This is a genomic window from Mesorhizobium sp. WSM4983, from assembly GCF_029625765.1.
Lineage (GTDB): Bacteria > Pseudomonadota > Alphaproteobacteria > Rhizobiales > Rhizobiaceae > Mesorhizobium.
In genome coordinates, this window is sequence record NZ_JARTVM010000007.1 from 196,182 (window position 1) to 252,293 (window position 56,112).

At 63.9% G+C, this 56,112-nt stretch carries 49 protein-coding genes, 1 tRNA gene, 1 pseudogene and 1 riboswitch; of the genes and pseudogenes, 32 read left to right on the plus strand and 19 right to left on the minus strand.

Features of this window, described 5'->3' with window-relative positions; translation table 11 throughout:
* Nucleotides 1-101 precede the first annotated feature (101 nt).
* The gene (locus tag P9254_RS20125; RefSeq protein ID WP_278103896.1) at nucleotides 102-4,271 is read right to left on the minus strand and encodes a peptidoglycan-binding protein; all 4,170 of its coding nucleotides are present in this window, start codon (nucleotides 4,269-4,271) and stop codon (nucleotides 102-104) included.
* Nucleotides 4,272-4,733: 462 nt separating this feature from the next.
* Here P9254_RS20125 and P9254_RS20130 point away from each other — a divergent pair, with 462 nt between their 5' ends.
* The 7 genes from P9254_RS20130 to P9254_RS20160 all read left to right on the plus strand — a co-directional run bounded on the left by P9254_RS20130 (nucleotide 4,734) and on the right by P9254_RS20160 (nucleotide 12,978).
* Nucleotides 4,734-5,195, plus strand: coding sequence for a MerR family transcriptional regulator (locus tag P9254_RS20130; protein ID WP_082953808.1), 462 nt, complete (start codon nucleotides 4,734-4,736; stop codon nucleotides 5,193-5,195).
* A gap of 230 nt (nucleotides 5,196-5,425) precedes the next feature.
* A complete protein-coding gene (locus P9254_RS20135; RefSeq protein WP_278055679.1) occupies nucleotides 5,426-7,222 on the plus strand; it encodes an acyl-CoA dehydrogenase in 1,797 nt (598 codons plus the stop codon).
* Between the two features lie 118 nt (nucleotides 7,223-7,340).
* Nucleotides 7,341-7,784 carry an endonuclease domain-containing protein gene (locus P9254_RS20140; protein ID WP_278055677.1) on the plus strand — a complete coding sequence of 148 codons (444 nt, stop codon included), beginning with the start codon at nucleotides 7,341-7,343 and terminating at the stop codon, nucleotides 7,782-7,784.
* A complete protein-coding gene (locus P9254_RS20145) occupies nucleotides 7,781-8,950 on the plus strand; it encodes an acyl-CoA dehydrogenase family protein (RefSeq protein ID WP_127243395.1) in 1,170 nt (389 codons plus the stop codon). Before P9254_RS20140 ends, P9254_RS20145 begins: the two co-directional genes overlap by 4 nt.
* A gap of 33 nt (nucleotides 8,951-8,983) precedes the next feature.
* Entirely contained in the window at nucleotides 8,984-10,192 is a 1,209-nt protein-coding gene (locus P9254_RS20150; RefSeq protein WP_278055674.1) for an acetyl-CoA C-acetyltransferase, read from the plus strand.
* A 14-nt stretch (nucleotides 10,193-10,206) separates the two neighbouring features.
* Nucleotides 10,207-12,426, plus strand: a complete 2,220-nt coding sequence (locus P9254_RS20155) for a 3-hydroxyacyl-CoA dehydrogenase NAD-binding domain-containing protein (RefSeq protein ID WP_278055672.1) — start codon at nucleotides 10,207-10,209, stop codon at nucleotides 12,424-12,426.
* Between the two features lie 9 nt (nucleotides 12,427-12,435).
* A complete protein-coding gene (locus P9254_RS20160) occupies nucleotides 12,436-12,978 on the plus strand; it encodes a thioesterase family protein (protein ID WP_278055670.1) in 543 nt (180 codons plus the stop codon).
* A gap of 12 nt (nucleotides 12,979-12,990) precedes the next feature.
* Here the strand turns inward: P9254_RS20160 and P9254_RS20165 are convergent, their stop codons facing one another.
* Complete coding sequence (locus P9254_RS20165; protein ID WP_278055668.1) at nucleotides 12,991-13,479, minus strand: flavin reductase family protein; 489 nt, start codon at nucleotides 13,477-13,479, stop codon at nucleotides 12,991-12,993.
* 383 nt (nucleotides 13,480-13,862) lie between these two features.
* Here P9254_RS20165 and P9254_RS20170 point away from each other — a divergent pair, with 383 nt between their 5' ends.
* Both P9254_RS20170 and P9254_RS20175 read left to right on the plus strand, forming a co-directional pair.
* Nucleotides 13,863-14,504 carry a S24 family peptidase gene (locus P9254_RS20170; RefSeq protein WP_095799361.1) on the plus strand — a complete coding sequence of 214 codons (642 nt, stop codon included), beginning with the start codon at nucleotides 13,863-13,865 and terminating at the stop codon, nucleotides 14,502-14,504.
* Nucleotides 14,505-14,514: 10 nt separating this feature from the next.
* On the plus strand, nucleotides 14,515-15,399 hold the full coding sequence (locus P9254_RS20175) for a thermonuclease family protein (protein WP_278052591.1): 885 nt from the start codon (nucleotides 14,515-14,517) through the stop codon (nucleotides 15,397-15,399).
* Here P9254_RS20175 and P9254_RS20180 read toward each other — a convergent pair.
* Nucleotides 15,362-17,011, minus strand: coding sequence for a lysine--tRNA ligase (locus P9254_RS20180; RefSeq protein WP_095799363.1), 1,650 nt, complete (start codon nucleotides 17,009-17,011; stop codon nucleotides 15,362-15,364). The genes P9254_RS20175 and P9254_RS20180 overlap by 38 nt on opposite strands.
* A 167-nt stretch (nucleotides 17,012-17,178) precedes the next feature.
* Here P9254_RS20180 and P9254_RS20185 point away from each other — a divergent pair, with 167 nt between their 5' ends.
* The gene (locus P9254_RS20185; RefSeq protein ID WP_067322705.1) at nucleotides 17,179-17,589 is read left to right on the plus strand and encodes a tellurite resistance TerB family protein; all 411 of its coding nucleotides are present in this window, start codon (nucleotides 17,179-17,181) and stop codon (nucleotides 17,587-17,589) included.
* Here P9254_RS20185 and P9254_RS20190 read toward each other — a convergent pair.
* On the minus strand, nucleotides 17,586-18,437 hold the full coding sequence (locus P9254_RS20190; protein ID WP_442920109.1) for a transporter substrate-binding domain-containing protein: 852 nt from the start codon (nucleotides 18,435-18,437) through the stop codon (nucleotides 17,586-17,588). The two genes, P9254_RS20185 and P9254_RS20190, sit on opposite strands and share 4 nt — an antisense overlap.
* Nucleotides 18,438-18,676: 239 nt before the next feature.
* Here P9254_RS20190 and P9254_RS20195 point away from each other — a divergent pair, with 239 nt between their 5' ends.
* The 3 genes from P9254_RS20195 (at nucleotide 18,677) to P9254_RS20205 (ending at nucleotide 21,080) form a co-directional block, all read left to right on the plus strand.
* Nucleotides 18,677-19,408, plus strand: a complete 732-nt coding sequence (locus P9254_RS20195) for a helix-turn-helix transcriptional regulator (protein WP_066996863.1) — start codon at nucleotides 18,677-18,679, stop codon at nucleotides 19,406-19,408.
* Nucleotides 19,409-19,684: 276 nt separating this feature from the next.
* Entirely contained in the window at nucleotides 19,685-20,323 is a 639-nt protein-coding gene (locus P9254_RS20200) for an acyl-homoserine-lactone synthase (protein WP_066996739.1), read from the plus strand.
* A 10-nt stretch (nucleotides 20,324-20,333) separates the two neighbouring features.
* Complete coding sequence (locus tag P9254_RS20205) at nucleotides 20,334-21,080, plus strand: enoyl-CoA hydratase-related protein (protein WP_127325605.1); 747 nt, start codon at nucleotides 20,334-20,336, stop codon at nucleotides 21,078-21,080.
* Nucleotides 21,081-21,166: 86 nt separating this feature from the next.
* On the opposite strand, the gene ppk2 is transcribed toward P9254_RS20205, so the two are convergent.
* Nucleotides 21,167-22,072 carry a polyphosphate kinase 2 gene (ppk2, locus tag P9254_RS20210; protein ID WP_127215488.1) on the minus strand — a complete coding sequence of 302 codons (906 nt, stop codon included), beginning with the start codon at nucleotides 22,070-22,072 and terminating at the stop codon, nucleotides 21,167-21,169.
* Between the two features lie 184 nt (nucleotides 22,073-22,256).
* Here ppk2 and P9254_RS20215 point away from each other — a divergent pair, with 184 nt between their 5' ends.
* The 3 genes from P9254_RS20215 to P9254_RS20225 all read left to right on the plus strand — a co-directional run bounded on the left by P9254_RS20215 (nucleotide 22,257) and on the right by P9254_RS20225 (nucleotide 25,488).
* Nucleotides 22,257-23,522 carry an ATP-binding protein gene (locus P9254_RS20215; protein ID WP_278055661.1) on the plus strand — a complete coding sequence of 422 codons (1,266 nt, stop codon included), beginning with the start codon at nucleotides 22,257-22,259 and terminating at the stop codon, nucleotides 23,520-23,522.
* 108 nt (nucleotides 23,523-23,630) lie between these two features.
* Nucleotides 23,631-24,356: a phosphate signaling complex protein PhoU gene (gene phoU, locus P9254_RS20220; RefSeq protein ID WP_127215490.1), complete on the plus strand. Its 726-nt coding sequence runs from the start codon at nucleotides 23,631-23,633 to the stop codon at nucleotides 24,354-24,356.
* 121 nt (nucleotides 24,357-24,477) lie between these two features.
* Nucleotides 24,478-25,488, plus strand: coding sequence for a magnesium and cobalt transport protein CorA (locus P9254_RS20225; protein WP_127215491.1), 1,011 nt, complete (start codon nucleotides 24,478-24,480; stop codon nucleotides 25,486-25,488).
* Between the two features lie 109 nt (nucleotides 25,489-25,597).
* On the opposite strand, the gene P9254_RS20230 is transcribed toward P9254_RS20225, so the two are convergent.
* Nucleotides 25,598-26,116, minus strand: a complete 519-nt coding sequence (locus P9254_RS20230; RefSeq protein ID WP_066996757.1) for a GcrA family cell cycle regulator — start codon at nucleotides 26,114-26,116, stop codon at nucleotides 25,598-25,600.
* A 357-nt stretch (nucleotides 26,117-26,473) separates the two neighbouring features.
* Here P9254_RS20230 and P9254_RS20235 point away from each other — a divergent pair, with 357 nt between their 5' ends.
* The 3 genes from P9254_RS20235 to P9254_RS20245 all read left to right on the plus strand — a co-directional run bounded on the left by P9254_RS20235 (nucleotide 26,474) and on the right by P9254_RS20245 (nucleotide 29,740).
* Nucleotides 26,474-27,673: an aspartate aminotransferase family protein gene (locus tag P9254_RS20235; protein WP_095829193.1), complete on the plus strand. Its 1,200-nt coding sequence runs from the start codon at nucleotides 26,474-26,476 to the stop codon at nucleotides 27,671-27,673.
* Between the two features lie 15 nt (nucleotides 27,674-27,688).
* A complete protein-coding gene (gene argF, locus P9254_RS20240) occupies nucleotides 27,689-28,600 on the plus strand; it encodes an ornithine carbamoyltransferase (protein WP_278052607.1) in 912 nt (303 codons plus the stop codon).
* A gap of 108 nt (nucleotides 28,601-28,708) precedes the next feature.
* Nucleotides 28,709-29,740, plus strand: a complete 1,032-nt coding sequence (locus P9254_RS20245; protein ID WP_278055657.1) for an Hsp33 family molecular chaperone — start codon at nucleotides 28,709-28,711, stop codon at nucleotides 29,738-29,740.
* A gap of 52 nt (nucleotides 29,741-29,792) precedes the next feature.
* Here P9254_RS20245 and apaG read toward each other — a convergent pair whose 3' ends face one another.
* On the minus strand, nucleotides 29,793-30,185 hold the full coding sequence (gene apaG / locus P9254_RS20250; protein WP_095799368.1) for a Co2+/Mg2+ efflux protein ApaG: 393 nt from the start codon (nucleotides 30,183-30,185) through the stop codon (nucleotides 29,793-29,795).
* Nucleotides 30,186-30,403: 218 nt separating this feature from the next.
* Between apaG and P9254_RS20255 the strand changes: the two genes are divergently transcribed.
* Nucleotides 30,404-31,549 carry a ceramide glucosyltransferase gene (locus P9254_RS20255; protein WP_278055653.1) on the plus strand — a complete coding sequence of 382 codons (1,146 nt, stop codon included), beginning with the start codon at nucleotides 30,404-30,406 and terminating at the stop codon, nucleotides 31,547-31,549.
* 41 nt (nucleotides 31,550-31,590) lie between these two features.
* Here P9254_RS20255 and P9254_RS20260 read toward each other — a convergent pair whose 3' ends face one another.
* The gene (locus tag P9254_RS20260) at nucleotides 31,591-32,781 is read right to left on the minus strand and encodes an O-succinylhomoserine sulfhydrylase (RefSeq protein ID WP_278055651.1); all 1,191 of its coding nucleotides are present in this window, start codon (nucleotides 32,779-32,781) and stop codon (nucleotides 31,591-31,593) included.
* A gap of 56 nt (nucleotides 32,782-32,837) precedes the next feature.
* A riboswitch (SAM riboswitch) is annotated at nucleotides 32,838-32,915 on the minus strand.
* Nucleotides 32,916-33,050: 135 nt separating this feature from the next.
* On the opposite strand from P9254_RS20260, the gene P9254_RS20265 reads away from it, so the two are divergent.
* Together P9254_RS20265 and P9254_RS20270 are read left to right on the plus strand one after the other, a co-directional pair.
* A complete protein-coding gene (locus P9254_RS20265) occupies nucleotides 33,051-34,145 on the plus strand; it encodes a 2'-deoxycytidine 5'-triphosphate deaminase (RefSeq protein ID WP_067322878.1) in 1,095 nt (364 codons plus the stop codon).
* 82 nt (nucleotides 34,146-34,227) lie between these two features.
* Entirely contained in the window at nucleotides 34,228-34,995 is a 768-nt protein-coding gene (locus P9254_RS20270; protein WP_082953809.1) for an ABC transporter substrate-binding protein, read from the plus strand.
* Nucleotides 34,996-35,044: 49 nt separating this feature from the next.
* Here the strand turns inward: P9254_RS20270 and araD1 are convergent, their stop codons facing one another.
* The 4 genes from araD1 to chvE form a co-directional block, all read right to left on the minus strand.
* On the minus strand, nucleotides 35,045-36,034 hold the full coding sequence (gene araD1 / locus P9254_RS20275; RefSeq protein WP_278055648.1) for an AraD1 family protein: 990 nt from the start codon (nucleotides 36,032-36,034) through the stop codon (nucleotides 35,045-35,047).
* 208 nt (nucleotides 36,035-36,242) lie between these two features.
* Entirely contained in the window at nucleotides 36,243-37,535 is a 1,293-nt protein-coding gene (gene mmsB, locus P9254_RS20280; protein ID WP_066996778.1) for a multiple monosaccharide ABC transporter permease, read from the minus strand.
* A complete protein-coding gene (gene mmsA, locus P9254_RS20285; protein ID WP_278055646.1) occupies nucleotides 37,532-39,067 on the minus strand; it encodes a multiple monosaccharide ABC transporter ATP-binding protein in 1,536 nt (511 codons plus the stop codon). The genes mmsB and mmsA overlap by 4 nt, the downstream gene beginning before the upstream one ends.
* A 188-nt stretch (nucleotides 39,068-39,255) precedes the next feature.
* Complete coding sequence (chvE, locus tag P9254_RS20290) at nucleotides 39,256-40,326, minus strand: multiple monosaccharide ABC transporter substrate-binding protein (protein ID WP_066996783.1); 1,071 nt, start codon at nucleotides 40,324-40,326, stop codon at nucleotides 39,256-39,258.
* 293 nt (nucleotides 40,327-40,619) lie between these two features.
* Between chvE and P9254_RS20295 the strand changes: the two genes are divergently transcribed.
* Nucleotides 40,620-41,609: a LysR family transcriptional regulator gene (locus P9254_RS20295; RefSeq protein WP_067322751.1), complete on the plus strand. Its 990-nt coding sequence runs from the start codon at nucleotides 40,620-40,622 to the stop codon at nucleotides 41,607-41,609.
* Between the two features lie 122 nt (nucleotides 41,610-41,731).
* On the opposite strand, the gene P9254_RS20300 is transcribed toward P9254_RS20295, so the two are convergent.
* The gene (locus P9254_RS20300) at nucleotides 41,732-42,187 is read right to left on the minus strand and encodes a hypothetical protein (protein ID WP_278055642.1); all 456 of its coding nucleotides are present in this window, start codon (nucleotides 42,185-42,187) and stop codon (nucleotides 41,732-41,734) included.
* A gap of 233 nt (nucleotides 42,188-42,420) precedes the next feature.
* On the opposite strand from P9254_RS20300, the gene P9254_RS20305 reads away from it, so the two are divergent.
* Entirely contained in the window at nucleotides 42,421-42,894 is a 474-nt protein-coding gene (locus P9254_RS20305) for a hypothetical protein (protein ID WP_095799372.1), read from the plus strand.
* An 88-nt stretch (nucleotides 42,895-42,982) separates the two neighbouring features.
* Here the strand turns inward: P9254_RS20305 and P9254_RS20310 are convergent.
* Nucleotides 42,983-43,056 (minus strand) — tRNA-Gly (locus P9254_RS20310).
* A gap of 134 nt (nucleotides 43,057-43,190) precedes the next feature.
* Between P9254_RS20310 and P9254_RS20315 the strand changes: the two genes are divergently transcribed.
* The 3 genes from P9254_RS20315 to P9254_RS20325 all read left to right on the plus strand — a co-directional run bounded on the left by P9254_RS20315 (nucleotide 43,191) and on the right by P9254_RS20325 (nucleotide 45,330).
* Nucleotides 43,191-44,183 (plus strand): LpxL/LpxP family acyltransferase, encoded by a 993-nt coding sequence (locus P9254_RS20315; protein ID WP_278055640.1) that lies wholly within the window; start codon nucleotides 43,191-43,193, stop codon nucleotides 44,181-44,183.
* Complete coding sequence (locus P9254_RS20320) at nucleotides 44,162-44,917, plus strand: glycosyltransferase family 32 protein (protein WP_127214398.1); 756 nt, start codon at nucleotides 44,162-44,164, stop codon at nucleotides 44,915-44,917. Before P9254_RS20315 ends, P9254_RS20320 begins: the two co-directional genes overlap by 22 nt.
* 149 nt (nucleotides 44,918-45,066) lie before the next feature.
* Nucleotides 45,067-45,330 (plus strand): DUF6460 domain-containing protein, encoded by a 264-nt coding sequence (locus tag P9254_RS20325; RefSeq protein ID WP_066996803.1) that lies wholly within the window; start codon nucleotides 45,067-45,069, stop codon nucleotides 45,328-45,330.
* On the opposite strand, the gene P9254_RS20330 is transcribed toward P9254_RS20325, so the two are convergent.
* On the minus strand, nucleotides 45,305-46,243 hold the full coding sequence (locus P9254_RS20330) for a histone deacetylase family protein (RefSeq protein WP_278055636.1): 939 nt from the start codon (nucleotides 46,241-46,243) through the stop codon (nucleotides 45,305-45,307). The two genes, P9254_RS20325 and P9254_RS20330, sit on opposite strands and share 26 nt — an antisense overlap.
* Before the next feature lie 123 nt (nucleotides 46,244-46,366).
* Here P9254_RS20330 and P9254_RS20335 point away from each other — a divergent pair, with 123 nt between their 5' ends.
* Entirely contained in the window at nucleotides 46,367-47,707 is a 1,341-nt protein-coding gene (locus P9254_RS20335; protein WP_278055634.1) for an MATE family efflux transporter, read from the plus strand.
* Here P9254_RS20335 and P9254_RS20340 read toward each other — a convergent pair.
* Both P9254_RS20340 and P9254_RS20345 read right to left on the minus strand, forming a co-directional pair.
* A complete protein-coding gene (locus P9254_RS20340) occupies nucleotides 47,700-48,779 on the minus strand; it encodes a quinone-dependent dihydroorotate dehydrogenase (protein WP_127214402.1) in 1,080 nt (359 codons plus the stop codon). The genes P9254_RS20335 and P9254_RS20340 overlap by 8 nt on opposite strands.
* Nucleotides 48,776-49,123 carry a DUF952 domain-containing protein gene (locus tag P9254_RS20345; protein ID WP_095799389.1) on the minus strand — a complete coding sequence of 116 codons (348 nt, stop codon included), beginning with the start codon at nucleotides 49,121-49,123 and terminating at the stop codon, nucleotides 48,776-48,778. Before P9254_RS20345 ends, P9254_RS20340 begins: the two co-directional genes overlap by 4 nt.
* A 110-nt stretch (nucleotides 49,124-49,233) precedes the next feature.
* Here P9254_RS20345 and P9254_RS20350 point away from each other — a divergent pair, with 110 nt between their 5' ends.
* The gene (locus tag P9254_RS20350; protein WP_278055630.1) at nucleotides 49,234-49,671 is read left to right on the plus strand and encodes a hypothetical protein; all 438 of its coding nucleotides are present in this window, start codon (nucleotides 49,234-49,236) and stop codon (nucleotides 49,669-49,671) included.
* Between the two features lie 121 nt (nucleotides 49,672-49,792).
* Nucleotides 49,793-50,452 carry a response regulator transcription factor gene (locus tag P9254_RS20355; RefSeq protein ID WP_066996819.1) on the plus strand — a complete coding sequence of 220 codons (660 nt, stop codon included), beginning with the start codon at nucleotides 49,793-49,795 and terminating at the stop codon, nucleotides 50,450-50,452.
* Here the strand turns inward: P9254_RS20355 and P9254_RS20360 are convergent, their stop codons facing one another.
* Nucleotides 50,453-53,938: a hybrid sensor histidine kinase/response regulator gene (locus tag P9254_RS20360; protein ID WP_278055628.1), complete on the minus strand. Its 3,486-nt coding sequence runs from the start codon at nucleotides 53,936-53,938 to the stop codon at nucleotides 50,453-50,455.
* A 250-nt stretch (nucleotides 53,939-54,188) separates the two neighbouring features.
* On the opposite strand from P9254_RS20360, the gene mscL reads away from it, so the two are divergent.
* The gene (mscL, locus tag P9254_RS20365; protein WP_278055626.1) at nucleotides 54,189-54,611 is read left to right on the plus strand and encodes a large conductance mechanosensitive channel protein MscL; all 423 of its coding nucleotides are present in this window, start codon (nucleotides 54,189-54,191) and stop codon (nucleotides 54,609-54,611) included.
* Nucleotides 54,612-54,715: 104 nt separating this feature from the next.
* Nucleotides 54,716-55,882, plus strand: coding sequence for a pyridoxal phosphate-dependent aminotransferase (locus P9254_RS20370; RefSeq protein WP_278055623.1), 1,167 nt, complete (start codon nucleotides 54,716-54,718; stop codon nucleotides 55,880-55,882).
* A gap of 11 nt (nucleotides 55,883-55,893) precedes the next feature.
* On the opposite strand, the pseudogene P9254_RS20375 reads toward P9254_RS20370, so the two are convergent.
* Nucleotides 55,894-56,112 (minus strand): annotated as a pseudogene (locus P9254_RS20375) (5-aminolevulinate synthase); the annotation flags it as partial.

A 56,112-nucleotide genomic window follows, 5' to 3' on the forward strand; every position in this document is an offset into this window, starting at 1 on the left:
GCGCTGGGGTCAAACCCCGGCGCCGCGCCGAAACGAAAACCGTCTCAATCAGTTAACAGGCAAATCTGTGGCAAGCCGTCGCGGAAGCGACGCGCCTGCCGTTATTTGTGCGCAAGCAGCGCCTTGACGAGTGGCGCGTCGATCTCGCCGGTCGGCTTCATCTTGTTGTCGGTCTGAAAGGCCATGATCGCGTTCTTGGTCTTGTCGCCCATCACGCCGTCGGCGCCGCCGGCATCATAGCCGTTCTTGTTGAGGATCAGCTGGATGTTCTTCACCGCCTTCTTCATGTCGATGCCGGCGGTGGTCTGCGGCGTGCTGTCCTGCCAGGATTCCGGAATGTCGGCCGAGTTGGTGGCTGCGTTGAGCGGCTTTGCCTTCCACAGGTCCGTGGCGGCGCGCGCCCGCTCGAGCTGCTCGGGCCTGAGCGCATTGGCGATCTCGTCGCGTTTGGCCGCAGCGTCCTTGTCGCCGGTCTTGGCGACGAGAGCGAACCATTTGTAGGATTCCTCCAGGTTCTGCTTCATGCCGACGCCCTTGGCCGAAAGGATGCCGAGATTGAACTGGCTGTCCTTGACGCCGAGGTCGGCCGCCTCCTGGAACCAGTGCGCCGCCGACTCATTGTCGGTCACGCCGTCCGCCGCCATGGCGAACAGAACCGCCAGATTGTGCATGGCGCTGGCGTTGCCCTGTTCCGCCGCGAGTTGGTAATAGGTCTTGGCTTTCTTGATGTCCCGCGCGACGCCGATGCCCTTCTCGTAAAAATTGCCGATGCGGTATTCGGCCGGTGCGAAGCCCAGTTCGGCGGATTTCTCATACCATTTGGCGGCCGCCGCCATGTCTTCCTTGACGCCGCGCGATTCCGCGTAGCGCGAGCCGATCTCAAACAGCGCCTTGGCGTCACCGCCTGCGGCCGCGTCGTGCAGCGCCACCGGACCGATATCGGCCGGGACATCGATCTTGGCGGCCGAACTTGCCGTCTGGCCGCCGCCCGGCGGGACGGTGCCCGTGGTGTCGGCGGACGTGCTTGCCGGCGTGCCGGCCGAGGAAGCGCCGGCTGCGGCGGCACCGGGCACTGCTGTGCTCGCCGGCGGCGGGCCGATGGTGGGCTGCGCGTCGCCGTCCGTGTCCATGGCAGGCCCGTTCGCAGCCGGAGAGACTGGCTCCGACGGTGTCGCCGAAGCCATCGGCGCGGGCCGGGCTGGCGCTGACGGAGTCGCCGGAGCAGGCGCCGGTTCGGCTGGCGCCGCGGGTATTTCGGGTCCGGATGGCTGAAAGGCGGCCTGTGGCGTTGGATCGTCCTTCGACGGCTCGGCCTGCCTGACGGCACGCGCCGGCGCGCTCTCGGGCTTCGCAGTGCCCGTGTCGGGGTTGGGTGTGCTGACATCGAGCGAGGCGGTTTCGACCGATTGGGTGGAGACCATCGGCGCGACGTCGTTGCTGGCGACCGGCGCGGGGTCGGAGAAGAAGGCCTTGCCGAGCTGCAGGCCGGCCAGCGCCATCATGATCGCGGCCGCCGCCATCAGGATCGGCTTGCGCCGCGCCTTGAGCAGATCGCCGATTCTGAGCGCCTTCACCGGGCCGGTCATCGTCGACTGCCGCTTCAGCGCGTCGGCTTCCGCGGCGGCGGCCTGCGCCGCGCGGCGGGCGGCCGCGATGAAATCGGATTTGGCGGCATCTGTCTCGCTGCGCTTGGCGGGCTGACCGCCGCGCTCGTCGCGCACGCGCTTCATGATGGCGTTGAGGTCCGGCGCGCCGGAACCAGGTTCGAGCGGCCGGTTGGCGGCTCTGGGATCGAGCGGTTCGTCGATGTCGACGGTCGGAACGTCGCCGGCCGGTGCCGAGCCGGCAAGCGGCGGCGTGTCCTCGTTCTTCTTGCCCTTGAAGGCGCGCGCCAGTCCGCTGAACATCGACTTCTTGCGGCCGGTGGTCTCAGCCTTCGCGCCAATTTCGTCCGATCCGAGCGCAGCCATTGCGGCGGCGGCCGCGGCCTCGGCGGGCGTGCGAGCAGCAGCTTCGCCGCGCATTACAGGTTCGCCACGCGTAACAGATTCGCCACGCGTAACAGGTTCGCTACGCGTAACAGGTTCGCCCGGTGCAGCCGGCTCGTTTCGCGAAACCGGATCGTGGCGCAGGATGGAGGCGGCGCGCGCATCGAGATCGGCGATGTCTCCGGTCAGTGGCAGCGGCTGGTCGATATCCATCGACGGCGCGTCCTGGACGGCGATCTTGCCGGTGCGGGCGGCCCGCTTGCCGCCCGGCTGCGGGTCGATCAGTTCGCTGACCGCTTCACTGGGACCTTCGGCCTCCAGCGAGCCGAGCCGGTCGACGATCTTGAGCAGCGTGTCGTGGATCGCCTCGAACGTGCGCGAATTGCGCTCGTCGGAACGGCGGGTGAGCGCTTCGAGCGTCTTCAGGTCCTGCGCGAGCCCGCTCATGGCGGCTGCGTTGGAAGCAGCCGTGCCGGAACTCGATTCGCCCAGCGACCGCACGGCGTTCTCCGCAGCCTCGCGCGCGACGGTGAGGATGGAATCGCGCGCGCCGGCCAGCGACTTCTCGATCTCGTCGAGGCGAGGGCTGATGTCCTCGAAATCGGGAAGCGGTGCGCTCGGCTTCGAAAGATGCGCCGAAAGGGCGGTCACCTGCGACTCAAGGCTGCGGATCAGTGCCGGATCAATGCCGGCGACCTGCGCGGCGGAGGATTCCAGCCGGCTGGAGATGTCCTCGAGCCGGCTTTCCAGGCCACGGATCGCCATCTCGTTGGCGGGATCGGGCGCGCGCGTCTCGATGCGCTTGGCAAGCGCGGTGAAGCGGGCGTCGATCGCCTCCATGATGCCAGCGCCGTCGTCCTGCCGCATGCGCTGGTCGAGCCTGTCGGCGACTTCGTCCAGCCGCCGCTCGAGTTCGCGGAACAGCAGGTTGCTCTGCTCGATGGCATCACCCTGGCGGCGCTCGAGCAGCGTGGACAGCGCGTCGAAACGCTGCTCCAGGCCCTGGAAGATGTGGTCAGCGTCGGGCATCGCCGGCGCGCGATCTATCTTGTCGGTGATCAAAGCAATCTGCTTGCCGAGACGCTCCATCGCCTGCTCCGGCAGATGGGCGCGCCCAGCGAGTTCGTCCACACGGCCGGACAGAAGGTTGAGGCGGTCGATGACCTCGGCGCCGGGACGTAACTGCGCGACCTCCTCGATCTGCTCCGCCAGCGAGGCGATCCGTTTCTCGATTCGCCCGAAGGTTTCCGGATCGAAGGCATTGGCCTGCGCGGCCACCGTCGAGGCGACGATGGCGCGCGAGATCTCGTCCAGCCGCTCGTCGATCATGGCAAGCGTCTCGCCGCCGCGCATCGTTTGCTGGCTGGCGAAACGGTCGACCGCTCCGGCGAGGGTGCGCACCTTTTCCTCCAGCGAGGCGAGCGACAGCGATTGCGGCAGGTTGTTGACCGCGCTGCTGATCTGTTCGAGGCGGTCGGTCAGCGCCGAAAGGTTGGGACCCTCGGCGCGCTGGCGCTGGTCGGCGTCGACGCGATCCTCGAAGGCGCTCCAGCGGCGATCGAAATCGTCCCAGCGGCGGTCGACGGCCTGCACGCTTCGGTCGATGGCCCGCACGCTTTCCTCGCGCGCCAGCGTGTCGAGCGCCGCCTTGACCTGCTCCAACTCCAGCCGCAGCAGGTTGACGCTGCGATCGTCGCTTTTTTCGGCAAGCGTGTGGATGGCGCCGGAAAGCCGTTCGAACTCGAGGCCGAGCTCGGCGCTGTTCTTGTCGGCGGGGGCACCATGCTGGCTCGCCGCCTGCATGGCGCGATCGATATCCTGACGCAGCGCGTCGAATTCGCGCTGCAGGCCGGCGGTCATCTGATGGCGCAACTCCTCGCGCAGTCCGCGCAATTCGACGGCGATCTTGCCAACCATCGCGACGCCATCTTCCTGTCCGCGCACCCGGTCGATGTCGCGGGCAATGGCCTGATAATTGGAACCGAAGTCGGAAGCTGCGGCCGCCGGGTTCTGCGGCCCGCGGTTTTGCGGTCCGCGATTTTGGTCCCTCTGCGTGGTGTAGGGTTCCTCGTACCAGCGGGGCGAACCATAAGGTTGCGCGGCCGCATAGCGCGGCTCGGGGGCCGGCCGCCGCGGATCGGGGCGCTCGGGCGTGTCGCTGCGCGTCCGCTCCAGCCGCTGCTCCAGCGTTTCGAGCGAGCGGCTCAGATCCTCCAGCGAGGTCTGCGACCGGCGCTGCCTACCGGCGTTGAGTGTATCGAGATAGGACCGCTTGCTGTTCATCGATGCGCCCGTGTTCAGAATGACCGGCTGAGACCGGTTTCCCAGAGTCTGCCGGGAACGAAGGCGTCCGCGCGGTTTTGCTGCGGAGGAAGACGGGCTTCCCGGGTTTCTCACCCACGCTTCGAAAACCGTGAAAAATTCGCTACAGGATAAACACGGGTGACCGACATGCGCACATTTCGCCCAACGTGGTAAACAAGGCGTTAACCAAGCTTAAGAAGTGGCGCATAATCCTGACCCGCCCGCCCCAATGGCATCCGAGTGCGGCATAAAGGAGGGTTTCCGACAACGCCCTTGCGTCAGGTGCCGGCTGTCGGTATAGAATTGACGTAAACGTAAAAGGTGCGAAGCCGTGCCTCTTGCGATTGAATTGTCGAAACCACGATTGGAAGCACGCCCCCGCTTCCACTCAGGCGACGTTTGGTCCGTGACCGCGACGCCATCAGGGGAAAGCCAGTGACCATGAAACTTGTTTCGCCCGGCGAAGCCGCGGCCAATAGCAATCACATATCGGTCGAGACCGACGAAGAATTCGTCCGTATCGGCGAGATGGCCAAGAAGTACGGCGTGACCTTGCGCACGCTGCGATTCTACGAGGACAAGGGCCTGCTCAATCCGAAGCGCGACGGCTCGACCCGTCTCTACACGCGCCGCGACAAGGCCCGGCTGAAGCTGATCCTGCTCGGCCGCAAGGTCGGGTTCTCGCTGCGGGACGTCAAGCAGATGATGGATCTTTACGATCCGACCGGATCCAACACCAAGCAGTTGCGGCTGGCGCTCGACAAGTCCGAGAAGCAGCTTGCCCGGTTGCAGAAGCAGCGCGCGCTGATCGATGAGGCTATCAGCGACTTGAGCAATTCGATGGCGATCGTTCGCCAGATGCTGACCGAGCGGGCCGCGCCGCAGGCAAGCGCCGCCGGCTGATCTCACGCTAACGGCATAGCCTAGGATAGAGAAAGCCGCGTGGCTGCAGCCGCGCGGCTTTTTTGTTGCCTTGGAGCGAGCGCTAATCAAAAATTTCGGGCTGCGACGAAGTTGACGTTTACGCAAACGTCAATATTTGCTATCGGGGGCATCGACATTGGCTCGGCCTCCCATCCACATCCGGATCGGAAACTTGCTGGCCGGCCGGGACCGCAAGGGTGGAGGAAGGCATGACGATCTACAGGGCGCCCGTCCAGGACACGCTGTTCGTGCTCAACGACGTGCTCGGCTACCAGCGCTATTCTAATCTTCCGGGCTTCTCGGACGCCACTCCGGACGTCGTCGAGGCGATCCTTGCCGAAGGCGCCAAGCTCGCCGAAAACGTCATGCATCCGCTGAACCGGGTCGGCGACATGGAAGGCTGCGTGCGCCATGACGACGGTACGGTGACCACGCCCAAGGGCTTCAAGGACGCTTTCAACCAGTATCGCGAGGGCGGCTGGATGGGCCTAGCGGCACCCGCCGAGTTCGGCGGCCAGGGTCTGCCCTATACGGTCCACACCGCGGTCTCCGAATACATGGTGTCCGCCAATATGGCGCTGATGATGTATCCCGGCCTCACGCAGGGCGCGATCGCGGCCATTGTCACCCATGGCACGGACGAGCAGAAGGCCATCTGGTTGCCCAGGCTGATCGAGGGCGCCTGGACCGGCACCATGAATCTCACCGAGCCGCATTGCGGCACCGATCTCGGCCTGCTGCGCACCAAGGCGGTGCCCAATGGCGACGGCACCTACAGGATTTCCGGCCAGAAGATATTCATCTCCGCCGGCGAGCACGACATGGCCGACAACATCGTCCATCTGGTGCTGGCCCGCGTCGAAGGGGCGCCGGAAGGCGTCAAAGGCATCTCGCTGTTCATCGTGCCGAAGTTCAAGCTCGACGACTCGGGCAATGTCAGCGCGCGCAACGCGCTCTCCTGCGGCTCGATCGAGGAGAAGATGGGCATCCACGGCAACTCGACCTGCGTCATGAACTATGACGAGGCCGAAGGCACTTTGCTCGGCGAGTTGAACGGTGGCCTGAAGGCCATGTTCACGATGATGAACGAGGCCCGCCTGGGCGTTGGTCTGCAAGGGCTCTCGGTCTCGGAGATCGCCTATCAGAACGCGGTGGCTTACGCCAAGGACCGCCTCCAGGGGCGGTCGCTGTCGGGCATCAAGGCAGCGGACAAGAAGGCCGACCCGATCATCGTCCATCCCGATATCCGCCGCTCGCTGATGACCATGAAGGCGTTCAACGAGGGCGGCCGCGCGCTGGCCCTGTGGACGGCGATCAAGTCGGACGTCGCGCACCGCTCCGGTGACGACAGGGACCGCCAGTCGGCCGACGACTACACCGGTCTGCTGACGCCGGTGGTCAAGGGCGTGCTGACTGACAAGGGCTTCGATCACGCCGTGATGGCGCAGCAGGTGTTCGGCGGCCACGGCTACATCGAAGAACACGGCATGAGCCAGTTCGTCCGCGATGCCCGCATCGCCATGATCTATGAAGGCGCCAATGGCATTCAGGCGCTTGATCTGGTCGGCCGCAAGCTGGCGCAGAATGGCGGCCGCGCCGTGCAGGCCTTCTTCAAGGAGGTCGGCGAATTCTGCGAGGAAAACCGCGCGGACGACAAAATGGCGCCCTTCACCAAGGCGCTGAAGAAGGGCCTCAACGACCTGCAGGCCGCGACCATGTGGCTGGTGCAGAATGCCATGGCCAAGCCCGACAATGCGGGCGCCGCCTCGACCGATTACATGCATCTCTTCGGGCTTGTCGCGTTGGGCTACATGTGGGGCCAGATGGCCAAGGCCGCCCAAACGAAGCTCGCCGAAGGTGCCAATGGGGCCTCGTCGTTCTACGACAACAAGCTGGTCACGGCGCGCTTCTTCATGGAGCGGATCATGCCGGAGACCGCGACGCGCCTCGCCCGCATTTCCAGTGGCGCGGATACGCTAATGGCGCTGCCGGCGGAAGCGTTCTAGAAATGCTCGGCGTCCCCCTCCCCCTTGAGGGGAGGGTGGCCCGAAGGGCCGGGAGGGGTCGCCCGCGACGAACTCGACGCCAATTCTGGCGACGCACCCTGGGAGAAGGACTAACGCAATGCCCCGCACGCGGGTCAGTTTCGAGATGCGACAGAAAGCGCGCTCGCTTCGTCTGCACACGACGAAGGCCGAATCCTTGCTGTGGTACGAATTGCGCGAGCTGACGGCTGATGGCCTGAAGTTCAGGCGGCAATCGCCGATAGGCCCGTACATTGTCGATTTCGTCTGCCCGAAGGTCAAACTGATCGTCGAGGTCGACGGCGACCTGCACGAAACCGAAGCTGGCAGACGTCATGATGTGAACCGCGACGCCTATTTGCCGTCACTCGGGTATGTCGTTGTCAGGATTGATGAGCCTGATGTCATTAACAGTGCATGGCATGTGGCGCAGTTTGTTAAGGACAAGGCCGAGCACCTCATCGGCGACCCCTCCCGGCCGCTTCGCGGCCACCCTCCCCTCAAGGGGGAGGGGGACGCCGGCGCAGTGGAGGAAACAGCATGACAAATCCAGCCGAAGTTCTTGGCCTGCCGAAGCCCGCCTGGGCGGCGGACGAAGTCGGCATGCTCTACGAGATGGCGAGCCGCTTCATGTCGGAGGAGATCGCGCCGCGCTACGAAGAGTTCGAGAAGAACGAGATTTTCGACCGCGAGAGCTGGCTGAAGGCGGGCGCCGCCGGCCTGCTCTGCGCCTCTATGCCAGAGAAATATGGCGGCTCCGGCGGCACCTTCGCGCATGAGAGCGCCATCATCGAGGCTATCGGCCACGTCGGGGTCGACGGCTTCGGCATCGGCCTGCACAACTCGATCGTCGCGCCATACATCCTGCATTACGGCTCCGAGGAGCAGAAAGAAAAATGGCTGCCGAAACTGGCGACCGGGGAGCTGATCGGCGCAATCGCCATGACCGAGCCCGGCGCCGGCTCCGACCTTCAGGGCGTCAAGACCCGTGCCGAGAAGGACGGCAATCACTACAAGCTCAACGGCTCCAAAACCTTCATCACCAACGGCCAGCTTGCCAACCTGATCATCGTCGTCACCAAGACCGATCCGGACAAGGGCGCCAAGGGCACCTCGCTGATCGTCGTCGAGACCGACGAGGTCGAGGGCTTCGAACGCGGTCGCAACCTCGACAAAATAGGGCTCAAGGCCAACGACACCTCCGAGCTGTTCTTCAACGACGTGCGCGTGCCGACCTCCAACCTGCTCGGCCATGAGGAAGGCAAGGGCTTCGTCCAGCTGATGCAGCAATTGCCGCAGGAGCGGCTGCAGATCGGCACCGGCGCGATCGCCATGATCGAGCGGGCGCTGGCGCTGACCATCGACTACGTCAAGGAGCGCAAGGCCTTCGGCAAGGCGATCATCGATTTCCAGAACACCCAGTTCAAGCTGGCCGAGCTGAAGACCGAGGCCACGATCGGCCGCGTCTTCTACAACGACTGCGTCGCCCGCCACATCGACGGCGGCCTCGACCCGGTCACCGCCTCTATGGCCAAATACTGGCTGTCCGACCTGCAGGGCAAAGTCGTCGACGAATGCCTTCAACTGCATGGCGGCTATGGCTACATGAACGAATATCCGATCGCCCGCATGTTCCGCGACGCCCGCGTCCAGCGCATCTACGGCGGCACCAACGAGATCATGAAATTGCTGATCGGGCGCTCTCTCTGAGCACAGCGACCGGCAAATCCAAGGAGCACGAAAATGGCCGAAGCTTACGTCTATGACGCCGTGCGCACGCCGCGCGGCAGAGGCAAGAAGGATGGCTCGCTGCACGAGGTGCCGGCGGTGCGGCTCGCGGCAAAGACGCTTGAGGCGCTGCGTGACCGCAACGCGCTCGACACCGGCACGGTCGACGACATCATCTTCGGCTGCGTCGATCCGGTCGGCGAAGCGGGCTCGGTCATTCCGCGCGCCGCCGCCTTCGAGGCCGGCTACGACACCAGGGCGCCCGGCATGCAGATATCGCGCTTCTGCGCTTCCGGACTCGATGCCATCAATTTCGGCGCCGCCAAGATCGCGCAAGGCGCGGACGAGATCGTCATTGCCGGGGGCGTAGAATCCATGTCGCGTGTCGGCATGGGCATGTCCGGCGGCGCCTGGTTCATGGACCCCTCCGTCGGCCTTCCCGGCTGGTTCGTGCCGCAGGGCATCTCGGCCGACCTGATCGCGACGAAATACGGGTTCAGCCGCGACGACGTCGACGCTTACGCCGTCGAGAGCCAGAAGCGCGCCGCCAAGGCGTGGGACGACGGCCGCTTCAAGAATTCGGTGGTCCCGATCAAGGACCACAACGGCCTCACCATCCTCGACCGTGACGAGCACATGCGGCCTTCGACCGACATGCAGTCGCTCGCCTCGCTCAATCCGTCCTTCGTCATGCCGGGCGAGATGGGCGGGTTCGATGCGGTGGCCGTGCAGAAGCATCCGGAAGTCGAGGAAGTGAACCACGTCCACCATGCCGGCAACTCGTCCGGCATCGTGGACGGCGCCGCTGCTGTACTGCTCGGCTCCAAGAAGGCCGGCAAGGCCATGGGCCTGAAGCCCCGCGCGCGCATCCGCTCGTTCGCCAATATCGGTTCCGAGCCGGTGCTGATGCTGACCGGCCCGGTCGACGTCACCGAAAAGCTCTTGAAGCGTGCCAAAATGAAGCTGTCGGACATCGACCTCTTCGAGCTCAACGAGGCCTTCGCTTCCGTTGTGCTGCGCTATATGCAGGCCTTCGACATCCCGCATGACCAGATCAACGTCAATGGCGGCGCGATCGCCATGGGCCATCCGCTCGGCGCCACCGGCGCGATGATCTTCGGCACGGTGCTGGACGAGCTGGAGCGCCGGGACCTGAACACCGCGCTGGTCACGCTCTGCATCGGCGCCGGCATGGGCACTGCCACCATCATCGAACGCGTCTGACGGGGAGAGAAAAGATGAGCTACACCAATTTCACCCTCGACATGGACGCCGATGGGATCGCGCTGGTCACCTGGGACATGCCGGGCCGCTCGATGAACGTCTTCACCGAAGAGGCGATGCGCGAGCTCAACGCCATCGTCGATCGTGTGGCGGGCGACGCCGCCATCAAAGGCGCGGTCATCACCTCCGGCAAGGACAGCTTCTCCGGCGGTGCCGACATCACCATGCTGCAGAAGATGCTCGCCACCTTCGCCGTCGAAAAGGAAAAGGACCTCGAAAAGGCGACCAAGGCGCTGTTCGACAATGCCGGTTACATGACCGGTCTGTTCCGCAAGATCGAGACCTGCGGCAAGCCGTGGGTGTCGGCGATCAACGGCACCTGCATGGGCGGCGCCTTCGAGATGTCGCTCGCCTGCCACGGCCGCGTCGCGGCCGATTCCGACAAGGTGAAGATGGCGCTTCCCGAGGTGAAGATCGGCATCTTCCCGGGCGCCGGCGGCACCCAGCGCGTGCCGCGGCTGACCGATCAGCAGCAGGCGCTGCAGATGCTGACCAGCGGCCAGAATCTGACGCCGCAAAAGGCGAAGTCGATGGGCCTGATCCACGAGATCGCCGAGCCGAAGAAGCTTGTCGAGACCGCCAAGGCGATGATCAAAAACGGCCTGAAGCCGGTGGCGCCATGGGACGAAAAGGGTTTCAAGCTGCCCGGCGGTCCGATCTATTCGGCGGCCGGCGCCAATCTCTGGCCGCCGGCCATCGCCATCCTGCGCCGCGAGACCTTTGGCAACTATCCGGCGGCCGCCGCGATCCTGAAATGCGTCTATGAGGGCCTGCTGGTGCCCTTCGACACCGGGCTCCGGATCGAGCAGCGCTACTTCACCGAGATCATGCAGACCAAAGAAGCGGCGGCGATGATCCGCTCGCTTTTCGTGTCGCTGCAGGAACTGAACAAGGGCGCGCGCCGCCCGACCGGCGTGCCGGACAGCAAGTTCAAGAAGATCGGCATACTCGGCGCCGGCTTCATGGGCGCCGGTATTGCCTATGTCACGGCCAGGGCGGGCATTCCGGTCGTGCTGCTCGACCGCGACATGGAGTCGGCCGAGAAGGGCAAGGCGCATTCCGACAGCCTGATTTCGGACCAGGTGAAGAAGGGCCGCGCCAAGCCCGAAGAGAAAGACAGGTTGCTGTCGCTGATCACGCCGACGGCCGACTATGCCGATCTTGCCGGCTGCGACCTTGTCGTCGAGGCGGTGTTCGAGGATTCAGGCGTGAAGAAGCTCGCCACCGAGAAAGCGGAAGCGGCGCTGAAGTCCTCGGCGATCTTTGCCTCGAACACTTCCACCATTCCGATCACCTCGCTGGCGAAGAACTCGGCGCGGCCGAAAAACTTCATCGGCATCCACTTCTTCTCGCCCGTCGACAAGATGATGCTGGTCGAGATCATCCTCGGCAAGAAGACCGGCGACAAGGCGCTCGCGGTCGCGATCGACTTCGTACGCGCCATTAAGAAGACGCCGATCGTCGTTAACGACACGCGCGGCTTCTACGTCAATCGCTGCGTGCTGCGCTATATGTCGGAAGCCTACAAGATGCTTATCGAAGGCGTCCCTGCGGCGATGATCGAGAACGCCGCCAAGGCCGCCGGCATGCCGGTCGGCCCGCTGGCGCTGACCGACGAGACGGCGATCGACCTTGCCCAGAAGATCATGAAGCAGACCATCAAGGATCTAGGCGAGAAAGCCGTCGACCCGAAGCAGATGGCGCTGATCAACACCATGGTCGACACGCATGGCCGCTTCGGCCGCAAGAACGGCAAGGGCTTCTACGACTATCCTGCCAAGCCGGCGAAGAAGAAGCTGTGGCCGGGTCTCAAGGATCTCTATCCGCAGCTGAAGCCCGAGAAGGTCGACTACGAGGAGCTCAAAGAGCGCCTGCTGGTCACCATCGCCCTGGAGGCGGTGCGCGTCATGGAGGAAGGCATCGTCACCGATCCGCGCGAGGCGGACGTCGGCTCGATCCTCGCCTTCGGCTTCGCGCCGTTCACCGGCGGCGCGCTCTCCTACATCGACGGCATCGGCGCCAAGCGTTTCGTCAAGATCGCCAAGGGCCTGCAGAAGAAATACGGGGCCGAGTTCAAGGCGCCCAAGCTTTTGCTCGACATGGCCGAGAAGGGCGAGACTTTCTACCAGCGCTTCGACCCTTACCAGAAGGGCGAGGTCAACAAGGCCGCCTGACGAACTCTGATGTATGTCTGGGGGCGCCTCGCGCGCATGATGGCCACGGCGCGTAGCCGTGGCCCTTATCAAATCGGCGATCAGAGCCGGCTTGCCTTTCGCTGCCTGCCGACCGACATCGATTTCAACAGCCATCTCAACAATGCTCGTTACATGATGCTGGCCGATCTTGGCCGTATCGATGTTTTTCTTCGCGTCGGTCTTGTCGCGCTCGCGCGACGCGACGGCTGGGCGCCGATGATCGGCGGGCTGCAAGCGGCCTATGTGCGCGAGATCAGGCTGTGGCGCCGCTTCGAGGTGGTGTCGTCGATCGAGACCTGGGAAGGCACTTCCGTGATCGGCAAGCACCGCTTCGTCCTCGACACTGGCGAGACGGCGGCGCTGATCCTGACCACCGGCGGCGTCTATGACCGGCGCGGTGGCCGCTTTCTCGAAATTGAGGAGGTCGTCGCGGCGCTCGGCCATTCGGCGGCACCGCGCCCGCCGACCGAGCCCGAGCGGGCATTCATGATCTCGCACCGGAACCTGCGCGAACAGGCCAAGCGGGCCTGATCGAGCAAGCGTTCAATGTTCGGCCCGGAAGGTTTTGCCCAGCTCGACCGCGTCGCCAAAATAGTGCCGGAACACATAGAACAGCGGATTCCATCGCGCAGTGTCGATGTGGTTTGTTCCCGGCAAGACGATGCTGCTGAGCGCATGCACTCGCTGCACGTCTACCTCCACGATGAGGTGGATCGAGGATGCGCCTTGCTGCTTCGCGCTACGATGGCAAGTCAGCAGGCGTGTTTCGAACTGCAGGGGACATTCTGCGATCCTCGGCGTCCGGATCAATTCGCTGGGCTGGATCGCAAAGCCGCCTAAAGCGAACTTGTCGGCCTCATGAACGAACCCCAATTCGGCCTTATGGGGTGGAACTGGATTCGCACCCGTGGTGCGCGCGATCCGTTCGACATTCGCCCAGAGGCTGGCCGCGGGAAAATTGAGGGTGCATTCGCCATCCCGCAGAAGATTGATGCGCCCTGGGTCGCCGAACTCAAGCCGAGGACCACGCATGAACCCAAGGCCCACGCGGACGACATGGGTGTAATGTTGGCGGTGCCGTCATCGTTTCGGGTAACCATCAGGACGACAGGCGTCCCAAAATACAGAACGGATGGGGCGATGGATTGGTGGTTCGGCAACATGAGCAGTCCTTCGTAATTCGAGGACCGCACCCTACCAAGCTTGCGCACCGAGACGTTTCGGCCGGGGTCGAACGATGCATTGCGCACGCGGCGACATGGTCGGTGCCGGCGCCCGGCTCAGGATCGAGCCCGTCAATCTTGCGGAAGCGGCGACTTTCTCTGCAATCCGCTGTTCGCGCCGGTGGACAATTGAATGGTCGCGCGTTAGACAGCAGTGAGGCATTTTTTCCTGTTTTTCGAAGGAGAGCGGACTTGCTCTCACACGATCGCGTCTGGGCCGCAATCGATGCTCTTGCCGAGCGCTATTCGCTCTCGGCTTCCGGTCTCGCCCGCCGCGCGGGCCTCGATTCGACCGCCTTCAACAAATCCAAGCGCCTGTCCTCCGACGGCCGGCCGCGCTGGCCTTCGACCGAATCGCTGGCCAAGATCATCGAGGCCACCGGCGCCTCGCTGGAAGAATTCACCGTGCTGGTTGAGGGTCACGGTGCCTCCGCCGCGCCGCCGCCGCGTATGGCCGTGCCGCTGCTTGGCTTCGCCCAGGCCGGTGCCGGCGGTTTCTTCGACGATGCCGGCTATCCCTCGGGGCAGGGCTGGGATCTGGTCGAGCTTCCGGCGCGGGCGGCGGAAACCTCCTATGCGCTGAAGGTCCAGGGCGATTCCATGCTGCCGCTCTACCGCAATGGCGACGTGCTGATCGTCGAGCCGGGCGCGCCGACGCGCAAGGGCGACCGCGTCGTCGTCAAGACCACCGCCGGCGAGGTGATGGCCAAGGTGCTCGACCGGCAGACCGCGAAGTCGGTCGTGCTGGTCTCGCTTAACCCCGCTCACCCGGACCGCGACATCTCGATGAGCGAGGTCGAGTGGGTGGCGCGGATCGTCTGGGCAAGCCAGTAGGTCCGGGCTGGTGCGGGTCCTCCATCTTGCCCTGGCGCTTGCGGCGGTTCCGGCAATGGCGGCGCTGGTCGTCGCCGGAGGCCACTCGCTGAAGGGCAGCGAAAGCGTCGTCGCGGTCGATCAGATCGATCCGGCCAGTGCACTTCCGGGGCAAGACGCCGATGTGGCGCCTCGGGAACCGATAACTGCGGAACCGGCGACGTCCGCCATTCTGGCGCCTGCCGCGCCGCAGCCGCCGAAGCCGGTGGCGCATTCGCGGGCAATCGATCCCGACGTGGTGGCGCCACCCGAAGTGCCTGCCGAGGAACTGGAACGGGTCGAGCCGCGCGCGCCGCTCAGCGATCTGGCGCTGGCCGGTCCGCCCAAGCCGCGGAAAACGAAAATGCCGGATGGCGAGGAGGGCACCAAGTTGCTCCAGCCCGTCGCGACCGCCGCCGGCCTGATCAAGGCCAAGGATTACTCCATCGCCGTGTCGGGCATCGACATCGTCAAAGAGGACGAGACCTGCAGCGACGAAGGCAAGTCATGGGACTGCGGGGTTCGCGCCAGGACGGCATTCCGCGCTTTCCTGCGTGGCCGGACCCTGGTCTGCTCAGTGCCGCCGCAAGACGGGCAGAAGGCCATCGCGGTCAAGTGCTGGGTCGGCAACAAGGATGTCGGTCTGTGGCTGGTGGAAAACGGCTGGGCCCGCGCGGCGCCAGGCGGCCCCTATGTCGAGGCGGGCGACAAGGCGCGCGCGGCGAGGAAAGGCATTTTCGGCGCCGCTCCGAATCTCGGCGGCCTGCCGGCATTGCCGGCCGCCACCGGCCCGGCGCCCGCCGCGCCGAGTTCCATCCTGCCGGCGGAAGATGGCGACGTTACGCAGCCAGCTGACCAGCCAGGGCCCGCTCAATGAGCGCGCGCGTCTCCGTAATGCCGTAGAGCGCCGCGAAAGAGCCGAAACGCGGCCCCCGTTCCTGTCCGATCAGCACCTGATAGATCATCTGGAAGAAGGCGACCGACACGCCGGGTCCGCCTTCCGGGCTCTGCTTGGAATGGTCCTGATAGCGCTCGATCCGCCGCGCGACGTTGAGCGCCGCGTTCTGGATCGCCTCGCCGTCCGCGCCCTGCGGCAGCTCGCCGAGCGCTTCCGAAAGCTTCGCCAGCGCCTCGCGCTCCACCTCGTCGGCGGCGCGATAGACCTTGGTCGGCTTCACGAAGTCGTCGAAATAGCGGATGGCATACCCTGTCAGCCGGTCGAGCTCGGGGTGCGTCTGCGGCGTCACCCCGGACGCATGGCGCGAGATGAAACCCCACAGCACCGCCTTGTCATGCGCGTTGGAGGCGCTGACCAGATTGAGCAGCAGCGCGAACGGGACCGGCAGGTCGATGGCCGGCGGATTGCCGTCATGCATGTGCCAGACCGGGTTGCCGAGCCGCTCCTTCCATTCCTGGCGCGGATAGGCGGACAGGAAGGCGTAATATTCGTCGACCGCCTTCGGGATAACGTCGAAATAAAGCTTCTTGGCCTGCCGCGGCCGCTGGTACATGTAGAGGCCGAGGCTCTCGGTGGGCGCATAGGTCAGCCATTCGTCGATGGTGAGCCCATTGCCCTTCGACTTCGAGATCTTCTGGCCGTTCTCGTCGAGGAACAGCTCGTAGACGAAATGCTCCGGCGCGCGGCCGCCGAGGATGTTGCAGATGCGGTCGTAGATTGCCGCGTTGGTCTGGTGGTCCTTGCCGAACATTTCGAAATCGACGCCGAGCGCTGCCCAGCGCATGCCGAAATCCGGCTTCCACTGCAGCTTCACATGGCCGCCGGTGACCGGCAGCGTGGTCTCGCTGCCTTCGTCGTCGAAGGTGATGGTGCCGGCCTTGGCGTCGACATGCTTCATCGGCACGTAGAGCACGCGGCCGCTTTTCGGCGAGATCGGCAGGAATGGGCTGTAGGTCGCCTGGCGCTCTTCGCCGAGCGTCGGCAGCATCACCGCCATGATCTCGTCATAGCGCTCGGCGGCGCGCAGCAGCACTTCGTCGAAGCGCCCGGACTTGTAGTATTGGGTCGCGCTGGCGAACTCATAGTCGAAGCCGAACGTGTCGAGGAAGCGGCAGAGCATCGCGTTGTTGTGGTCGGCGAAGCTCGCATAATCGCCGCCGAACGGATTGGGCACCGATGTGAGCGGCTTGTGCAGGTAGGGCTCGAGCGCCGCGCGATCGGGCACGTTGTCGGGAATCTTGCGCATGCCGTCCATATCGTCGGAGAAGCACAACAGCTTGGTCTTGACCTTGTCCTGCGTCAGCACGCGGAAGGCGTGCCTTACCATCGTGGTGCGCGCCACCTCGCCGAAGGTGCCGATATGCGGCAGGCCGGACGGGCCGTAGCCGGTCTCGAACAGGACGGTATCGGGAAAGTCCTTGTTCTTGTAGCGGGCAATGATCTTCTTGGCTTCTTCGAACGGCCATGCCTTGCTTTCGCCGGCGGCCGCAAGCATCTCGGCATTGAGATCGATGATGTTTGATCCCGTCATGTCACTTTCCAGGTAATCTGCCGGCCAGATGTGTCGGCTTGGGCGCGCAAAGATTTTCACCCGGTCTCTAGGCGCGACGGGCCGGAGCGTCAACGATTTGCGGCGCTTTTCCTTGCGGCGCCTCACTGCCAATCCTACGTTGAAGCCTCACCATCAAGGAGTTTTGAATGCCTTTGACGCCGCACGAAGCCCTGATCTATCTCATGGTCATCACTTCGGCATCCGACCGCGACATGACCGATGTCGAACTGGCGCGGATCGGGGACGTCGTCCGTTCTTGGCCCGTGTTTGTCGATTTCAACAGCGACAGCCTGGTCGGCGTGGCTCAAGCGTGCCAGCAGGCTCTGCACGACAAGGACGGGCTGGAAGGCGTCCTCGCGCGCGTCGCCGATGCGCTGCCGGAGCGGTTGCGTGACACCGCCTATGCCGCCGCTTTCGAGGTCGCGGCAGTCGATCTCGAAATGCGCATGGAGGAGTTGAGGGTGCTGCAGCTCATCCGACGGGAACTCGATCTCGACACGCTCACCGTGGCGGCGATCGCCCGTGCGGCGAAGGCCCGCCTGCGCACACTGACTTAGAAAAAGCTCACCGGAAAATAGCGCAGATAGAACTCGGCGAAGGTTCCCTTGATCGAGATTTCCTGCAGCGCGTAGTCGAAGGCGGCGGCCAGCGCCGGGTCGCCCGCCCTGGTGGCGATCGCCATGCCCGAGCCCAGATATTCGGGCGCCAGATAAGGGCCGCCGGCGAAGCGGCAGCACCCGGCGGCTTCCGAGCCGCCAAGCCAGAAGGCGAAGCGCATGCCGTCGCCGAAGGCGGCGTCGATCCTGCCGGCCTTGAGGTCCGCGTAGAGGTCCTCGGGCTTGTCGAAGGGCACGACCTGCACCGTGCTGAAATAGTCGCGCAGCATCTTCTCATGCGCCGAGCCGGCGATGACGCCCACGCGCTTGCTGCGCAGCTTGTCGAGGATCGGCTCGGTAAACGCCTTGGCCTTCGGCATGATGAAGCGCGCCGGGAACTGCAGATAGGAACGCGAGAAGGCGTATTTCTCGCGGCTTTCCGGCGTCGCCGCGATGCCGGCGATGATCGCCTCGCCTTCGCCTTTCCGCAGCGCGTCGTCGAGATCGTTCCAGGGCAGCGCCTGGATCTGGCATTTCTCGACGATGCCGAGTTCGGCGCAGATCGCCCGCGCCAGGTCGATGTGGAAACCCGACAGCCGGCCGGAGCCGTCGAGGAAGTTGAAAGGCGGAAAATCGGTGGTGGTGAGGAACCTCAGCCTCGGCAACGCCGAAAGATCGGGCTTCGGCAGCCGCTCCTTGGCATCCCACAGCACCGGAACCTGCGGCTCCGCCGCGCGAGTCGCGTCGGCAAATGGCAACGCTCCGATCAGCGCCGACAGGAGGGCCAGAAATATCCATCGGAATGGCACGATAACGCTCCGCCCAATCATGTCCTTGGCTTTTCGTACGAAAACAGTGCAGGCACAATGTTTTTGATTTCAAACGGGCGAATTCGGCGTATGGTTTAGTGCGTTTGCAAGTTTCAGCGCGCGCCCGCAACAGGGGCAGGTGTCGCGAAGAAACTTGTGGTCCGGGGTTGATGGCGAAGGGTGGTTCGGGCATCTACTATCGGTACGAAAAGCAGAAGCAACATGGGGTAGATGTTGCGATGAGCATGTTCGATAGAACTCTGGAATACATCGACCAATTACAGCACGCCAACACTGCTGCGGCAGTGTGCGAGCGGCTGCTCGGCGTCACCTCGAGTTTCGGGCTGACGGCGCTGATGGCCGGAACGGTCCCGCAACCCGGCACGCCGCGCGGCCAGCAGAAGGACCATGTGCTGCTCTGCGACTGGCCGGGCGAGTGGCTGGAGCGCTATGTGGCGCGCAACTATGTCGACCATGATCCGGTCGTCAGCCACATGAAGCAATTGCAGGCCCCGTTCCAGTGGCGGGAGGCTTCCCAGGCCATCGTCATCGACAAGAGCAGCGACGAGGTCATGGGCGACGCCCGCGAGTTCAAGCTGCGCGACGGCCTCGCCTTCCCGCTGGTCACGCTCGACGGCCAGATCGTCATGGTCTCGCTGGGTGGCGAGTCCGTTGAACTGTCGGACGTCGAATTCGGAATGGTCTCGCTGGTGTCCACCTACGCCATCGGCCGCGCCATGCAGCTTCACACGATGGCCGGCAAGGTCGTCGACCACATCGAACTCACACCGCGTGAGCGCGAATGCCTGCAATGGGCAGCTGTCGGAAAGTCCGAGTGGGAAATTTCGCAGATTCTCGGCATTTCGGAGCATACCTCCGAGAAACACCTTCTCAACGCGAAGAGCAAACTGGGCGCCGCTAACCGTGTGCAGGCAGTCGCCGAGGCGATCAGGCGTGGCTATATTAGCTAAATCGGCCGTGCTGGCCCAGAAACGGTCCCATGCGCATTCGCGTAATATTTTAAGCAAGGGCGAGCGGTGTCCTTGTCTTAAGAGAGGGCTAATACTTTCTTAACGCCAAAGCAAACTGGGCGTCGCCAACCGCGTGCAGGCGGTCGCGGAGGCAGTTAGGCGCGGCTATATTGGCGGGGTCGGTCGGTGCCGACCTAAAAATTCTTGCCTACGCGATCGCGTAATATTTTCCGGAGAGCCCGGCCGTATCTTCCTCTCAAGCCCAGGAGACGGCTAATGCTTTTTTCCCTCACAACTCAGGAATTGATGGAGCGCCCCGATCTGTGGGAAGCGGTTCACCGCCTGCGCTACAAGATCTTCGTCGAGGAGATGGGCTGGACCGATCTCGACCGCCCGGACGGCCTCGAGATTGACCAATTCGATCATGACGAGGCCGAGCATCACCTCGTCATCCGCAACGGCGAGCTAGCCGGCTATCAGCGCATGCTGCCGACGACGCGGCCGCATCTACTGACTGATGTGCTGACGGACCTCTATGAGGGGACGCCGCCCTCGGGGCCGCGAGTCTGGGAGCTGACCCGCTATGCGGTGGCGCCGGGCTTCCGTGATGGCAAGCGCGGCGTCTCGACGGTCGGCACCGAGCTGATCGCAGGTTTCGTCGAATGGGGCCTCAAGCGCAACGTCAACCAGGTTATCATCGAGTTCGAACCGATGTGGGTGCTGCGCGCGCTGCAGCTGCACTTCCTGGCGACGCCGCTCGGTTACCAGCGCACCTATGGCAACCAGCAGGTGGTGGCGACGCTGCTCACCTTTTCCGAGCATACGCTGGAGGTGGTGCGCCAGCGCCGCAACCACTTCCCGCCGGTGCTGATGAGAGGCTATCCCGGCCAGCTCGGCCTCAGACAGGCTTCGTGAGGAGGTTGTCATGAGCTTCCACCCCGAACCTGAGCTGCGTGGCCACACGCTGGTCGTCACCGTATCCTCGCATGACGGCCGGCCGGTGCTGGACAGGCACGCCTATGCGAGCCTCGCCAGGACCTTCCACGAGGCCGCCGTCAACGACGAGATTCGCGTGGTCGTGCTGCGCGGCCTCGCCGGCTGCTTTTGCCTCGGCGGCGATTTCTCGGAGTTCCTCGACGCCGCCAAGCACCAGCAGCTGATTGCCGCCGTCACCGATATGTTTCGCAGGCTTGCGACCTTTCCCAAGCCGGTCCTTGCCTGCGTGGACGGGGACGCCGTCGGCGTCGGCTGCACCATCTTGTTCCACTGCGACATGGTGATCGCCTCCAGGGGCAGCACGTTCAGGGTGCCGTTCGTCGATTTCGGCCTGGTACCGGACGCGGCGACCAGCATCCTGGCACCCCAGAAGCTCGGCTATGCCGGCGCCTTCCGCTTCTTTTGCCTGGGCGACACACTGGGCGTCGACGACGCCAAGGCGCTTGGCCTTGTCGGTGAGATCGTGGAAGGCAGCGCCGAGGAAATAGCCTTGGCGCGGGCAAGGCAGCTCGCCAAGAAGCCGGTTGCCGCGCTGTTGCAGACCCGCGGCCTGCTCAAGGGGGATACGGACGTTCTGTGCGACCGCATCGACCATGAGATATCGCTGTTCCAGCAAGCGCTGCAGGACGATGCCACGCTGAAGCGTTTGCAGCGGATCGCCCGCCTCGCGGCGTGACACCTTGGTGGAAAGTCTCAGCGCCGCGTACCCGCGAAGGTGCGCGGCGCTGTAATGTTGGCCGCCGGCCGCGGGCACGGTGCAAGCTATTTCTCCAGGAACGACGGGCCTTCCCCGATGATCTTCTTGTCGGGCTTGCCGACGGCGTCGAGGTCGCGGCCGTCATAAGGCAAGGACAGAAGGATACGCTGGATCACCGCAAGCCGCGCACGGCGCTTGTCGTTGGCGCGCACGATGATCCAGGGCGCGAACTCCTTGTGAGTGCGCTCGAACATCAGGTCGCGCGCCTTGGTGTAGTCGTCCCATTTGCTGATGCCGGCGATGTCGATCGGCGAGAATTTCCAGTTCTTCAATGGCGACCAGCGGCGGTCATGGAACCGTTCGAGCTGGGTCTCGTGGCCGATGTTCAGCCAGAATTTGAACAAGTGTATGCCCTCGTTGCAGATCATGCGCTCGAAATGCGGCGTCTCGTCGAGGAATGTCGCGTGCTGCTCCGGGGTGCAGAATCCCATGACCGGCTCGACGCCGGCGCGGTTATACCAGGAGCGGTCGAAGGTGACGAACTCGCCGGAGGTCGGGAAATGGTCGACATAGCGCTGATAGTACCATTGGCCATGCTCCGTCGGCGTCGGCTTGGTCAGCGCCACGTTGCGCGCCGTGCGCGGGTTCATGTACTGCCGCAGGACGAAGATCGTGCCGCCCTTGCCGGCCGCGTCGCGCCCCTCGAACAGCGCCAACACCCGTTTGCCGGTCGCCTGCAGCCAGGCCTGCGCCTTGACCAATTCGATCTGCAGCCGCTCGAGTTCCTCGTCGTACTCTTCACCCTTCATCTTCTTGTCGTAGGGATAGCCGCCGGCGGTCAGCTTGTTGTCCTCGATCCAGTCCGGCAGCACCGGGTTGTCGATGTCGAACTCGCGTTCCTTACCGCCTATCCTCATCTTGATCGGTCCTGCGGCAGGCGCCGCGTCGGCATTTCCCTCGGCTTTTTTCATCGGGACGAACCTTTTCAGCTTGCGGACTCGTGCTATGGGAGCCTCTGAGGCGTTGCGTCCGACCGGACGCGCGGTAGCACTTTGATTTTGCGCATGAACACTCCAGAAAATCGATTCCGATTTTTGGGGTCATGCGCAGGTCGAGTCGGCTGACCTTTCACCGACGTGAGATACGAGGCAGCGCATGGTCGATAAGGGCGCAGACCAGAAAGGCGCAACGCGGGCAGCCATAGCCCAGCTGCGGCGCAGCCGCTGGTTGCTGGCCGCGGCCCTGGTCGCGGTCCTCGGCGTCTATTGTTTCGACGGCCCTTCGATCTTTGTGCCTCTGCTGGCCGTGGCGTTGCTGGTCGCGGCCGCAATGCTGCCGACCGCCGCCGAGCGCCAGTCAGCCGGCGGGACTGCCGCCATCGAAGTCGGCGGGTTGCAGCGGCTGTCCGGCGAATATCTGGCCGCCGCCGTTGCCGATCCGCTGATCATCTTCGACCGGACCGCCACTATCGTCCACGCCAACGCGGCCGCCTTTGCCGCCTTCGGTGGGCTGGCCCCCGGCATGTCGCTGTCGCTCAAATTCCGCGCGCCGGAAATGCAGGCTTTGCTTGACGGGATCGTCTCGGGAACTATGGCGTCAGATGTCGTCGACTACACGGAAAAGCTGCCGGTCGAGCGCACATACCGGGTGAGCGCGTCCTCGGTCGGCCATGGCACCGATCTTTACGTGCTGGTGTTCAAGGATCAGAGCGAGGCGCGCCGCATCGACCGCATGCGCGCCGACTTCATCGCCAATGCCAGCCATGAGCTGCGCACCCCGCTCGCCTCGATCGCCGGCTTCATCGAGACGTTGCGCGGGCCTGCCCGCAACGATGCGGCAGCGCGCGACCAGTTCCTGCAGATCATGCAGAACCAGACGGGCCGCATGGCGCGCCTGATCGACGACCTGTTGTCGCTGTCGCGGCTGGAGATGAAGCCCTATCTGCGGCCGGGAACCGAAGTCGACCTTCGACAGACCATCGACAGCGTCATCGACTCGCTCGCGCCGCTGGCCAACGAGAACGGCATCGCCATCGAGCGGGACTTCATCGATGGGCCGATTTCCGTGCCGGGCGACCGCGACGAGCTCTTCCAGGTTTTCGAGAACCTGCTGGAGAATGCCTGCAAATACGGCCAGTCGGGCGGACGCGTCACCGTGTCGATAGCACACGCCGAGGACGGCCACGACCCAGGCATCGACGTGACCATAAGGGACTATGGTCCAGGCATTGCCGAGGAACACATTCCCCGCATCACGGAGCGCTTCTACCGCGTCGACGTGGAAAACAGCCGGACTCAGAAAGGCACCGGCCTTGGCCTTTCGATCGTCAAGCATATATTGACACGTCATAACGCAAGGCTGTCGATCAAGTCGGAAGTCGGCAAGGGCGCGGCGTTCACGGTTCATTTGCCGGCTCAATGATCCTATATTGGTTGGCAACCGGCATTTTCTTTTTTCTGTCATCCGGCTCGCGTATCAGCGGCAGATTGAGGGAACGCACCAGCCGGCAGGAACCGAGAAGGCATATCGATGCAGTCCGTCCACATTGTCAGTGCCTATGACGAAGAACTGAAATTCCTGTCGAAGCGCATCGCCGCCATGGGCGGGCATGCCGAGCGCATGGTCGAGCAGGCTATCGCGGCCCTCGTGAACGCCGATCCGGGTTTGGCACAGAAAGTCATCCAGGACGATCTCGTTCTCGACGAGGGACAGCGCGAGATCGACGACAAGGCGATCGTCATCATCGCCAGGCGCCAGCCGATGGCGACGGACCTGCGCGAGATCGTCGGCGCCATCCGCATCTCGGCCGACATCGAGCGCGTCGGCGATCTCGGCAAGAACGTCGCCAAGCGCGTCGCGGCGGTCATTGACGGCCGCCAGCCGAGCAGCCTCTTCCGCGGCCTCAAGGCGCTAGCCGATCTGGCGTTGACGCAGCTTAAGGAAGTGCTCGACGTCTATGCCTCGCGCTCGGTCGAGAAGATCGGCTTCGTGCGCGACCGCGACGACCAGATCGACGCCATGTACACTTCGCTGTTCCGTGAACTTCTGACCTATATGATGGAAGATCCGCGCAACATCACCCCCTGCACCCACTTGCTGTTCTGCGCCAAGAACATCGAGCGGATCGGCGACCACGCCACCAACATCGCCGAAACCATCTATTACATCGTCACCGGCGACCAGATGCCGGCCGAGCGGCCGAAGGGCGACAAGACCGACCAGGTGGTGTTGCCTGGCCCACTATCGGCCGGGTGACGCGGTATCGGCGACCCAAGATCGGCCAAGTGAAGGGCGGCCACTCGAACGGCTTTCTAATTTAGGCTAAGCTCCTCCAGGTGCAGCAGTTTTGTCAGTCGCCGTCTCGGGAGGTTTTGCGATGGAGCAAGTTCGAAACCTGACCGCGGCCCCGCAGCCGACATCCGGCATTGTTGCGTCCAGCGTCTATTCCGCCGGCAAGCGCGTCGCCGACATTACGATCGAAGAGGCCGGAATATGGGCGGCAAAGCCCGGCCATGTCGTCTGGATCGGCCTGCTCGAGCCGGACCGCAACCTGCTGCTTAGGGTGCAGGCGCAGTTCCACCTGCATGATCTGGCGATCGAAGACGCAGAACACCCGCATCAGCGGCCGAAAATCGAACAGTATGGCGATGCCTTGTTCATCGTCGCCCGCACAGCGCAACTGATCGATGGCCGCGTCACCTTCGGCGAGACGCATCTCTTCGTCGGCACCGGCTATATCGTCAGCGTCAGGCACGGCCCGTCGACCTCTTACGCCGCGGTGCGCCAGCACTGGGAAAGCTGCCCGTCCTCGCTCGCCAAGGGCGAGGATTTCGTCCTCTATGCAATTCTCGACTTCATCGTCGACAACTACATGCCTGTGCTCGAGCAGATCGAGGACGAGGTCGAGCAGATCGAGGACAAGGTGCTGCTGAAGCCGATGAGCGGTGGCGACATCGAGCGGCTCTACATGCTGCGCCGCGATCTGCTCAGGCTGCGCAACGCGGCGCTGCCGCTGGTCGAGGTCTGCCGGCGGCTGACCAGCGCCGAGCTGCCGCAGATCCATGCCGCCATGCATCCGCTGTTCCGCGACGTGACGGACCACATCCGCACCGTGCAGGAAAAGATCGACAGCCTGCGCGAGGTGCTCGCCTTCGCCTTCGAGGCAAGCCTTCTGGTCGGACAGAGCCAGGAAACGGCGATCTCCAAGAAGCTGGCCTCATGGGCGGCCATCCTGGCGGTGCCCACGGCCTTCGCCGGCATTTACGGCATGAATTTCGACGACATGCCTGAACTGAAGATGGAATACGGCTACCCGACAGTCCTGGCCGCCATCGCGCTGATCTGCGCGTTCCTGTATTGGCGGTTCAGGAAGAATGGATGGCTGTGAAATAGCGAATAGGGAGTAGCCAATAGCGATAAAGAAGCTTGTACCGGACTCGAATACCGATGTTATTCCTATTTCGTTCGCTATTCGCTATTCGCTATTCGCTATTCGCTTAGCGGCTTCTGCGCCTTTCCGCCGCCGGCTGGAACGCCACCCTTGCATGGTATTTGCAGTACGGCCCGGTTTCGCCAGCGTCGTTGCCGCAGAAGCTGAAGTCTTCCGACAGCGGATCGCCGTTGGGCCATTTGCAGGTGCGCTCGGTCAGCTCGACGAGCTGCAGGTTGCGCGAGATTGGCACGACAACGTTCTCGACCGGGCGGATATAGTGCCGCGCCACCGGCTCCGCCTCGAACTGCACCTGCAGAGCGGTCGCGCCGATGGAGGCCGTCACATGACGGGCTGCGCTGGCGGCACGAGCCACGGACTTCTGCATCGAGGCGCCCTGCGTGGCCTTCTTCTGCCGTGCCGGCGCCGCGGTCGCGCGGCCGCGGCCCGACAGTTTCAGGCGATGCACCTTGCCGATGACGGCATTGCGGCTCACACCGCCGAGCTGCGCGGCGATCTGGCTGGCGCTGAGACCCTCCGACCACAATTTCCTGAGAAGTTCGACTCGCTCGTCAGTCCAGTTCATGAGACCGCGCTCCTGCTGAGGCGTGCGGCGGTCAGAATCCTTTCCCGAGCCGGCTCTCGCCGGGCAAACGACACCACATGTACCGGGTGATTAGATCCGCCGCACGAAATCTAGTTATTTCTCGACTACAATTACCTTATGCGCTGACTCGGTGACAAGAGTCCCCAGGGCAACACCGATTCGGTTTTTACGGTTTTCCCCAACTTGCCCAACCGCTGATGGGCCGGCGTGGCGCTGGAGCCTTGCCGCGCGCTTCTGCGCGACCTTTTCGTTGACTTCATGGCCGAAAAACATGATAAGCCGCAAAGGCCGCCGCATTGGCGGCTTTTTTGATTTCCGGTTCCGGAGACGCATATAATGAGCGGTTCGGCGCTTTACGAGACTTTTGCTCGCGCACCCCTGGCCTTCGACCGCGGGGAGGGGACCTGGCTGGTCACCGACAAGGGCGAGCGATATCTCGACTTCGCCGGCGGCATCGCCGTGAACTCGCTGGGCCACAGCCATCCGCATCTGGTCGCGGCGCTCACCGGGCAGGCGGCCAAGCTGTGGCACGTCTCCAATCTCTACGAGATCCCGGAGCAGCGCCGGCTGGGCGAAAGGCTGGTCGATGCAACCTTCGCCGACAAGGTGTTCTTCACCAATTCGGGCGCCGAGGCTCTGGAATGCGCCATCAAGTCGGCCAGGCGCTATCAGTTCGTCAAAGGCCATCCGGAGCGTTTCCGCATCATCACTTTCGAGGGCGCCTTCCACGGCCGCACGCTGGCGACGATCGCCGCCGGCGGTCAGTACAAATATCTCGAGGGTTTCGGTCCGAAGGTCGAGGGCTTCGACCAGGTCGCGTTCGACGATATCGATGCCGCCGAGAAGGCGATCACACCGGAAACCGCGGCTATCCTGATCGAACCGGTGCAGGGCGAGGGCGGCATCCGCCCGGTGCCGACGCAGTCGTTGAAGCGGCTTCGGCAGCTCTGTGACCGGCACGGCCTGCTTCTGATCTTCGACGAGGTCCAGTGCGGCATCGGGCGCACCGGCAAGCTGTTCGCGCATGAGTGGGCGGGCGTCACGCCTGACCTGATGGCGATCGCCAAGGGCATCGGCGGCGGGTTTCCGATGGGTGCCTGCCTCGCGACCGACGAAGCGGCGGCCGGCATGACGGCCGGCGTGCACGGCACCACTTTTGGCGGCAATCCGCTGGCGATGGCGGTGGGCAATGCCGTGCTCGACGTCGTGCTGGCCGACGGCTTCCTCGAGGACGTTCAGCGCAAGGCGTTGCTGCTGAAGCAGGGACTGGCGGCGGTCGGCGACGAATTTCCCGAGGTCATCGAAGGCATCCGGGGCACCGGCCTGATGCTTGGGCTGAAATGTGCCATGCCCAACGCCAAGGTTAACATGGCGCTGCGCGACCAGCACTTGCTTGCGGTGCCGGCGGGCGACAACGTCATTCGGCTTTTGCCGCCGCTCACCGTCACCGACGAGGAGATCGGCGAGGCGCTGAAGCGCATTCGGTCGGGCGCCAAGGGCCTGACCGACGCGATCGCGGCCGAAGCCGCGAAGTAGTTCTGGAATCTGCCGATGAGCGTTCGTCACTTCACCGATCTGTCCGCCGTTTCCGCAGGCGATCTGCGCATCATGCTGGACGATGCGATGGCGCGAAAGACCAGGCTCAAGGCCGGCGAGCGTTCGAAGCCGCTCGAGGGCAAGGTGCTGGCGATGATCTTCGACAAGCCTTCGACGCGCACGCGCGTTTCCTTCGACGTCGGCATGCGCCAACTCGGCGGCGAGACCATCATGCTGACCGGCACCGAGATGCAGCTCGGCCGTTCTGAAACCATCACCGACACCGCCAAGGTGCTGTCGCGCTATGTCGATGCCATCATGATCCGCACCACCTCGCATGACCGGTTGCTGGAACTCACCGAAAACGCGACCGTGCCGGTGATCAATGGGCTGACCGACGATACCCATCCCTGCCAGCTGATGGCCGACATCATGACCTATGAGGAGCATCGCGGTCCGGTGGCCGGCAAGACCTTCGCCTGGACAGGTGACGGCAACAATGTGCTGCACTCGCTTCTAGAAGCCTCGGCGCGGTTCCGCTTCAACCTCAATGTCGCCGTGCCGGAGGGCAGCGAGCCGTTCGAGAAATATGTCGACTGGGCGAAGGCCAATGGCGGCAAGGTGCGGTTTGCCGGCTCGGCCGAAGAGGCCGTCGACCAGGCCGATTGCGTCGTCACCGACAGCTGGGTATCGATGGGCCAGGAGCATCGCGCCCGCGGCCATAACGTCTTCCTGCCCTACCAGGTCAACGCCGCGCTGATGGCGAGGGCGAAGTCCGACGCGCTTTTCATGCACTGCCTGCCTGCGCATCGCGGCGAGGAGGTCACCGACGAGGTGATCGACGGACCGCATTCGGTGGTCTTCGACGAGGCCGAGAACCGGCTGCACGCCCAGAAGGCGGTGCTGGCCTGGTGCCTGGGCGCTTGACCGGGGTCGACTTGATCCGCGCCAACTTGATCCGGGGATGTGTGATGCCTATTTGCGGGCCATCACTGAAATCGAACGCGCTTCGACCCATGCCGCCTGGAAAGCGGGATGGATGCGCCCCGGAGTTTTGTCATGCTGGAAACGCTTTCCTTGGCTGAGCATCAACCCAAACTCGGCGAATTCGGCTTCGCAGGCGACGACCATGTCGTGCCTTACGAAGTAGCGCCCCTGGATGTGCGCGGCCGCACCGTGCAGCTCGGGCCGATGCTCGACGCCATTCTCAGCCGTCACGATTATCCCGAGCCGGTCGCGCGCCTGCTGGCGGAGGCCTGCGTGCTCACCGTGCTGCTCGGCACGTCGCTGAAATTCGAGGGCAAGTTCATCCTGCAGACCCGCACCGACGGACCGGTCGACATGCTGGTGGCAGACTTCACCACGCCGCATTCGTTGCGCGCCTATGCGCGCTTCGACGCCGACCGGCTGCAGGCACTGATTGCCTCGGGCGAGATCTCGCAGGAGAAGCTGCTCGGCACCGGCGTCCTGGCCCTGACCATCGATCAAGGCGCGCACACGCAGCGCTATCAGGGCATCGTCCAACTCGACGGCACATCGCTGGAAGAAGCCGCGCGCACCTATTTCCGCCAGTCGGAGCAGATCCCGACCGATCTGAGGATGTCGGTTGCGAAGCTGGTGACCCCGGGCCCGGGCGGGGCCCGCGAGCAATGGCGCGCCGGCGGTATCCTGGCGCAGTTCCTGCCGCAGGCGCCCGAACGCATGCGCGTGCCCGACATTTCGGGCGGGGATGGCGATCCACGAGACGTGACGCACGAACCGGCCGACAATTCCTGGCGGGAACTCTTGGCGCTGCTCGGCACCATCGAGCCGACCGAGCTCATCGATCCGACGGTGGGCGCCGAGCGGCTGCTCTACCGGCTGTTCCACGAGCACGGCGTGCGCGTCCTCCGCGGTGTGCCGGTCGCCGATCAGTGCTCCTGCTCGCGCGACAAAATCCGAGGCATTCTCGAAGGCTTTTCGGCCGAGGAGATCAGGGACTCGACCGAGGACGGCGGCATCCATGTCGCTTGCGAGTTCTGCTCGACGCAGTACGACTTCGATCCGGCGGAGTTTGCGGCGGAGTGAGAAAGCTCCGGTTCCTCGCCCCCGCTTTGCGGAGGCGGGGAACTCGAGTTCTTTAATTCACCGTCCTTTTCGTTCCCGGCATATCGAGCGAGAAAGCCGGAATGGCGATATCGAACGTTTCGCCGCGACCGTTGCGCATCGTGTAGTGGCCGACCATGATGCCGGATGGCGTCGAGAGCGGGCATCCCGACGTGTACTGATAGCTGTCGCCGGGGTTGAGCTCCGGCTGGTCGCCGACCACGCCCTCGCCGCGCACCTCTTCGACTCGGCCACGCCCGTCGGTGATGTGCCAGTAGCGCGACAGAAGCTGCACGAACTCGTCCGACCGGTTGTCGATCGTCACCTGGTAGCCCCATACATAACGGTTCTCGGACGGATCGGAACGGTCCTCCAGATAGAACGGCCTGACCTGCACTTCGATGTTGCGCGTCACGGCGCGATACATGAGCCACTCCGGTGCCGCAGGGAACATTTTAGCGCGCTTCGCGGTTCTACCTCCGCAGCGTCGCCAGCCTGCCGGCTTTTCCACCGCAAGTGCCGACAAACAATGTCATTTAAGTGACACATGACAATGTTGGTGTGCACAAACCGTGCGGGCGACTCGGGCGCTTTGTCGAGTGATGAAACGGCCGCGGGCGGCCTTTCCGGAGTGACCAGATCTCGATGGAACTGACCCTCGCAGCCGCCTTTGCTTCCTCGGCCCTTCTTTTTTCCAACCTTGCCAGCATCCTGCTCGCATCGTCGCGGCTGAAGCCCAGGCGGGTCATTCCTCCGCCTTCCAGCAAACAGCCGCCTGTCTCGATCGTCGTGCCGTCGCGCGGCGTGGAGCCGTTCACGCAGGAGACGCTCGACCGCGCCTTCTCGCTCGATTGGCCGCGCTACGAAATGATCTTCTGCGTCGCGCACGCCGAAGATCCCGTGGTCAAGCTGATCAACGCCGCCATCGCGCGATTTCCGAATGTTCCGGCGCGGCTCCTCGTCGGCGATGACAGGATCAGCGCCAATCCCAAGCTCAACAACTGCATCAAGGGCTGGCAGGCGGCGCGGCACGACTGGGTGATCCTCGCCGATTCCAACGTGCTGATGCCCAAGGGCTATGTCCAGCATCTGATGGCGGCCTGGGGACCGGACACCGGCCTCGTCTGCTCGACGCCGATCGGCTCGCGGCCGGACGGTTTCTGGGCCGAAGTCGAATGCGTCTTCCTCAACACGCTGCAGGCGCGCTGGCAATATGCCGGCGAAGCGCTCGGCCTTGGCTTCGCCCAGGGCAAGAGCATGCTGTGGAACAAGCCGATGCTGGATGCAAATGGCGGCATCCAGGCTTTGGCCGCCGAAATCGCCGAGGACGCGGCGGCGACCAAGCTGGTCAACAGCCTTGGCCTTCGGGTCAATCTCGTGGCCGCGCCCTTCGAGCAGCCGCTCGGCCAGCGCACGCTCGCCGAAATCTGGTCGCGCCAGGCGCGCTGGGCGCGGCTGCGCCGCGTCACCTTCCCATTGTTCTTCGCGCCCGAAATCCTGACCGGTGTGGTCGCGCCACTGCTTCTGGCGCTGATCGCGGCGGCAAGCGCCGGTGTCAGCCTGCCCACGACCGCGCTCTGCGTGCTGGCGATCGCCTATGTGCCCGAATGCATGCTCGCCTGGTCCAAGGGCTGGCATCTGTCGCCGCGCAGCGTCACCGCGATGATCGTGCGCGACGCGATGCTTCCCGCCATCTGGGCGCGCGGCTGGCTTGGCGGGGCCGTCGAATGGCGTGGCAACGCAATGACCATCCGCAACAGCGGGATGACTGAACTCGAAGAGATTGCTTGAGCCGGCTGCGGCTCAAGCGCCCTCTTTGCCGCCGTGGCGGTTCATTCCTTCGCCGCCTTCAGCGCCTGTTCGATGTCGGCGAGCAGGTCGTCGGTATCCTCCAGCCCGACGGAGAGCCTGAGCGTGCCTGGTCCGATGCCGAGCTCGGCGCGGGCCTCGTCAGTGAGGTTTTTGTGCGTCGTCGTCGCCGGATGCGTGATCAGGCTCTTTGCGTCGCCGAGGTTGTTCGAGATCAGCACGATGTCGAGCGCGTTCTGCAAGGCGAAGGCCGCCTGCTTGCCGCCCTTGACGTAGAGGCAGATCAGCGTCGAGCCGCCCGACATCTGCTTCCTGACGATATCCGCCTGGGGATGGTCGGCCCGGCCCGGATAGATGACGCGGGCGATCTCCGGCCGGCCAGCCAGGAAGTCCGCGATCTTGCCGGCGCTTTCGGTCTGGTGGCGCACGCGCAGCGGGAGCGTCTCGAGGCCTTTCAGCAGCGTCCATGCGTTGAATGGGGACAGGCTCGGGCCGGTGTGCCGGAAATAATCGTGCAGGTTCTCGTCGATCCACTTCTTGTCCGACAGGATGACGCCGCCGAGGCAGCGGCCTTGTCCGTCGATGTGCTTGGTCGCCGAGTAGACCACGATATGGGCGCCGAGCTGCAGCGGCTTCTGCTGCAGCGGCGTGGCAAAGACGTTGTCGACGATCACGCGTGCGCCGATCGAATTTGCTAAAGCGGCGACAGCGGCGATATCGACCACTTCCAACGTCGGGTTGGTCGGACTTTCCAGGAAGAACAGCTTGGTGTTCGGCCTGACCGCTTTTTCCCAATTGGCAATGTCGGTGCCGTCGATCAGCGTTGCCTCGATGCCATAGCGCGGCGCCAGCGTCTCGACTACCCAGCGGCAGGAACCGAACAGGGCTCGCGCCGCAACGATGTGATCGCCGGCCTTGACGCTGCAGAGCAGGGCGGCGGACACGGCGGCCATGCCGGAAGCGGTTGCACGTGCGTCTTCCGCGCCTTCCAGCGCGCACATGCGCTTCTCGAACATATCGACGGTCGGGTTGGCGTAGCGCGAATAGATGAAGCCGGGTTCCTCGCCCTTGAAGCGGGCCTCCGCTGCCTGGGCCGTCTCGTAGACATAGCCCTGGGTGAGATACATCGCCTCGGCGGTCTCGCCGAAGCCGGAACGCAGCGTCCCGCCATGCACGAGTGCCGTCTGAGGTTTCCAGTTACGCGTCTTGGTCATCGCCCTGCTTCCAAACACAAAAAAACCGGCCGCGACGTCGCAACCGGTCCATACGGCCTTGCGGCCCGACGGTCCTTTAGCGACTTGTTTAACGTGGCTGCAAGCCGACCGGCCAAATCACCACGGGATAACGACCCTTTAGACCTCGCCCGCGCTTGCGTCAATTGCCGGCTTGATTAAGAGGGTTGTACCAGGCAGCCTCCGCAAAAGTGTCCCGCGGTTTTGCGACAGGAAACTGCGACGACAATGACTTCGCCCGGAGCCAGACATTGCGGCAGACAGGCATTCTTCCGGATCAGGACATCGCGGCGCTCTTCCAGTCGGGCGCGCTGAAGTCGCCGCGCGCGCTCGACACCAACCAGATCCAGCCGGCCAGCCTCGATCTCAGACTTAGCGACAAGGCCTTTCGCGTGCGGGCTTCCTTTCTGCCCGGTCCCGATCATCTGGTGGCCGACAAGCTGGACCGGCTGAAGCTGCATGAGATCAACCTTGCCGAGGGCGCGGTGCTGGAGACGGGCTGCGTCTACATCGTGCCGCTGCAGGAAAGCCTGGCGCTGCCGGCGGAAGTCTCGGCTTCGGCCAACCCGAAGAGCTCGACCGGACGGCTCGACATTTTCACGCGTGTCATGACCGACCGCGGCCATGAGTTCGATAAGATCGCCGCCGGCTATCATGGCCCGCTCTATCTCGAGGTCAGCCCGCGCACCTTCCCGATCGTCGTGCGCGCCGGCTCGCGCCTGTCGCAGATCCGCTTCCGCACCGGCAATGCCGTGCTGTCGGAGAATGAGTTGCGTGACCTCCATCACGCCGAGATGCTGGTTGCGACCGAGCCGCCCAACATCTCCGGCGGCGGCATTGCGCTCTCTATCGATCTCGACGGCGACAAGGACGGCCTGGTCGGCTATCGCGGCAAGCACCACACCGGCCTCGTCGACGTCGACAAGCGCGCCGCTCAGGATGTGGTCGACTTCTGGGAACCGCTCTACAAGAGCGGGGCCGGCGAGCTCGTGCTCGACCCGGACGAGTTCTACATCCTGGTCTCTCGCGAAGCCGTGCACGTGCCGCCGCTCTATGCCGCCGAGATGACGCCTTTCGATCCGCTGGTCGGCGAGTTCCGCGTCCACTATGCCGGCTTTTTCGACCCGGGCTTCGGCCATTCCGCCGCCGGCGGCAGCGGCAGCCGCGCGGTGCTTGAAGTGCGCAGCCACGAGGTGCCGTTCATCCTCGACCACGGCCAGATCGTAGGCCGCCTCGTCTACGAGCATATGCTGAAGCGGCCGCAGGCGCTCTATGGCAGCGAGCTGGGTTCCAACTATCAGGCGCAGGGGCTGAAGCTCTCCAAGCATTTTCGCGCCGCGCGCTGATCGCCAGGCTGTGCTTGCCCGGCCTCGCGCGCCGTGCTTGGCTGCGTCTGAGCATGTAGCACCTGAACCCAAGGGGATGAAAATGCAGATATCCAGATGGATCCTGTCGGCTGCGGCCGCCGCCATGCTGGCGCTCGGCGTCGGTTCGGTAGACGCGGCCGAAAAGATCAAGATCGGCACCGAGGGCGCCTATCCGCCCTTCAACACCATCACGCCGGACGGCAAGGTGGAAGGCTTCGACATCGACATCGCCAATGCGCTCTGCGCGCAGATGAAGATCGAATGCGAGATCGTCACCCAGGATTGGGATGGCATCATTCCGGCCCTGCAGGCCAAGAAATTCGACGCCATCATCGCCTCGATGAGCATCACCGAGGAACGCAAGAAGCAGGTCGCCTTTACCCACAAATACTACACCACGCCGCTTGCGCTGGTCGCCCTGAAGGACGCCGATATCGCCTCGACCGAGCCGGCCTCGCTTGCCGGCAAGACGGTCGGTGCCCAGGCCTCGACCACCCAGGCCAACTACGCCCAGGACGTCTACGCCAAGGCCGGCGCCGAGGCGAAGCTCTACCCGACCCAGGAAGAGGCGGTCACCGATCTGCTCAACGGCCGGCTCGACGCCGTCATCTCGGACAAGTTCGTGCTGGTCGACTGGATGAAGAAGGCGAGCGACGGCTGCTGCAAGCTGGTGGGCGACGTCAAGGGCACCGAGACCGAGGCCGGCATCGCCGTGCGCCTGGAGGACGCCGCCCTGCGCGACCGCCTCAACGCGGCAATCGACGCCATTGTTGCCGACGGCACCTACAAGAAGATCCAATCGAAGTATTTCGATTTCGATATTTATTGAGGTTGAAGCTGCCAATCTCCCCCCTCGTGGGGGAGATCACGCTCTAACCTCACAGCGCCTTCACCGCCACCTTCACTGGCTTCTCGATCTCGAGCGGGTTGCGCAGCGGCAGGCCGAAATCCTTGGCCTCGATCTCGAACGTGTCGCCTTCCTCGGTCCTGACGCCGTCTGCGAACGAGAGTGTGGCGGTGCCGAACATGTGCACATGCACGTCGCCCGGCTGGCGGAAGGCCGAATATTTGAAGTGGTGATGCTCGAGATTGGCGATCGTGTGCGACATGTTCGTCTCGCCCGACAGGAACGGCTTTTCCCAAAGCACTTTGCCGTCGCGCCAGATTCGTGAAGAGCCCCTGATGTCGGCGGGCAGGTCGCCGATCAGGATTTCCGGTCCGAACGAGGCGTTGCGCAGCTTGGAATGGGCGAGGAACAGGTAGTTCACGCGCTCGGTCACATGGTCGGAAAACTCGTTGGACAGCGTGAAGCCGACTCGGAACGGCGCGCCGTCGTCGCCGATCACGTAGATGCCGGCGATCTCCGGCTCCTCGCCGGCGTCCTGCGCGAAGGCCGGCGATATCAGCGCCGCACCGGGCGCCACCGCCATGGTGCCGTTGCCCTTGTAGAACCATTCCGGTTGCACGCCGATCTCGCCCTTGGCCGGCTTGCCGCCCTCCAGCCCCATGCGGAACATCTTCATGGAATCGGTGAGTTGCTCCTCGCCGTCGCTGAGCTTCTTGTGCATGGAATCGCGTGTCGCGGCGGAGCCGAGATGTGTAAGCCCGGTGCCGGTAAGGTGAAGATGCGCGGGGTCGGGATGGTTGATCGGCGACACCAGGCGTCCCTTCTTGTAGACGGCGTCGAGGTCGACCGTCTCGCCATAGCCCTTGCGCTCGATCAGCGCCTCGAGCCCGGTGCCGGTGCGGGCTGCCTCCATCGCCAGCGAATAGACGCTGCGCGCGCCGTTGATGATCCGGGTCTTGCCGCCGCTGCGGGCAACAACGCGGATCGTCTCGGCGTCATCGAGGATCTGGGAAATCAGCATGATGAACCCTCTCTCTTTTGCCTTGGCCCGGCTGCCGATTGGCAAGCCCTGACCGGCGCAGCCCGGAACCGATCCGCGCCACGGTTGAAACTCTTCGTCCGGATTGCACTCGCGAGCCTGGTCCCTCCAGGACTTCTTCGCGCCGACGGGTTGCCGGCAGCTTCGCGATCTAGAACCCGTATGCCTCCTTAGTCCTTGCCTCCGGCCTCTACGCCTTGTTCTTGTTGTAGACGTCGAAGATGACGGCACCGAGCAGCACCAGGCCTTTGACCACCTGCTGCCAGTCGACATTGACGCCCATGATCGACATGCCGTTGTTCATCACGCCCATGATGAAGCCGCCGACCACGGCGCCGATGACCTGTCCGACGCCGCCCATTGCCGAGGCGCCGCCGATGAAGACGGCGGCGATCACGTCGAGCTCGCTGCCCAGGCCGGCGGCCGGGACGGCCTGGCCGAGGCGAGCGGCGATGATCAGGCCGCCGAGCGCCGACAGCACGCCCATGTTGATGAAGACGAGCAGCGTCAGCCTTTCGGTGTTGATGCCCGACAGCTGCGCCGCCTTGGCGTTGCCGCCCATCGCATAGATGCGGCGGCCGATGGTCATGCGCTTGGTGACGAAGACGAACAGCGAGATCAGCACGCCCATCACCAGAAGCACCACCGGCAGGCCCCTGTAGCTGGCGAACTGGAAGACCAGGAACAGCGCCAGCGCGCTGCCGACCAGCGTCTTGACGACGAACAGCGGGAAGGGCTCGGCCTCATAGCCATGCCGTTCGCGCTTACGCCGTGTTCTGAAGCCGAAATAGGCATAGGCGAGCACCGCGACCAGACCGAGCACGATCGTCGTCATGTGCAGCGTAAGGCCGCTGCCGACGATGGTCTTGCCGGCGGCATTCACCGTCGGCGGAATGAGCGTCAGCGGGCCGATGACGTCGGGGATGAAGCCGGAGCTCAACGCCTTGAAGCTGTCGGGAAGCGGACCTACCGAGGAGCCGCCGCCAAGCAGTGCCTGGCAGATGCCGCGGAAGATCAGCATGCCCGCCAGCGTCACGATGAAGCTCGGTATTCGGTGATAGGCGATCCAATAGCCTTGCGCCGCGCCGATAAGCGCACCGACGATCAGGCAAACGATCGAGACCACCAGTGGATTGCTGAATATACCGAGCGGCCAGATGACCATCATCATTGCGGCAAGCGCGCCGATGAAGCCGGCGACCGATCCCACGCTGAGGTCGATATAGCCGGCGACGATCACCAGCAGCATGCCAAGCGCCATCACGATGATGAACGAGTTCTGCTGCACCAGGTTGCTGAGGTTGACCGGTTTGAACAGCGTGCCGGACGTCGTGTACTGGAAGAACAGCATGATGACGATCAGCGCGATGATCAGTCCGTATTCGCGCAGGTTCGTCGTCAGCGCCGAAACGGCGACACGCGGACCATGCTTGACGTCTTCGGCGACGCCGCTCTGCGGCGCGGGAGCGCTTTCTGTGCTCATGAGGCTTTTTTTCCTTCTCCCCGAACGATGGCGCGCATGATCTTTTCCTGGCTGGCGTCGCTTGCCGCCATTTCGCCGACGATACGCCCTTCGTTCATGACATAGATGCGGTCGGTGATGCCGAGCAATTCAGGCATTTCCGACGAGATGACGACGATTGCCTTTCCCTCTGCGGCGAGGCGGGCGATGATCGTGTAGATTTCGTACTTGGCGCCGACGTCAATGCCGCGCGTCGGTTCGTCGAGGATCAGCACTTCCGGGTCGGCGAACAGCCATTTCGACAGCACCACCTTCTGCTGGTTGCCGCCCGAAAGATTGCCGGTCAACTGATAGACGCTGGATGCGCGGATGTTGGTCTTCTTGCGATAGTCGTTGGCGACGCTCATCTCGCGCATGTCGTCGATGACGCCGCGGCTGGAGACGCCTCCCAAATTGGCCAGCGTCACGTTGTGCTTGATGTGGTCGATAAGGTTGAGGCCAAAGGTCTTGCGGTCCTCGGTGACATAGGCGATCCGGTTCTCCACCGCCTTGCTCACCGTCGAAAGATCGAGAGGCTTACCCCTGAGCAGGACCTCGCCGCTGATATGCCGGCCGTAGGAACGGCCGAACAGGCTCATCGCGAATTCGGTGCGGCCGGCGCCTATCAGCCCGGCAATGCCGACCACCTCGCCCTTGCGCACATTGAGGTTGACGTTCTTGATGACCTGCCGCTCGGCGTGGATCGGATGGTACACCGACCAGTTCTTCACTTCGAAAATAACCTCGCCGATCTGCGGCTCGCGCGGCGGGTAGCGGTCGTCGAGCGAGCGGCCGACCATCGAAGTGATGATCCGGTCCTCGCTGATGTCCTTCCTGGGCAGGGTCTCGATGGTGCGCCCGTCGCGGATCACCGTAACCTTGTCGGCGACGCGGTTCACCTCGTTGAGCTTGTGCGAGATCAGGATCGAGGTCATGCCCTGGCGCTTGAACTCGAGCAGAAGATCGAGCAGCGCCTGGCTGTCCTTTTCGCTGAGCGAGGCGGTCGGCTCGTCAAGGATCAGCAGCTTCACTTCCTTGCTGAGCGCCTTGGCGATCTCGACCAGTTGCTGCTTGCCGACGCCGATATTGGTGATCAGCGTCTTGGGATCTTCCTTCAAGCCGACTTTGTCGAGCAGGGCCTTGGTGCGCTTCTCGTTGGCGTTCCAGTCGATGACGCCGTAGCTGGCGTGCTCGTTGCCGAGGAAGATGTTTTCCGCGATCGACAGCATCGGCACCAGGGCAAGTTCCTGGTGGATGATGACGATGCCGATATGCTCGCTATCATGAATACCCTTGAAGTGGCATTCCTGGCCGCGAAAGACGATCTCGCCTTCATAGGTACCGGTCGGGTAGACGCCCGACAGCACCTTCATCAGGGTCGATTTGCCGGCGCCGTTCTCGCCGACGATGGCGTGGATCTCTCCTTCCTCGACGCTGAGGTTCACGTTCGACAGCGCCTTCACGCCGGGGAACGTCTTGGTGATGTCGCGCATCTCCAAAATCGTCGAGCTCATCAGGAATTCCGCTCCCTGGCGCAGGCCTTCCGTTTCCGGAAAACGTTATGCGCGAAATCAACATACTGCAGTCTGGCTCGCGCCGCGATGGCGCATGGCGCTGCAGAAGCCGGCAAAAACAATATCGGGGTCGCTTCTGAACGAAAAGGGGCCCTGCGTCGCGCAGGACCCCTCCCTTAAAGGCTGGATTACTTCAGCTCTTCGGCCTTGATGTAGCCGGAGTCGACGACCAGCGCCTTGTAGTTCGACTTGTCGACCTCGTGCGGCGTCAAGAGGATCGAGGGAACGACCTTGACGTCGTTGTTGTAGGTCTTGGTGTCGAGGCCGTCGGGCTTGCCGCCGGAGAGCACCTTGTCGACCAGCTGCACGGTGGCCTTGGCCAGCTCGCGGGTGTCCTTGAACACGGTCGAATACTGCTCGCCCGAAATGATCAGCTTGACCGAGGCGGTCTCGGCGTCCTGACCGGTCACGATCGGCCAGGGCTGAGCATCCGTGCCGTAGCCGACAGCGCGCAGCGAGGCGGTGATGCCGCGCGACAGGCCGTCATAGGGCGACAGAACGCCATCGACGCGGCTGCCGTCCGAGTAGTTGGCCGAGAGCAGGTTGTCCATGCGGGCCTGGGCGGTGGCGGCGAGCCAGCGCAGCGTGCCGACCTTGTCCATGCCCATCTGGCCGGACTTGATCTTGATCGAGCCGTCGTCGATCAGCGGCTGCAGGACCGACATCGCGCCGTTGTAGAAGAAGAAGGCGTTGTTGTCGTCGGGCGAGCCGCCGAACAACTCGACGTTCCACGGCTTGGTGTTCGGGAAGCGCTCCTTGAGGCCCTTGACCAGGGAATTCGCCTGGATCACGCCGACGCCGAAATTGTCGAAGGTGGTGTAGTAGTCAACATTCGGGGTCTTCTTGATCAGCCGGTCATAGGCGATGGTGACGACGCCTGCGTCATTGGCCTTCTGCAGCGCATCGGCCATGGTGGTGCCGTCGATCGAAGCGATGATCAGCGCTTTCGGGCCTTTCGTGATCTCGTTTTCCAGCTGGCTGAGCTGGTTCGGGATGTCGTCCTGCGCGTATTGCAGGTCGACCGTGTAGCCCAGCGCTTCGAGCTGGGACTTGACGGCGTCGCCGTCGTTGATCCAGCGCTGCGAGGTCTTGGTCGGCATCAGCACGCCGACGAGACCCTTGTCGGCGGCGTGCGCCGAATAGGTCGTGGCGGCAATGCCAAGGGCCGCGACGGCGGCCAGCGTCTTGATGATCTTCACATTTACTCTCCCTGGTTGATGGACGCGACACCTCGGGGCTTCGCGGGCCGCGCAGTCGAACAGGAGCGCAGTCGCGCCTCTGTCGGCTTTATCGATCTCCGGTATCCTCCCAATCGGCCCCGCGACGCAGTTTCAATCGATACGATTTTGCTCGTTGCCGATCGCTGCGTCTCGGAACGCGCGAAGGGTGTGTCCCTTTGACATAACTGTCAAATGCGATCTTTGCTGGTTGCTATACCGAAACTGGTATGATTTAGCGTAGAGCAGAGAACTGCCGGAGAGGCTGGGAAATCATGGCGGCGCTGCGCGATCCTGATGCGATTTCAGGGAGTTACGAGAAGCTTCCGGGGGACGGCGAAACGCTCCTGCGCAGCGGCCTGAGCCTGCGCCATATGCGAATGATCGCCGCGCTCGACGATCACGGACGGGTGAGCGCCGCCGCCCAGGTGATGAATATTTCCCAGCCGGCGGCCTCGCGCATGATCGCCGAGATGGAGGCGGTGCTCGACGTGAAATTGTGCGAGCGGCTGCCGCGCGGCGTGACGCTGACCCCTTACGGTCAGGCGCTCGCCAGGCGCGCCCGCTCGATCCTGCTCGAAATGCGCGAAGCCGACCGCGAGATTTCGGAACTCAAGGCAGGCAAGGGCGGCTCGGTGTTTCTCGGCGCCGTGACTGCGCCGGCGATCGAACTGGCGGTGCCGGCGATTCGCGAGATCCGCCGCATCTATCCGCGCATCGAGATCACCATGCAGGTCGAGACCTCGAACGTGCTCGCTCGCGAGCTGATCGCCTCCCGCCACGACTTCATCATCGCCCGCATCCCCGATGACCTCAATCCGCGGCTGTTCGAATCGCGCGTCATCGGCATCGAGAAGGCCTGCCTGATCGTGCGCCGCGGCCATCCGCTTGCCGGCGGCGGGATGGTCGGCCTGGAGGAGACGGCTGCCTATGATTGGGTCTTCCAGTCCGGCGGCTCGCCCCTGCGCCAGGCGATGGAAAGCAATTTCTTGAACCGCAACATCCCGCTTCCCGACCGCATCCTCAACACCTCGTCGCTGCTCTTGACGCTGGTAATGGTGGCGCAATCTGACGCCATCGCCCCCGTTTCGGTGCAGGTGGCCAAGTTCATCCAGAGCGGCGACGGGCTGTCCGGAGCGATCGATGTCGTTCAGACCGAGTTCGACATCGAGGTCCGGCCCTACAGCCTGATCACGGTCAGGAACCGGGCGCTCTCGCCCGCCGCCAAGATGCTGCACGACTTCATCCTGCGCGAAGTGGGGTAATGGAACGAGAATGCTACCTGTGCGTTCAAACAGATCGGCAGTTCGCTGGAGCCCGTTTGGGTGAGGGAACCACCTGCCGATGCTGAACTATCGGGAGGTCTTTGATGGAACGTCGCTTGTTTCTAACTGGAATGCTTGGCGTTGCGGGGGCAGCGGCAATTGCAACCCTGGTTGGCCCCAGCAGGGCGGTTGCCGGAATTCCAAGCGGCAACGGAATTCTCGATGAACTCGATAAGCCCGATACCGCCGTCTTCGAGGATGGAGACGAACGTGCTGAAGTGGAGCAGGTTTACCATCGTCATTGGCATCACGGCCGTCGCCGCCGCAGACGGCGCCGCGTTTGGAGACGTGTTTGCCGCCGCTACTGGCGTCGTGGCCGCTGGCGTCGCCGCTGCTGGCGCGAACGTGTTTGGATTGGCTTTTGGCTTTAGGGGTCCATAGCGGTTCAGCTTTGGATAAGAGCCGCTCACCCGCAGTAAAGAACTGTTTTTACGGAATTCCGGACCGAGACGTGGTCCTGGATTGCTCAACCGGTCCAGAGCCGGCCGCCGCAAGGTGGCTGGCTTCTTTTTCGCCATAGATCGCGCGGCGATCCTCTTCTAGGGCCCAAGCCCCTCGCCTTTCGAGCGGCTCTTTCGTTTGCGCGCTTTCGCCGAACGAGGTGGCTCCCTTCGGAGTGCGGTCAAAAAGCACGTTGCTTTTCCAGTCCCCCTGCTGTTGAGAGGATGCGGGCAGTTGGGCGATCTGGATGTTCGATGTTTTCAAAGCTGCCTGTTGTTAACCATCGCAATGTTAGCCTTGGTCTCGCCGGATGAGCGAGGTCACCAATATGCACGCCGATCTGCCGCGCGCGCGGGTTAAGCGGAGGCTGATAGCCAAGGCGCTAGCGTTCCTCGCCGCCGCCCTGACAACGCTGCCCGCAGATGCCGAAACGGTGCAGGAAAATCCCGGCGGTCAGATCGTGATCTTCGCTTTGCACGTCGCCGAGCTGCGCGCCGCGAACGAGCCTGTGGAATTCGACGGTGCCTGCGACAGCGCCTGCACGCTCTATCTGTCTTTGCCCGCCGAGCAGCTTTGCATCACGCCGCGTGCATCCTTCGGCTTCCATCTGCCTTACGGCGTCGGCGCCCATGAGAACGCAATCGCCGCCGGGTACCTGATCTCGCAATATCCCGACTGGGTTCGCCTGTGGATCGAGGAACGCGGCGGCCTGTCGCGCACCATCGTGCGGATGGAAGCCGCCGAGGCCGCAAAGCATCTTCCCCTCTGCGGCGTGCTGGCCTGACCGGCAAGCGGCAACGATCGCATTCGCCATCGGCCGCCTGAGGACGCTCTGCCAGATCGCTGCGACCGCGCGGCACTGTAGCGAGGGATGGAGCGGGTAGCGGGAATCGAACCCGCGCGTTCAGCTTGGGAAGCTGACAGGCTACCATTACATCATACCCGCGCAACAGCCTCGTTACCATGATGGCCCCGCATCTAGCAATCGGCGATACATTGAAAGCCGAGAGCCATCCACCGGCGCTTTGACGCCGCGCCACAACATGGTAATGGCTCAGGGGTTAAGGGTGGGGACCCAGCTTGGAAATCAATGTTCGGAAGAGGAAGCGAGCCTCTCGCTCCGGAAAAGCCTTTGCTGTGGAAGATCTCGGATTCCTGCTGAGGCTTCCTGTTTTTGTATTCGTCTCTCTTTTCGTGCCTGAGAAGAGATGGCGCAGTGTCTGCCTTTGGCTGGAGCGGCTGAAACGGGCGCCTGAGTCTCGGCGCGACGTTGGTGACCAACCGGATCTTGCCGCCTTTGGCATAGCCGGCCGCGAGGACCGGCTCCGGGTCGACGCGATGCGCAGCGAACACAACATCCAGATCATCCGCGAGTGGCTCGTCGGCTGGCGACCCGAGATCGAACTCCTCGGCGCCGAGCATCTCGATGCGGCGCGCGAACAGGGCCGTGGCGCCGTCCTGTGGATTGCGCATTTCGCCTTCAATGCGCTTGCGGCGAAGATGGTTTTCGCCAAAGCCGGCTTCGATGTCTTCCATGTCAGCAGGCCCGAGCACGGTTTCTCGAAATCGCGCTTCGGCATCCGGTTCCTCAACCCGATCAGAACCGGCGTCGAGCTCAGACATGCCGCGGGCCGTATCGTGATCGACCGCGCCAATCCCGCCGCCAGCATGAACGAGGCGAGGCGGTTGCTTCGCCAGGGCAAGTTTGCGTCCATCACCGCTGGCGCCTGGGAGGGTGAGTTGCTCGTGCGTGCGCGAATCGGCCAGTCGGCCATTGAATTTGCGGGCGGCGCGCCCCGGTTGGCCAGGATCGCCGGCGCTCCCCTGCTGCCGGTCTTCGTCGTTCGTGACGACAGCACAGGCAAGATACGGGTGACTGTGGAAAATCCGATCGATCTTGATCGCAGCCAGGACAAGGCCGAACTGATCCAGAGCGCCGCGCAAGACTTCGCCGATCGGCACCTGGCCTATCTGAAGGCCAGTCCCCACCAGTGGCGCGACTGGGGCAAGTTGAAGGCTCACCAAGGCACCTTGATCGAGACGGAAGCCGGATGCCTCTCTTCAGCATTCTGATCACCGACGACGGCAGCGAGCACGTTTCCGGGCTCGTTGCCGAAAACATCCACTCGCTCACGGCTGCTCATCCGGGCGAAGAGCACCGCCTGTTCCGGGAAGCGGCGTTGGCGGAGTTCATTTCGACGCATTTCGGAGCAGAGGTGCTTTCGGCTTTCAGGACGCTGCGACCTTATTCCTACAAGGCGGACCTCGCCAAATATTGCCTGCTCCATGAGCAAGGCGGCCTTTATGCCGATCTCTCCTATTTCTTCCTGCGCGGAGTGCCGCGCGCCGATGGAAAATTGTCGATCTTTCGCGATTTCCTTAGCTCGACCCCTTGGGACACCAGCATCGGCGTTGTTGCCGCGCCGCCTCGCCACAAGGCGCTCGCCAAGGCGATCGAGCTTGTCTGCGCCAATGTGAAACGGGAATATTACGGGCCGACTGCGCTCTGCCCCACAGGCCCGACCTTGTTCGGCAAGGCCGTCGCGCTGACCTGCGAACCGGAAGACCTTATCGTCGGCGAAGCCCTCAGGTCGGTGCCGTCTGCCGCGCCTCTTCAGCCGTCCGCGGATTTCGGCCATTGCCTCAGCCATGATGGCGAGCCGGTCGCGATCAAGCGTAAGCGGGGCGGCAAGCCGATATCGCACCTCGGTATCGGCGGCGGCAACCGCTACAACAGGCTGTGGCGCTCCAGGGAAGTCTACCGCGACCGGCCGCTTTGGGCCCGCATCTTCCGGTGGAGAATCTGACCGAGCGAGCCACGTGTGCCGGCCGGATCGGGCTATCACGGCCGCCGGCACAATAGCTTCGCGCGCGGCCTTCGGCTTGATGCCGGGTATCCGAGTGCGTATTTCTGAGGTCGCGCCCCGAATCGGGCAGCTCGAACCGGAGAACGGCCTTGTCCGCACTGACACGCTTTCTCGGCGATACGCCACTCAGGGTGCTTGTGAAGCTGCTGGTGGTTTCCTTCCTCGTCGGCCTCGTCATGCACGCTTTCGGCTGGTCGCCGATGGACGTGCTCTACGGCATCCGCCAGTTCTTCATCGACCTGTGGAATCTCGGCTTCCATACTCTCGACCGCTTCCTGGGCTATATCCTGCTCGGCGCCGCGATCGTCGTGCCCGCCTTTATCCTGCTCAGGATTGCGAGCTACAGGAAGTAGCCTGGCGAGCGTCAGCATACGCGGCCGCGACCTCGAACAGAATGGCGTGGCGCGCGGCAAGCGCCGGCACGTCGCTCGAATAGCCGCCGCCGATGACGCCGCATAGCGGGATGCCGGCCTTGCGGAAATAGCTGATGACCAGCTCCTCGCGGCTGCGCAGGCCGTTGTGGGTCAATGTCAGCCGGCCAAGCCGGTCCTCGGCATGGACATCCACGCCGGCATTGTAGAACACGATGTCCCAGCGCCGCCTTGCGCAAAGCTCTGGAAGAATGGCGCCGAGCCGGTCGAGATAGGCAGCGTCGCCGGTGCCGTCCGGCAGCGCGATATCGACATCGGAGGCGATCTTGCGCGCCGGATAATTGCGTTCGCCATGCATGGAAAAGGTGAAGGCGCGCGGCTCATCCTTCAAAATGTCCGCCGTGCCGTCGCCCTGATGCACGTCGAGATCGACGACCAGGATGTTTTCGACGGCGCCCTCCGCAAGCAGGACCAGGGAAGCCACGGCCACGTCGTTGAAGGTGCAGAAGCCCGCGCCTTGGGCACGCCTGGCATGGTGGCTACCGCCGGCGGCGTTGCAGGCTATGCCGTGTTTCAGCGCCAGCCGCGCCGCCAGCACCGTGCCTGCCGTTGCTAGCTGCGCTCTCAATGACACGCGCTGGCTGACCGGGAAGCCGATCTCGCGCTCGATCTTTTCAGGCACCTCGCAAGTGAGCACCTGGTCGACATAGCCGGCCTCGTGCGCGAGCTTGAGCCACGCCGCCGGCGCCCGTTCCGGCATCGAAAGCGCTCCCGCTGCTGCCAGCCCGCGGCTGTGCAAAGCCTCCATCAGCAACGGATATTTGCTCATCGGAAAGCGGTGATTGACGGCAAAGCCGGCGTCGTAGTCGGGATGGTGGACGATCTGCAAAGGCATGATGGGGCGGCCTGCGCCAGAGCTGGAATTCGGTTGGCCGTCACCCGATGGCGATTGCGCGGCAGCGGCAAACTGGGGCACATCGGCCGTTCTAGCAAGCCGCAATGAGCAAGGCAGCAATCCTTGGACAAGGGTGCGACCCACATCAACGCCGGGACCTTCATCGTCACCAACCGGTCGGTGCTGGCGATCGCGGTGCCGATGACGCTTGCCTATCTGACGACGCCGCTGCTCGGCATCGTCGACACCGCGGTGATCGGGCAGTTCGGCGATGCGGCTCTTCTCGGCGGACTGGCGGCAGGCGCGCTGGTCTTCGACGTCGTCTTCACCACCTTCAACTTCCTGCGCTCCGGCACCACCGGCCTCGTCGCTCAGGCTTTCGGACGCGGCGATCCGCTGGAGGAGCAGGCGGTGCTCTGGCGGGCCGTGCTGATCGCGGTCGTCGCCGGCGTGGTGCTTGCAGCACTTGCGCCGCTGTTTGCGGTAGGCGGCCAGTGGTTCATGGGCGCCGAGCCGCGTGTCAGCGCGGCGATGTCGGTCTATATCCGCATCAGGCTCATTGCCGCGCCCTTCTCGCTCATCAACTATGCCATCTTGGGCTACGTGCTGGGGCGTGGCGAGGGTGGGATAGGGCTGATGCTGCAGGCCGTGCTCAACGGCATCAACATCCTGCTCTGCTTCCTGCTCGGCCTCGAGCTCGGCTGGGGCGTGGCGGGCGTTGCCTGGGCGACCGTCACCGGCGAGTTCCTGGCCATGCTGCTCGGCCTTGCCATCGTGCTGAGGCGATTCCGCAAGCTGGAGCGGCCGTCGCGCCGGCGCATCCTCGACCTGCCGGCTTATCGGCGCATGCTGTCGCTCAACCGCGATATCATGATCCGTTCCTTCTCGCTGCTTGCCGCCTTCGCGCTGTTCACCAGGCAGGGCGCGCAGTTTGGCACGGTGACGCTCGCCGCCAATGCCGTGCTGATGAACTTCTTCCTCGTCGCCGGCTATTTCCTGGACGGCTTTGCCACCGCAGCCGAGCAATTGGCAGGCCGCGCCATCGGCGCGCATGCGGCCGCTCCTTTCCGGCAAGCCGTCCGGCTGACGCTGATCTGGGGCGTTGGCCTGGCGGCGGTCGCCAGTCTTATCCTGCTGACGGCCGGCGCACAGCTGGTGGCGATGGTGACAACCGCTCCGGAGGTCCGCGCGGTCGCCGACACTTATCTGCCCTGGGCGGCCTTCACCACGCTGAGCGGCGTGCTCGCCTTTCAGATGGACGGCGTCTTCATCGGCGCCACCTGGTCGCGCGACATGCGCAACATGATGCTCCTGTCTTTCCTGGCCTTCGCCGCGGCACTGATCACGCTGGCACCCGCCTTCGGCAACAACGGCCTATGGGCCGCGCTGCACGTCTTTTTGCTGGTGCGGGGTTTCAGCCTGCTTGCGGTGCTGAGGCTCAGGATGCGCACGGCATTCAGCTGATCGGCTTTGAAGCCCAGCGCTCGCAAGCCGAGTCGCGCAAATCCTGGATCGAGCCAAGCCGCTCGCGCTCCACAAACCGCGCCATGCCGGCAACGATGCGGCCGGGCAGCGCCGGGCCGGCATAGATCATGCCGGTATAGAGCTGGACGAGATCGGCGCCGGCGCGGATCTTCTCCAGCGCGGTTTCCGCCGAGTCGACGCCGCCGACCCCGACGATCGTCACTTGTGGGCCGAGCAGCTTGCGCATCCGGGCGAGTACCGCCGTCGAGCGCTCGAAAAGCGGCTTGCCTGACAGCCCGCCGACTTCGCCGGCCAGACTTGCGCTGCGCAACCCGACCCGGGCAAGCGTCGTGTTGGAGACGACAACCCCGTCGATCTTTTTCTCGATGACTTCGGCGGCGATGTCTTCCAGTTCCGCTTCAACGAGGTCCGGCGCGATCTTGAGGAAGATGGGCGGCTGAACCGACGCAGCCGCGCGCGCCGCCACCACGCGCGACAGGAGTTCGCCCAGTTGCTCGCGCGCCTGCATGTTGCGCAGGCCCGGCGTGTTGGGCGAGGAGATGTTGACCGTCAGATAACTGGCATGGGCCGCGAAGCGGGCGACGCCGCGCTCATAGTCGGCAATGCGGTCGGCGCTGTCCTTGTTGGCGCCGATGTTGACGCCGACAATACCCGGCCGCCCTTTGCGCGCGGCAAGCCGTCTTTCGGCGGCCGCATGCCCTTCATTGTTGAAGCCGAGCCGATTGATCACCGCTTCGTCGGCGGTCAGCCGGAAGATGCGCGGCCTCGGATTGCCGGGTTGCGGCAGCGGCGTGATGGTGCCGACCTCGGCGAAGCCGAAGCCGAGTTTGAGCAGCGCGTCCGGCACTTCGGCGTTCTTGTCATAGCCGGCCGCCATGCCGAGCGGGTTCGGAAAATCGAGCCCGCAGACGCTGACCTCGAGCCGCGCGTCGCGCGGGGGAGGCGAGGCGGCCGGCAGGCCGCAGCGCAAAGCCGCGATCGACAGGCCATGCGCCGTTTCCGGGTCGAACGAGAAAAGCAGCTTTTGGCCGATCCGGTCGAGCACGCTCATTCGTCCTCCAGCGGCGGGAATTCGTGGCCGTCGGCGCCGAGCGGCAACGGCTTCACCCAGAGCACGGCGTCGAGGGCGAGCGCGGCGTAGAGATGCGGGAACAGGGCGCCGCCGCGCGACACCTCGTATTTCAGCGCGTCGCCCAGCTTTGCCGCGTCGACAGCGATGAGAAGCAGGTCCGCCTGGCCGGCGAAATGCTTGGCCGCCGTCTCGCGCACTTGAGTTGCGGTGGAAAAGTGGATGAAGCCGTCGGCGATGTCGATCGGCGCTCCGGTGAAGCGGCCGTTCCGTTCCGCTTCGCGCCACATGGCTTCAGGCGCGATCTTGTAGATAAACTGAGACATTGGCGCGCTATATTCCGAACGATCCATGGGGGAAAGGGTGCTTGCGAACTCTTCCCCATTTCAGGCGCAAACCTGTGATATTGTTCGCACAACGGCTCATGGAGGATAACATGCGTCTGCAGCACATTCTAATCCCGGCGGCGCTTTGCTCGCTGGTCGCCGCATCGGCCTATTCCGAGGAGACGAACCGCTATCGGCTCGAAAAGTCCGCCAACGGCTATGTCCGCATGGACACCCAGACCGGCGCCATGTCGATCTGCGAGGAGCGCTCCGGCCAGCTCGTCTGCAAGTTGGCCGCCGACGAGCGCTCCGCCTTCCAGGACGAGATCGACCGGCTGCAGAGCACGGTGAAGGCACTCGACGAGCGCGTCGCGAAGCTCGAGAACTCGCTCTCGGCCCGGCTGGAGTCCCAACTGCCGAGCGAGGAGGATTTCAACAAGACGATGAGCTACATGGAGCGCTTCTTCCGCAGCTTCATGGATATCGTCAAGGACATCGACAGGCAGGAAGGCGACGGTGCCACGAAGCCCAGCCCGCAAAAGACCTGAGCTCCCGGGAAAAAGCCTGCGCGCGCGGCCTTTGCCGCTTGAAAACGCGCCGCGCCGCCGCATAATCGTTCCGATCCCGTAAGAAAGCACACAATCGGCGATGGAATCCGGGGAGGAATATTTGCCGTCGGGCCACACTTTCGTCATTGCCGACGACCATCCGCTGTTTCGCGGCGCGCTAAAGGAAGCGCTGGCCGGCATAGGCGACGTTGCCGCCATCCATGAGGCCGGCGATTTCGAAAGCGCCAAGGCGCTGGTCGTCGCCAATGAAGACATCGACATGGTGCTGCTCGACCTGTCGATGCCGGGCGCCAGCGGCCTGTCCGGACTGATCTCGCTGCGCGGCATCCATGCCTCGGTGCCGCTGGTGGTGGTGTCGGCTCATGACGATCCAGCCACCATCCGCCGCGCGCTCGATCTCGGCGCGTCCGGCTTCATCTCCAAATCGGCAAGCATGGAGGAGATACGCAGCGCCGTCCTGACTGTGCTTGCCGGCGATATCGCAGCACCCGCCGGCATCGAGCTCGGCGTCGAGCGCGACCCGGAGATTTCCGATCTGATCAAGCGCCTGCAGGCGCTGACGCCGCAGCAGACGAGGGTGCTCGGCATGTTGGCCGAAGGCCTGCTCAACAAGCAGATCGCCTATGAGCTCGGCGTCTCCGAAGCCACCATCAAGGCGCATGTTTCGGCTATATTGCAGAAGCTCGGCGTCGACAGCCGCACCCAGGCGGTCATCCAGCTTTCCAAGATCGGCGGCGACCCGCTGCAGCCGGTGAGCTGATCATTCCGCCGCGGGCGCCAGTGCCCTGACCCTTGCCATCATCGAGCGCAGCACGGCAGGCTTCAGCGGCTTGTTGATCACCGGCACATCAAGCAGACCAGCAGCAGTGCGCACCTCGCTGGAGCGGTCTGCGGTGACCAGCACGCAGGGCAGATCCTTGCCGTAGGTGGCGCGCAGCCTGGCGATGGCGTCGAGCCCGGTACCGCCGTCGAGATGATAGTCGGCGAGCACCACATCCGGCCTTGCCGCACCCGGGCGCATCAGGTCCTGCGATCCCGAAGCGGTCTCGACGCTGCAGCCCCAGCCTTCGAGCAGCAGTCGCATGCCGTCGAGGATTCGCGCGTCATTGTCGATGCACAGCACATTGAGTCCGGCAAGTGAGGATGGCGCGCGCGCGGGCGCCTTTCCCGTCTCGCGCGGCGGCGCCGCGATCTCGGCGACCGGCAGGATGACGGAAAAACGCGTGCCCTTGCCGGGGTTGGAGAAGATGCGGATTTCGAGCCTCAGAACCCTGGCGATGCGGTCGACGATGGAAAGGCCAAGGCCAAGGCCCTCGGCCTCGCGCGCGCCCTCGTCCAACCGGGTGAATTCGTGGAAGACGGTGTTCAGCTTGTCGGCGGCAATGCCGATGCCGGTGTCGATCACCTGGATCTCGGCCAGCTCGCCGCGCCTTCTCACGCCGACCAATATGCGGCCTTCGCGCGTGTATTTGATCGCATTGGAAACGAGGTTCTGGATCAGCCGGCGAAGCAAATTTCGGTCGGTCATCACGCCGAGCGACGACGGCATGATTTTCAGGCCGAGCTTCTTTTCGGCGGCGAGCGGGCGAAAATCGTTGCCGATCTGGCCAAGCAGCCCGCCGAGGCTGAAGGCGGTGTCCTCGGGCTTCAACGCGCCGGCGTCGAGCCGCGATATGTCGAGCACCGCGCCGAGGATGGTCTCGACCGATTCCAGTGAGGATTCAATGTTGGTCGCGGCCCTGCCGGCGGGCCCCTTGCCGGCCTTTTCGATCAGCGAGGAGCAATAGAGCCTGGCGGCGTTGAGCGGCTGCAGGATGTCGTGGCCCGCGGAGGCGAGGAAGCGCGTCTTGCTGAGATTGGCCTCCTCGGCAAGCATCTGCGCCTGCGCCAGCTCCTCGTTGACGCGGGTGAGCTCGGCGGTGCGGCTCCTGACCCGCTGCTCCAGCGATTCATTGGCCCGCTTCAGCGCCAGGTCCTGCTCGACGCGGCCGGAAATGTCGGCATAGGTGGCGACGATGCCGCCGTCGGGCATCGGGTTGGAACGCAGCTCCAGGATGCGGCCGCTGGTCCTCAGCTCCATCTGCCAAGGACCGACGAAGCTGGTCAGCCGGTTGAGCATCGTCACCCGCTGGTCGGCGGCGATATCGCCGCGCTCGGCCAGATGCCGCAGGATCTGGTCGAGCGACACGCCCACTTGGCCCATCTCGTCAGGCAGATCGAACAGCGCCCGGTATTGCCGGTTCCAGCAGATCAGCCGCAAATCCCGGTCGAAGACGGTGATGCCCTGCTCCATCTGATCGAGCGCGATCTGCAGCAGGTCGCGGTTGTGCTGCAGCGCCTCGGTGGCGTCGTCGAGCAGCCGGAAGGCATCTTTGGAGTCGCGGTCGTTGCGGCGGAACAGCAGCGACAGGATCAGCCGCGCCGACGACGAGCCGACGGCGCTCGCCAGCAACTGCTCCGAGAAACGGATGACGTCCATGCTGGCCTGTTCCTTGCCGTGCAGGGAGACGTTCGCGTTCTTCTCGAAGGACTGGAAGGAGCGCTCGGTGCGCTCGACGCCGAGATAGCGGGATATCGTATCCTTAAGGTCATTGACCGTGACCGCGGTGCGGAAGCGGCGCAGGCTTGGCATCGGCCCCGCCTCGCGCGGCACGAAGATCGCCGCCTGGATGCGCTCCAGCGGCACCGATGCGCGGGACAGCGAACCCATCACGAAGAACAGCGTGTTGACTGACAGGCTCCACAGCACGCCATGGTTCAGCGGCTCGCCGACGGTGCCGAACAGCGCCTGGGGTCTCAGCGCCTCGAAGCCGAACAGTCCATGGACGACAAAGTCGGAGCCGGGACCGACAAGCGAAGGGAGCAGCAGCGTGTAACCCCAGACCGCGATGCCGGCGACCATGCCGAGCGCGGCGCCCCGGCCATTGGCGCGGCGCCAGATCAGCCCGCCGATCAGGGCGGGCGCGAATTGCGCGATCGCTGCGAAGGACATCAGCCCGATCGAGGACAGCCGCGCGCTGTTGGTGCTCTCGCGGTAATAGAGGAAGGCGATGAACAGCATGATGAAAATCGACGCTCGCCGAACGTTCAGGATCAGCGTCGACCAGTCTTCGTTCTCCGAAGAAGTGGTCTTGAGCAATCGACGCACGAACAGCGGGATGACGAGATCGTTGGAAATCATGATCGACAGCGCCACGCTCTCGACGATGACCATGGCGGTGGCTGCCGACAGGCCGCCGATGAAGGCGATCATCGCCAGCACGTCGTGGCCGCTGAAAAGCGGCAGCGACAGGACGTAGAGGTCGCTGCTGGTCCTTGCGCCGACCAGCGACAGCCCGGCAAAGGCGATCGGCAGGACGAAGAGGTTGATCGCCACGAGATAGAGCGGAAACACCCAGGTCGCGGTGCGCAGCTCGGCCTCGCTGCGATTCTCGACGACGGTGACGTAGAATTGGCGCGGCAGCATCAGGATGGCGAAGCCGCTCAAGGTCGTCAGCACAAGCCAGGTGACCAAGGACGTGTTGTAGCCCATCGCCTGGCGCACCTCGGCATTCGCCCCGAGCGTCGCCAGCATGTCGCCGGGGCCGCCGAAGATGAGAAACGTGACCATAAGGCCTATGGCGAGGAAGGCGGCGAGCTTGACCACCGTCTCGACCGCGACCGCCAGCACCAGCCCGTCCTGGTGCTCGGTGGCGTCGGCGTGGCGGGTGCCGAACAGGACCGCAAACAGCGCCAGCAGCATCGCCACCACCAGCGAGATGTCGCTTACAAAAGGATCAAAGGAAGGCGGCGATCCCGTATAGTGCTCGATCATCAGGCTGACCGAGCCGGAGATCGCCTTGAGCTGCAGCGCGATATAGGGCACGGCGCCGACCGTGGCGATCAGGGTCGCGATCGCCGCGACGGCAAAACTCTTGCCGTAGCGGGCGCCGAGAAAGTCCGCAATCGAGGTGATCTTTTCGCTCTTTGCCAGCCGGACGATGCGGTTGAGCAGCGGGAAGCCGAACACGAAGACCAGCACCGGGCCGGTGTAGATGCCGAGGAATTCGAGACCCCGCTCGGAGGAGAGCCCGACCGAGCCGAAGAAGGTCCAGGAGGTGCAGTAGATGGCGAGGCTGAGCGCATAGATGGAGGGCCGTGCGCGGCCGAGCCCGGCTGCCACGGAGCGCCGGTCGCCGACGCTGGCGATCGCAAAAAGCAGCGTCACATAGGCGATCGCGATGATGACGACGAACCAGCCTTGCACGGTTCGAACTTCCTTCCTGACCGGCTGCTCGTCCGGTTATCAAACGCAACCACAGCTTTGACGCCAAGTCCACCCGCGGCTTTCGGCGCATAGGTGCGCGGTGACCTCGGAAGCGCGAACCGGTTAGGCACAAACCGACGGTTCCGCCCTTTTTCCGGTTTTGCAACTGGGGGTTTTTGTTATTGTGGCTTCGGGGTCGGCGCCGGAGAGCCGGGGCGGCAGCGCGGCCCGTAATGACAAGGAGGGTCGGATGCTGAAAGAATTCCAGGAATTCATCTCCAAGGGCAATGTGATGGATTTGGCCGTCGCCGTCATCATCGGCGCCGCCTTCTCCAAAATCGTCGATTCGCTGGTCAATGACATCATCATGCCGATCGTCGGCGCGATTTTCGGCGGGCTTGACTTCAACAATTACTTCTTTGGGCTGTCCTCCAATGTCCACTCGGCCACGCTGGCCGAGGCCAAGAAAGAGGGCGCCGTTTTCGCCTATGGCAGCTTCATCACCGTCGTGCTGAATTTTCTGATCCTCGCCTTCATCATCTTCCTGATGGTCAAGGCGGTGAACAATCTGCGCAGGCGGCTGGAGCGAGAGAAGCCCGCGCCTGCCGCGGCGCCGCCGCCGGCGGATGTCCAGCTTCTGACCGAAATCCGCGACCTGCTCGCCAGGAAATAACGCATCCAACGTTCTTTGCTGGACCAAAACCCCGGCCGCTTGCGGCTGGGGTTTTCTGTTCAGTGATCTGGTAAGAGCGCAGCAAAACGAGCACGGATTTGTCCATGACCCTGATTGAGACCTTGCGCGCCGAAGCCCGTGCTGCCCCCGAAAGCGGCATTGTCGCCGTCGTCAATCACGGCCGCTTGCGCGAAGGCCTGATTCCGCTCTGGGCCGGAGAGGGCGACCTGCCGACGCCTTCCTTCATCAGCGATGCCGCCGCAGGCGGCCTCGCCAATGGCGAGACCTTCTACACCTGGCAGAAGGGCATTCCCGAGCTTAGGCAGGCGCTCGCCCGCTACTATGCCAGGCATTTCGGCCAGCGCTTCGCGGAGGAAGAATTCATCGTCACCGGCTCGGGCATGCATGCCATTCAGCTGGCCATTGACGCGATCGCCGGCAGCGGCGACGAGGTCGTCTATCTCTCGCCGGCGTGGCCGAATTTCGCTGCCGCCGCCGGTGTTGCCGGCGCTGTTCCCGTGCCGGTCACGCTCGACCAGTCCGGGAATGGCTGGTCCTGCGATGTCGACAAGATCGCAGCCGCCATCACGCCGCGTACCAAGGCGCTGTTCATCAATACCCCCTCGAACCCGACCGGCTGGACAGCCGACAAGGAAACGCTTCAAGCGATCCTCGATCTGGCCCGCACGAAGAAGCTTTGGATCATCGCCGACGAGATCTATGCGCTGTTCCACTATGGCCACGGCCGCGCGCCGTCTTTCCTCGATATCGCAACGGCGGAAGACCGCATCCTGTTCGTCAACAGCTTCTCCAAGAACTGGGCGATGACCGGCTGGCGAGTCGGCTGGATCAAGACGCATCCGGCGCTGCAGCAGGTGTTCGAGAACCTGATCCAGTATTCGACCTCGGGCGTCGCCCAGTTCATGCAGCGCGGCGCGGTTGCGGCCCTCGACAAGGGTGACGGCTTTATCGTCGAGCAGGTGGAGCGGGCACGTGCGGCGCGCGATCTGGTCTGCGACATCCTGGGTGCCACCGGCAAGGCGCGCTTCACCGTGCCGCAAGGTGCGTTCTACCTGTTCTTCACTGTCGACGGCATGACCGATTCCCGCGCCGCCGCCTTCGACATCGTCGACAACGCCAATGTCGGCCTGGCGCCCGGCACGGCCTTCGGCCCCGGCGGAGAGGCTTTCCTCAGACTATGCTTCCACCGCCGCCTCGATCAGCTCGAGGAAGCGGCAAATCGCCTGGCGAAATGGATGAAGACGGTCTGAGACGGGTGGCTTCAGCCGCCTGATTTCGGCACCAGGAGTGGAATAATCCGGTCGCTCTTGGCGACGGCCGGGCGGCCGGAGGCGGCATAGGGGATGCCGAGCGCGTCCCAGGTCTCGACCAGCGCGTCCTGCAGTTCGGCGATCAGCGCGTCGGAATGGAAGGGTGTCGGCGTGATGCGCAGCCGTTCGGTGCCGCGCGGCACCGTCGGATAGTTGATCGGCTGGATGTA

What these genes read in the sequence shown, in the direction of transcription:
- P9254_RS20350 (WP_278055630.1), top strand. Translation starts at nt 49,234, where the DNA reads ATGCGTCTGCAGCACATTCTAATCCCGGCGGCGCTTTGCTCGCTGGTC.
- P9254_RS20245 (WP_278055657.1), top strand. Translation starts at nt 28,709, where the DNA reads ATGGATGCGCCCCGGAGTTTTGTCATGCTGGAAACGCTTTCCTTGGCT.
- P9254_RS20255 (WP_278055653.1), top strand. Translation starts at nt 30,404, where the DNA reads ATGGAACTGACCCTCGCAGCCGCCTTTGCTTCCTCGGCCCTTCTTTTT.
- P9254_RS20230 (WP_066996757.1), bottom strand. Translation starts at nt 26,116, where the DNA reads ATGAACTGGACTGACGAGCGAGTCGAACTTCTCAGGAAATTGTGGTCG.
- P9254_RS20235 (WP_095829193.1), top strand. Translation starts at nt 26,474, where the DNA reads ATGAGCGGTTCGGCGCTTTACGAGACTTTTGCTCGCGCACCCCTGGCC.
- mmsA (WP_278055646.1), bottom strand. Translation starts at nt 39,067, where the DNA reads ATGAGCTCGACGATTTTGGAGATGCGCGACATCACCAAGACGTTCCCC.
- mscL (WP_278055626.1), top strand. Translation starts at nt 54,189, where the DNA reads ATGCTGAAAGAATTCCAGGAATTCATCTCCAAGGGCAATGTGATGGAT.
- P9254_RS20195 (WP_066996863.1), top strand. Translation starts at nt 18,677, where the DNA reads ATGAGCATGTTCGATAGAACTCTGGAATACATCGACCAATTACAGCAC.
- ppk2 (WP_127215488.1), bottom strand. Translation starts at nt 22,072, where the DNA reads ATGAAAAAAGCCGAGGGAAATGCCGACGCGGCGCCTGCCGCAGGACCG.
- phoU (WP_127215490.1), top strand. Translation starts at nt 23,631, where the DNA reads ATGCAGTCCGTCCACATTGTCAGTGCCTATGACGAAGAACTGAAATTC.
- araD1 (WP_278055648.1), bottom strand. Translation starts at nt 36,034, where the DNA reads ATGCTGATTTCCCAGATCCTCGATGACGCCGAGACGATCCGCGTTGTT.
- mmsB (WP_066996778.1), bottom strand. Translation starts at nt 37,535, where the DNA reads ATGAGCACAGAAAGCGCTCCCGCGCCGCAGAGCGGCGTCGCCGAAGAC.
- P9254_RS20150 (WP_278055674.1), top strand. Translation starts at nt 8,984, where the DNA reads ATGGCCGAAGCTTACGTCTATGACGCCGTGCGCACGCCGCGCGGCAGA.
- P9254_RS20225 (WP_127215491.1), top strand. Translation starts at nt 24,478, where the DNA reads ATGGAGCAAGTTCGAAACCTGACCGCGGCCCCGCAGCCGACATCCGGC.
- P9254_RS20295 (WP_067322751.1), top strand. Translation starts at nt 40,620, where the DNA reads ATGGCGGCGCTGCGCGATCCTGATGCGATTTCAGGGAGTTACGAGAAG.
- P9254_RS20160 (WP_278055670.1), top strand. Translation starts at nt 12,436, where the DNA reads ATGTATGTCTGGGGGCGCCTCGCGCGCATGATGGCCACGGCGCGTAGC.
- P9254_RS20180 (WP_095799363.1), bottom strand. Translation starts at nt 17,011, where the DNA reads ATGACGGGATCAAACATCATCGATCTCAATGCCGAGATGCTTGCGGCC.
- P9254_RS20260 (WP_278055651.1), bottom strand. Translation starts at nt 32,781, where the DNA reads ATGACCAAGACGCGTAACTGGAAACCTCAGACGGCACTCGTGCATGGC.
- P9254_RS20205 (WP_127325605.1), top strand. Translation starts at nt 20,334, where the DNA reads ATGAGCTTCCACCCCGAACCTGAGCTGCGTGGCCACACGCTGGTCGTC.
- P9254_RS20165 (WP_278055668.1), bottom strand. Translation starts at nt 13,479, where the DNA reads ATGCGTGGTCCTCGGCTTGAGTTCGGCGACCCAGGGCGCATCAATCTT.
- P9254_RS20140 (WP_278055677.1), top strand. Translation starts at nt 7,341, where the DNA reads ATGCCCCGCACGCGGGTCAGTTTCGAGATGCGACAGAAAGCGCGCTCG.
- P9254_RS20345 (WP_095799389.1), bottom strand. Translation starts at nt 49,123, where the DNA reads ATGTCTCAGTTTATCTACAAGATCGCGCCTGAAGCCATGTGGCGCGAA.
- P9254_RS20305 (WP_095799372.1), top strand. Translation starts at nt 42,421, where the DNA reads ATGAGCGAGGTCACCAATATGCACGCCGATCTGCCGCGCGCGCGGGTT.
- P9254_RS20270 (WP_082953809.1), top strand. Translation starts at nt 34,228, where the DNA reads ATGCAGATATCCAGATGGATCCTGTCGGCTGCGGCCGCCGCCATGCTG.
- P9254_RS20370 (WP_278055623.1), top strand. Translation starts at nt 54,716, where the DNA reads ATGACCCTGATTGAGACCTTGCGCGCCGAAGCCCGTGCTGCCCCCGAA.
- P9254_RS20125 (WP_278103896.1), bottom strand. Translation starts at nt 4,271, where the DNA reads ATGAACAGCAAGCGGTCCTATCTCGATACACTCAACGCCGGTAGGCAG.
- P9254_RS20300 (WP_278055642.1), bottom strand. Translation starts at nt 42,187, where the DNA reads ATGGCGAAAAAGAAGCCAGCCACCTTGCGGCGGCCGGCTCTGGACCGG.
- P9254_RS20145 (WP_127243395.1), top strand. Translation starts at nt 7,781, where the DNA reads ATGACAAATCCAGCCGAAGTTCTTGGCCTGCCGAAGCCCGCCTGGGCG.
- P9254_RS20340 (WP_127214402.1), bottom strand. Translation starts at nt 48,779, where the DNA reads ATGAGCGTGCTCGACCGGATCGGCCAAAAGCTGCTTTTCTCGTTCGAC.
- apaG (WP_095799368.1), bottom strand. Translation starts at nt 30,185, where the DNA reads ATGTATCGCGCCGTGACGCGCAACATCGAAGTGCAGGTCAGGCCGTTC.
- P9254_RS20320 (WP_127214398.1), top strand. Translation starts at nt 44,162, where the DNA reads ATGCCTCTCTTCAGCATTCTGATCACCGACGACGGCAGCGAGCACGTT.
- argF (WP_278052607.1), top strand. Translation starts at nt 27,689, where the DNA reads ATGAGCGTTCGTCACTTCACCGATCTGTCCGCCGTTTCCGCAGGCGAT.
- P9254_RS20130 (WP_082953808.1), top strand. Translation starts at nt 4,734, where the DNA reads ATGAAACTTGTTTCGCCCGGCGAAGCCGCGGCCAATAGCAATCACATA.
- P9254_RS20155 (WP_278055672.1), top strand. Translation starts at nt 10,207, where the DNA reads ATGAGCTACACCAATTTCACCCTCGACATGGACGCCGATGGGATCGCG.
- P9254_RS20135 (WP_278055679.1), top strand. Translation starts at nt 5,426, where the DNA reads ATGACGATCTACAGGGCGCCCGTCCAGGACACGCTGTTCGTGCTCAAC.
- P9254_RS20185 (WP_067322705.1), top strand. Translation starts at nt 17,179, where the DNA reads ATGCCTTTGACGCCGCACGAAGCCCTGATCTATCTCATGGTCATCACT.
- P9254_RS20330 (WP_278055636.1), bottom strand. Translation starts at nt 46,243, where the DNA reads ATGCCTTTGCAGATCGTCCACCATCCCGACTACGACGCCGGCTTTGCC.
- P9254_RS20215 (WP_278055661.1), top strand. Translation starts at nt 22,257, where the DNA reads ATGGTCGATAAGGGCGCAGACCAGAAAGGCGCAACGCGGGCAGCCATA.
- P9254_RS20200 (WP_066996739.1), top strand. Translation starts at nt 19,685, where the DNA reads ATGCTTTTTTCCCTCACAACTCAGGAATTGATGGAGCGCCCCGATCTG.